Origin of the sequence: Paenibacillus sp. FSL R5-0470 (genome assembly GCF_037975205.1) — a bacterium.
In the GTDB taxonomy this organism is placed as follows: Bacteria; Bacillota; Bacilli; order Paenibacillales; family Paenibacillaceae; genus Paenibacillus_AQ.
This window is the reverse complement of record NZ_CP150238.1, coordinates 519,043-576,713: the sequence shown is the minus strand read 5'-3', so window position 1 is coordinate 576,713 and position 57,671 is coordinate 519,043. Positions and strand designations below refer to the sequence as shown.

The window sequence follows — 57,671 nt, the reverse complement described above, 5'->3', positions numbered from 1 at the left end:
ATGTGACATATTGGCGAGAAATTCCGATTTGAATTGAGATGCCATCATTAACTGATTAGCACGCTCTTCAAGATCAAGCTTGTTCTTATGTAATTCTTCAGTCTGAGCAGACAACTGTTCGTTAGCATGCTGGATCTGCTCATTCCTTAGAAGACCGAGTTGAAAATCACGGATAATTAATGAGAACAAAATAGATAAAATTAGCCCCGCAGGGAACGTAATTGGCATAATCTCTCTTATGTACTCTTCCACAGGGATAACGCCTAACGCCATAATATTTATGGCATTCATAAGATTAACGATTAGAATAACGATCAGACCTTGATTCACAATACTGAGGGTTGAGCGTCTGACCCAGTAGCTAAGCGCCGCGCAAATAACTCCCAAAATAAAAAGATTTAGCATTCCTGCAACTGCTGCCTCTGTCACTCCAAAAGTTAACCTTGTAAGCCCCGTCCCTATACCGATCAATATAAGTGTGATGGGTCTAGGATACGCCAGCGTCGAGATGATTAAGGGTACAAACCGCAAATCAAAGATCACATGGTCGTCCAGATTATAACCAAAAAGAGTACTGATCCAACCAGCAAAGATCGCCAGGATCACCCAGCTCGCCTTCTTTATTCCTACACTTGCATTTGAAATGGTATGTTTATAGATCAGATTAGCCAAATAGGCCACGGCTATAAGAATTGCGGTATTCCCGAAAAATATTTTAAGATACCCCATAGTTTTGCTCCTACCTGCACAAGATAAATTACAGATTTCATCTCACAATAATACCATAGCTTAACCTTCGCACACCTAATTGTTGCATAGGAAGAGCGCAAATCGTATACGATTTGCGCTCTTCCTATGCATTTTATATTTGGGCATTGAGAGTATAAGCTATTTTGAATTAATCGCGGTAAGAACGTCCCCAGCTTTGATACTCTTTTTCCGCGTCTTCTTTCGAATGGCCATAACGCTCTTGTAGTTTACCTACCAACTTATCCTTTTCACCATCAATCACATCAAGATCGTCATCTGTAAGCTTGCCCCATTGCTTTTTGGCCTCGCCTTTGAGCTGCTTCCATTTTCCTTTAAACACATTGTTGTCCATTATATGCTCATCTCCTTAGCTGAATTAAGTAGGGTAGAATACTATCCTGTGTTATCGTTACATTACCCTGTCCTATTCGCCATGAATCTTACCTAATCTATAGAAAGTCACAATTTGTCAAATAATAGTTTAAAAAAAGGTATTCAAATCCTTTAAAATTTGATACAATCAATGTATAAATTAAACATTTAATTTTTTAAGTGATTTTTTTCACATGAGTTATTTGCTCTATGTGCTAGAATGCCCTCGAAGATGAAACAACATCATTAAATTTTTTTCTATTGTATGCCGATATATGTCATGATACTGTTAGAGTTTGGCTCTTCACCCCAAGATTAAAGTGACAAATATCATTTATAAAGTGATTTTTATCACTTCGCATTACTATTAAAATGTTTTACATTTTAATATATATATTTTAAACTATATTTTTGGAGGTCATAACAAATGAAAAAAACAACAGTAATCTTGTCGACTGCCCTTATCCTAGGTAGTTTGCTTGCAGGTTGTGGTAACAACACAGACAACACACCGGCGGCTACTAATGCTCCAACAGAAAACAGTACAGCAACTAATTCCACTAACACTGGAACTGAAGCGGCTAAGTACAAAGACGGAAATTACTACTCTGCTGCTGAAGTCGACGCTAAAACTGGCTGGCAGTATTATGCGCTTCTGACTGTAGAAGGCGGTAAGATTACTAAGGCTGACTGGGACGCTTTTAACGTAAATACTGCTGGTGACTCTAAGAAAAAACTTTCTGAAGATGGTAAATATGGCATGAAAGCTGGTGGTGCTTCTTCTGAATGGCACGAGCAAGCAGCAAAAGCTGAAGCTTTCCTGATTGAAAAACAAGATCCAGCAGCTATAACTTTAGACGCTGAGGGGAAAACTGATGCTATCTCCGGTGTATCTGTACACGTATCTGACTTTGTAAAAGCTGCTCAAGCTGCTCTGGCTGCTGGACCTGTTGAAGCTGGTCAATACAAAGACGGAGGTTACCATGCTGAAGGCGAAATGGATAAAGACTCCGGTTGGAAATCCACTGTTGACTTGACTGTTGCTAACGGTAATGTTGTTGCTGTTAAATTCAGTGGCGTAAATGCTGCTGGCGACGACAAGAAACAATTCTCCGTCGATGGTAAATACGGTATGAAAGCTGGCGGCGCTTCTGCTGAATGGCATGAAGAGATCGCAAAAGTTGAGCAATACTATCTTGAAAAAGGTACTGCTCCAGAACTTACAGCTGAAGGTAAAACTGATGCAATTTCCGGCGTGAGTATTCATGTTGGTGAATATTTTACACTTGCTGAAAAAGCACTCGAAGGCGCGAAATAATTTCGCATAACCTTCTGCAGTTAATCAGACGAATGAGGTGAATTTCTTTTGAAAAAAATAGTCATTTTGGGCGGCGGCTACGGCGGCGTACTCACGGCTAAGAAACTGGCAAAGAAATTTAAGAAAAACAAAGATGTTGAAATCACACTGATCGACCGGAATCCATATCACACTCTATTGACTGAGCTGCATGAGGTTGCCGCGAACCGTGCTCCAGAGGATTCAATCAAGATCGATCTAAAGAAAATCTTTGCTGGACTTAAAGTGAATGTTGTTCTTGACGAAATCAGCAATATTGATTTCAAGGGTAAGAAACTCAAATCCAATAAAACTACCTATGCGTACGATTACCTTGTAATCGGTACAGGTAGCAAACCAACCTTCTTCGGCATTCCAGGTGCAGAAGAGAATACCTTCTCCTTCTGGTCTTACGATGATGCGGTAGCATTGAAACGTCAAATCCGCGACATGTATACCAAAGCCGCTATGGAGAAAAATCCAACTGTACGCCGTGCAATGTTAACTTTCGTTATCATTGGTGCCGGCTTTACAGGTGTCGAGCTTGTTGGGGAAATGGCTGAGCAACGCGAGGAATTGTGCAAGGAGTTCTATATCGACCCATCTGAAGTAAGATTGATTGTGGCTGATATGGCTCCGAAGATTCTGCCTATCCTTCCAGATAAGCTGATTCAAAAAGCCGAAGCTCACCTTCGCAAGCTGAACGTGGAAATTGTTACAGGCGCCAAGATCACTGAAGTAGGCGAAGGTAGTGTTGCCCTTGGTGAGAAAAATGTTGTCGCTTCACAAACCATTGTTTGGACTGCAGGTGTTGAAGGTTCTGAAATCGTGGGTGGACTTGAAGTACAACAACAAGGACGCAAACGTATTGTTACGAATGAGAACCTTGAAAGTGTAGATCATAAGAACGTATATGTAGTAGGGGACAACATTTTCTTCATTCCTGAAGGTGAAACTCGTCCTGTACCACAAATGGTTGAGAATGCTGAACAAGCAGCTCCGATCGTTGCTGGTAACATTGCAGCTGACATTCAGAACACTGCTAAAAAAGCATACAAACCAGGTTTCCACGGTACCATGGTATCCATCGGTAGCCGCTACGGTGTAGCAAACGTTGGTTTGCCAGGCAAGTTCTTTATGCTTACTGGTTTTATGGCAATGTTATCCAAACACTTTATCAATATGTTCTACCTGTCTCAGGTTGTAGGCTTCAATAAGGTTTGGACTTACATGATGCATGAGTTCTTCCATGTTGAGAACCGTAAGAGCTTCTTGGGCGGACACTTCTCCAAGCGTTCACCTAACTTCTGGCTCGTTCCGCTTCGCATGCTGCTTGGTGGAATGTGGTTATATGAAGGTATAGATAAGCTACGGAAAATTTGGGTAGATCCTAACAAGATATTCCTAATTCCAGCCGCTCCTTTTGCAACGGATGCTTCATCAGCAGCCAGCGTAGCGGTGGATGCAGTTAAAACAACAGTAGATGCACAATCTGCAGCTTCAGCAGTATCCACTGCAAAAGAAGCGGTTGAAGCATTGCCAGTTCCTGGCTTCGTATATAATATTACAAACTGGTTCATGGATTTGATGTTCTACAACAACGACGGAAGTTATACTTTCCTCGCAAAATGGTTCCAAATCGGTATGGTATGTGCAGAAATCGTGTTCGGTATTATGCTCATCGTTGGTCTGTTCACAGCTATTGCTTCTATAGCGACGATAGCCATGTCCGTCATGATCTGGTCGACCAAAATGGCTTCTACAGAAATGTTATGGTATGTTGGTGCGGGTATCGCCTGCATCGGCGGATCGGGCAGCACATTTGGCCTAGATTACTATGTACTTCCTTGGCTTAAGAAACATTGGAAGAGAGTTCCGATCGTCAGACGATGGTATCTATACACCGACTGATTATAAAGCCCTGAATTCGTGTAATTTATTTTAAAGAAAATATGTAGATTGCATGTCAGTAAGCTAAATATGGATGTACTTCAGAGTAATGTGTCCCTAGGACACATTACTCTCCTTATTTACAAGAAGAAAATAATCTTCCTAATATCAGGAAATGGTCAATTTATTCTTTAATGAATGGTTTTGTAGGGATGATCAGGGGTATGGTTTCTTCCGGCAAAACCGACAAGAAGGAGAGAATCTTGTGAACAAACAACTCATAGAAGATACCCTCCGGTTGTTGCATACTGAAATGTCACCTATTGCCGGAATTGAGCTTAACCCCTCTCCGGCTGCATGTGAGCAGCTAATCTCGGTACTAGAACGCCATGATCTGGAATACAACCGCAAAGTCAATTTGCTGGGTATTTACACTATTCTCACTTTGGCAGCTGAGCGCCATATGGAATGTATCCCACATCATCCCGACCTTACACGCAACATTTTGGATGGAGATTATTTGTACAGCTTTTACCTTCAGTTTGCGGTGAAATGCCGTGAGCTCGACCTAGTTGCTTATCTAGCTCCTTCGATCAAAAAAATGCAAATTAGACGGTCAAATGGAGACTTCGCGGAACATGATCCGGCGGCTGGAATCGAACAGTTCTTGATTCAAGAGTGCAGACAGCGCAGTCGCACAAGCAAAGCCATTTGACAGGTGGGATCTATAAGATGAAGCTGCATGAGGCCTTAAACATAGACATAGATGAAATTAATCGTGAAATCGTAAATCTTGTGGCACGAGATAAGGATGTTCCTAAGAAATCACAACTCGGGCAGAGTGTTCTTGAGCTTATAAATTCTGGAGGTAAACGCCTCCGTCCTCTTATGGTCATTGTTGGCAGCCGTTTTGGCCGAAAGGATACGGGTCGAAGAGCGCTTCAATTAGCTGCTGCCGCTGAATTTATTCATGTTGCCTCATTAATTCATGATGATATCATTGACGATTCTGAGTTACGGCGGGGCAAACCCGCCCTACATACTAAGACGGGCACACTATCAGCTGTGCATATTGGCAATTATATGTCCGCTCGAGTTATCGAACTGTTAAGCAAATATACCGGAGACAAAAACAAATATGTTCATGACTTATCTTCTGTAGCTACTGCTCAGCTCTGTCTAGGTGAGTATCAGCAAATGGAACATGCTTTTGATTATGAGATTACAATGGAGCAGTATCTGGAGAAGTCCTTAAACAAAACAGCTCTTCTTATGGCCACCTGCTTACGTGTGGGTGCATTATCCACCGAAAGCTCAGAGGAAGTGGCCAACCTTCTGTATACCTTTGGCGAAGCCTTAGGCATGTCTTTTCAAATACAAGATGACCTGCTGGATTTCACGCAGTCTGAGGCTGTGCTAGGTAAGCCCGCCGGCAGCGATCTGCGTCATGGTCAGGTTACCCTGCCAGTGCTTTATGCATTACAGGATCCAAAGCTTTCGCCTGTGATTCGTTCAATCGGCCCTGATTCTTCCGATGCTGAGGTGGCACATGTGCTTGCCCTTATTAAGAGAAGCGATGCCTTAGCTCGCGCAGAACAGTTCAGCCAGAACTACCTGGATAAGGCTGGAGCGATTGTGCAGCAGCTCTCCTCCTATCCGGCGCATACCGATCTGGATACACTGCTGCAATATTTTGCCGACCGTGATCGCTAAGGACCTGCTCTCGGAGCAATCAAAAACGGATACCCCCATTTACTTGGGTTGGTATCCGTTTTTTTGTGTACTTTAGCTAAACAAGCCGAACGTAGCGCAGCGCCCGTGAGCGTGTTTAGCTCTTGGAGAATAGTCTCTTAGGATTTGACGTTACTATATAGGGAAATCCTCCCTCTAAAAACCTAAATTCGCATGGTTTATAGACCAATCAGCCAATTTAGAGGGAGACTTTCCCTATAACAAGATCTAAAGTCAATAAAGCTCGGTAATATAGGGAGGTTTTCCCTATAAGTCTGCCTTGGATTAGTTCAGCCCTCTCACACGGCTCTAGCCCCCTCGCAGATGTCCACAAAAACAAAAAAGGAAAGCCGCGTAGCCAGCTTTCCGATCCCTTTGCCTACCCTCTTTTGGGTAGGCTGTTGTCTTTTGTTGTTAGCTTGGAGGCAATGCGCCATTGGTTAGGACGGAACGGAGTGGAATTTTGGAACTGTAGAAGCGTAGCGCTCGCCTTTATTCTCGGATTTCTACCGCAGACAGCCGGTTCAAATCAAAGAAATCCGAGAATAACAGCGATCGAAAGTCCAACATTCCACGCAGTGCAGCTTCCTAACCACCGCCTTATTGCTCCCTAGCTAACATAAAAAAAATCAATCAGCGTACACAATAAAATCACTATGCTGATCACCTGATTCAAATTATAAGAAGCCACCTTCATCAGCTTACGATTCGATGGTTTTATAATCTTATGCTCGGTCATCAGGAGCAGCGTCGCAATTCCAATCCCCACCAGATAGATCCAGCCGAGATCACGCCATAAATATAGGAACAATAGCAGCATAATCATGATGAAATGTAGTCCTTTTGCAATGCGCAGCGCGTTCTCTAGTCCGAAAAAGCTAGGAATAGACCATAGACCATGCCGCCGGTCAAAGTCGATATCCTGAGTGCCGTAAATAATATCAAATCCGGCAATCCACAGCATAACAACAGTACCGATAACAAACGGTGTAAATGCGATATTTCCGGTTACAGCGAACCATGCGCCAATCGGTGCAGAAGCAATAACAAATCCTAAATATAAATGACTGAGAAAGGTAAACCGCTTCGTGTAGGAATAGGTTGATATCAATACGATAGCCACCGGTGACAAGATCAAGCAGAGCAAATTAAGCATACCTGAAGCCACAATGAAAATGGCATAGTTGACAATAACAAAGACAACAACTTCTTTTTCCGCCAGTAAGCGTTGAGGCAGATGTCGATGTGCCGTACGAGGATTCTGTTCATCGAACGTACGGTCCGCCAGCCGATTGAATGCATTGGCGCCATTACGGGCGCCTATCAATGCAATCAATCCCCAGATCATCACATGTCCTGATGGCCAGCCCCCAGCGGCCCACACCATCGAGATAATGGCAAATGGCAGCGAAAAAAGTGTATGAGAGAACATCACCAGTTCACTGAACATTTTAAGCTTTAGGCCTGCAGTTTTAAAAATGTTTAGAATAGCCATTCGTTTTCCTCTTTCTTCGCTACTTGAAATTCATCGTATTAGTCATTAAGCTCCGCAAGAACTTCGTTCAGGACGTTAAGCATCCCATCGATATCTTCTTCCGTAATAATCATCGGTGGCTGGAAGGCTAGTACATTGCGTCCTATGCCATTTTTACCGATTAGATAACCTCGGTCCTTCATCGCCTCCAGCACTTGATCTGTAAGTGCCGCTGCACCCTCAGCATCTACACCCGTTAGCTCCGCACCCAGCATTAGTCCAGTTCCCCGCACATCAACCATCAACGAAGGATAACGAGCTTGCAATGCCTTCAGACCTGCCTTCAATCGTTCTCCGAGCTGTACCGAGCGTTCAGGAAGCCGTTCATCTCGAATATAATCAAGCACAGCCAGCGCTGTTGCAGCAGATACCGGATTCCCCCCAAATGTGGAAGCTGAAGGACGGTTTAGAGCAAGGGCAATCTCATCGGTTGTAGCGAAGGCTGCAACTGGAATTCCGTTACCGAGTGCTTTGGCCATACTTATAATATCGGGTACAACGTCAAAATGCTCCATAGCAAACATTTTACCAGTACGTCCAAATCCAGTTTGGATTTCATCAGCGATTAAGAGTACACCGTATCTCTCTAACAATGCTTTTACATCACGGAAGTAGGTTCGGGTTGGCATAATCATTCCGCCGTTGCCTTGGATTGGCTCTACGATCATGGCAGCGATAGTATTCCCCTTCTCTTCAAGCACCCGCTCTAGCGATTCCAGGGATAACGATGCCGCTTCCTCCAGCGATAAATCCGGATGATAAGGGCGAGGAATAAACTCAACGTCATGATCCAAGTATTTATCGGTACGCCACATGGGCAGGCCTGTCACACTCATAGTTAGATTGGTACGGCCATGCAGGCCACTCTCCAGCGCTATAAACCCTTTACGTCCCGTATACATCCGAGCGAGCAGCAGAGCTCCCTCATTAGCCTCAGAGCCACTGTTAACAAAGAAGGTCCGTCGTAGCCCACCCGGCATAACCTCTTCCAAACGCTCTGCCAAATCTACACTCGGTTGAGTTAGATAGATGGTTGTCGTATGCTGCAGCTGCTGCAGTTGTTCAATCGTGCGTACTGTTATAGCCGGATTACAGTGACCACATGCGACTACGGATACGCCAGCGAAGAAATCCGTATAGGACTTTCCTTTTTCATCATAAACAAACTGCATTGAACCACGAACAAGCTGAGGTGCATCACGGTAAAAATGCTGTGTACAAGGATAGAAATATTGCTTACGTTTGGCTGCTACCGCTTCTCTTCCGATGAAGTCTTGTTGTTCCATGAAGGGTTCTCTCCTTTTTGTGAAAATAGTAACTTATTCATAGAGTCCTGTGCACCGCCCTATCACTAGGCGATATTTAGTTCCCATTAAAATACAATTAGTTGAACTGTAGCGAGCCCAAAGTATAACCAGCATAGACCGGCTTAAGGCCGCCCAGCATGTCATCCCCGCTATCAGATCCGTTGATTGCCTGTTGATAAGAAACAATAATTTCACGTAGCTGTTCGACGCTATAGGTTGCTCCTTCAATACGGAAGCTTGATATCCCTAGTCCACTCATCTCACTCAACAAAGGTAAATAGCAAAGCTCTTTTGCGAATAAAAGATGGCAACGGCCGTGCTGATCACGATATACCGGATTCTCGCCTTGGTCTGTCTTTAGTACCAATACATTATTGTGTACATATTGATTATCCTCTTCAGCGATAGGCTCCATTAACTCCGTATTCTCATAAAGATCATGTTCCATATACATTAGTGCAGGTGTACCATGAACAACAACTTCCAAAGGCGTTTTGCAACGAGAGGCAAAGGTAGCAAAATGCTCTAGCGTCATTTCTGGCGATACCGAAAGCTGAGTTAAACCTAAGTTAGCATATAATTGCGCTGAAAGATGATTGTATACATTTAAGTTACTGTCCCCAATTAGCGAATAACCTGTATTGTTATAACGACGAATAGCTCCTAAATTTGTAACGATAATACCGTCAATCGGCAAGCGTTCTCCGCCAAGCAATTGATCATATTGGTCAAAATGCAGCTCGGTCATCATCCGTGGTAAACCCAAGTAGATTTTGCTATCGCCCTTTAGCTCACCCAGTTCCTTGATGTCACGCTTCGTAAAAGGTTTATCTGGTTCAAATACATCCCCTGGCAAGTACAGGCTATCTACACCAAGCTCTAAGACCATCCGTGCCTGTTCCATATTATTCACACGTACAGCTAACTTAGCTTTTGTCTTTTGCGGTTGCTCGACCTCAGCTAATCTTTCCCGCAACTGCTCAACTCGTTTCTCAGACAGCTCACGCTCTGCAGTTGGTGTACTGAATACTTTTCCAGTGCTATAGAATTTACCAGTTCCTTCATAACGGCGGTTAATGTTAGTCAGTCCTGGTTTGCCGAAGGCATACGCCGTCGAAAAGTCACGTTTACGGTTGTTATGAAGCACTTTCGTATCTACCGTACGATCAAAGCCAATCGGATCATCGATATACCGGTCAATGGCTTCGCCGTAGCTATTCGCCAGCATCACCATAAACTCCTTATCCCGCATGCGGCCCTCTATTTTGAAGGAGGTAATCCCTGATTCAATCAATTCCGGAAGATGCTCATACATGAACATATCTTTTACAGCTAGGGGGTATTCGGCCGGATATACATACCCGTCTTTTTTAACCCGATAATCCCAGCGGCAAGGCTTCATACATTTCCCACGGTTACTGCTCATACCGAATACATGGGAGCTGAAATAACAATTCGCACCGTGAACGGAGCACATATCCCCGTGAATAAAATACTCCAGTTCCATCCCACTCCGCTGACCTAGCAGCTTAGCTGTCTGCAAATCCATTTCCCGCGAAGTAACTACACGACTTACACCCAGATCACGCAATGCGTAGATCATTTCCAGATTGTGAACATTCATCATGACCGAAGAGTGAATAGGAAGATTAAGCTCCATCTCGCGAATTAGCTCCAGCACTGCCATATCCTGAACAATCAAGGCATCGGGACGAGCACCATCAAGGAAACGCAAATATTCTTTAGCCTCTTCCACATCTTCTTCACTAAATAGGTTATTCACTGTGATATACACTTTTTTGTCTAGACGGTGAGCAATATCTAGTGCCTCTACGATTTCCTCATGAGACAGATTATATCCTTTACGCATCATTCTCATATTCAATACAGGTCCACCAAAATAAACTGCATCACATCGTGCCTGGATCACTTCCTTGAAAATCTCAAACGTTCCTGCGGGTGCTAATAATTCAATCTCTCTACCATTAAAATAACGTGCCATTCAAGTTCCCTCCCAAGTTGATACTCTCCATACAAGTTGTACTTTACACCAAAGCTACTGCAATCCCCATTACAATAAACATAGTAATAAAAATAGTATCGAATATGCCCCACCTTAGGCGGTGATACTGGCTACGCGGAGCATCCATACGAAAGCCACGAGCTTCCATGGAATATACCAGATCCTGCGCACGCCTAAACGCACTAGCGATAATCGGAACCAGCAAGGACACTAACATTCGTCCCTTTTCCTTTAAAGGTAGCTCCTTCAGATCAGCACCCCGTGAGGCCTGCGCTTTCATGATAATCTGCGACTCATCTAGAATCGTAGGTATGAAACGAAGGGAAATGCTGATCATCAGTGTGATACGGTCGGGCTTCAAGCCAAACTTTTTGAATGGAGCCAAAATCCCCTCCAGCCCTTGATTCAGCTTACCCGGCGTTGTGGTGAATGTAAGTAACGCCGTGAAAGTGATCAGAAAGAACATGCGGATGACCGAAAATGCGCCTAATCTTAGCCCTCCCTCATAAATGGACCACGAACCAAGCGTCAGCACCGCCTCACCCGTCTTCACAGACAGCAGCTGTACGATAAAGATAAATAGCATTAAATACCGTAAAGGCTTAGCTGCTTTCAGGAAGTATTTAAGCGGAATCCGAGTGGAAGCCATAACCGCTATTGAGAAAATAGCCAGCAGCGCCATAGCCATCCACGAACGGGAGAGCAGGATAACAGCTACGTATAATAGCATTCCGGTGATTTTGGCACGAGCATCTAGCTGATGCACCCATGAACCGGTCTCAATACTGCGCCCGATGATTAGCTTCTCATTCATGGTCATCCCTCTTTCCTTCGTGCTGCTCGCTAGAGTTGCCTGATCCAGATGGCAGCGAAGCGATTAGCTCTGCTAAGCTCTCTGCCGTTAAGCGAGGAGCTTCATCCGTAAGACCAAAGCGATCAGCTACTGCACGCCAGTAACGAAGGGACTGCGGAACCGTCAAGCCACACTGTTCCAGAATCGAAGGGTCATCAGCCAGTGCCTTTACGCTGCCTTGAAATGCCGTACTGCCCTCTTTAAGGACAAGCCAGTTGTCCGCGTAAGGCAATAACTCATCCATCCGATGCGTGACGACGATGATCGTTCTCCCCTGCTCACGGCATAAACGCTCCAGCAAGTGGATTAGTTCTGCACGGCTGATGGGATCAAGCGTAGCCGTCGGTTCATCCAGAACGATGACTTCAGGGTCCATAGCTAGTACGGAGGCGATAGCTGCCTTACGCATTTGCCCACCGCTCAATTTAAAAGGATTCCGCTCTAGCAGCGCCAGATCCAGCCCCATATCCAACATGGCCTGTCTTGCGCGTGCCTTTGCCTCTTCGAGGCTCATGCCAAAGTTAAGAGGACCGAAGATAAGATCCTTTTCGACCGTATCTTCAAACATTTGCTGCTCTGGAAATTGAAATACCAATCCGACTCTACGGCGCAGCGGCATCAGCTTAGGTGATTTCTCCCCCGCCTGGATGGTTACATCAAGTACTTTTACCGTCCCCTCCGTTGGTTTCAGTATCCCGTTAAACAACTGCAGCAGTGTCGATTTACCAGAGCCTGTCGCTCCAGCAATACCAACCATAGAGCCTGTTGGAACACTGAGGTTAATGTCGCGGAGCGCCGTCAGCTTCCATAGGCTTCGGTCAGCATAGGAATAACTTACTTGCTGTAATTCTATGGCCATAACGTGTCTATAAGCTCCTTTTCACTGGCGGGAACATCCACATGGATGCCCTGATTCTGCAGCTCACGTGTAAGACGCCAAGGATACGGCTCACACAGATGGCATTTTTGCAGAAGCTCCTCGTCCCGGAACAGCTCCGCCGGTGTAACATCAGCAGCTAAACCACCTCCATGCAGCGCAAGCACCCGATCCGATGCCAAAATCTCATCTGCATCATGCGTAATCATAAGGATCGTATACTTTCCTTCCGCTCGCATATCTTGCAAAATACCAAGAAGATCATTTCTGCTTCCTTCATCCAACATAGAAGAGGCCTCGTCAAAAATGACGATGCCTGGTTCCATAGCAAGAATGGAGGCGATAGCGACACGCTGCTTTTGGCCTCCAGACAGCTCACCTGGGTGTTTGGACAGCAGATGATTTATTCCCAGCCTCGTCGTATAAGAGTGTAGCCGCTCAGCCATCTCTGCGTACGACAAACAAAGCCCTTCCAGGCCGAATAAGATATCTTCCTCTACAGTGGCTCCAATAAACTGATTATCTGGATTTTGGAACACCATACCGATGCATTGCCGAATGCTTCCGATCGTTTCCTCACTCAGTTGCATACCACTAACCACAATCTCGCCAGCACTCTTAGGCAGCAAAGCATTTAGTAGCTTAACTAGCGTAGACTTCCCGCAGCCATTGGGACCAACCAAGCTAACCCATTGTCCCTGAGAAATAGATAACGTTATATTTTGAAGAATCGGATGCTCAGGATCATAACCAAACGATACCCCATCCAGAGAGATGATAGCTTGTCCTTCTCCCTCTAATTCTTGACCTTCATATGATTCATTCATGTTAGTCATCCTTCCGCTGATGTGACTAATCAGTCCAAAAACTCTTCAAACAACGATATTTTTGACAATGAAGCCACCAAATAACGGACTGCATAGCCCACGGCAATTCCTGTTACTACTCCAGTGATTAGCAGCATGGGAAGATAATAAAAAATACTAAGGGATGAGAATACCATAGAAGCTGCCAGCAGCTGACCGATATTATGTGCAATCCCACCAGCTATACTAATGCCGATCAAGCTTATACTCTTGCCTTTGCCACTAATCAGCATTAACACGAACATTACAACAAAGCTAAACAGCGAACCAAATAAACTGAATAGTAAGCTTGAAAAAGTACCTAGCAAAAATGCAGTAAGCAACGTTTTGAGGATGACAAGCAGGAATGCGTCCCGTCCACGTAAAAAGTAAATACAAGTCAAAATCATAATGTTAGCTAATCCTAGTTTAGCACCCGGCACCAGTCCCATTCCTGACAACGGAATCTGCGCTTCTATTAGACTAAGCACTACTGCCACTGCGGCGAAAATCGCAATAATTACCGTTCTTTTTAAAGCTGTTGCAGATTCACTACTGGACATAGGCATCTATATCATCCTCCCCCGACGCACTTGTGATTTCCACTAATACTCTATGCGGTAGACAGACAATCGTCTGTTTGGGCAGGGTAATAAAACCAAAACCTAGGCATACTTGATCTGGGCAGTCGGCATCGTACATTTCAATCCCGTAATCATGCACCTTCAAGAGGTTATAGCCACGTTCGGTACGAACCTCAATGGTTTGTTCTTCTTTTGTAAGCTTTACCGTTTTAAATAACTCGCCGTCCACCGTTACATTGGCTACGAGATTTTTACCGGCCCCACCTTTATCATCATTGTCCGAAAACCATCTCGGTGCGAGAAAAGCGAGCGCAGCAATCAACACGATGGAAATCAACCACACATCTGCGCGTTTCATAAAAATCTCCCTTATTTTTTAATTAAAATCCAGACTTATTAATTATAACGGTCTACCCTCAATCCTTCAATCAATGTTGGGGTTTAATGTAAGTTTTAGAGACCAGTTCACAAAATAGGCACGCAAAATAACCCCCACAGCCCCATTTACTCTGGCTTTCTAGCTTTTCCGAATTAATCCACAAATAATCCAGCATACGATATATTCAAATCAAACGCTCTCTCTTGCTCTGCTTGTTCCCCTTCTATATCAAACAACCCTTATCTTGGAATTCATTATTATATTTGCCTTTTAAACAATAGTGTGTTATATTTATATCGTATTTGTTTTTCGATATATTGAATATCCCCATCAAGAAGATGTCAGGCCGACTATTTTACACTTCGGCAATTTGGACACAGAGGCTTCATGTTTTCTTGCAGAAACTTTCCTTTTTATGAGACTAAATTCGAAATATAGCATTCCGATTCACACTGGCGCGGTCAATGGAGCCGCAAGGGCAAAAGAGAGGTAGGGCTTTTGTCGTATTGGAAGGATTATTCTCGCCACACGGCTGCTGGAAATAACAAGGAATTAAGACACCCGTTACTCACGAACGGCGGGGGATGAATATAACGAAAAAGCATGGCTGTACGAACCTTACATAAGGACACATGCCATGTGTGGAAAAATATAGGCGCCCGATAACCGCTACCTAGCGGATATCGGGCGCTGTCTACGTTCAGGGCATCTAATTTACATACTGATTCACAAAAGCTGTTACTACGTTTATATACCCCGTCTTATCCATGTCATAAGCTAACCCATGCCCTGCTTGCGGCACTACGAACTTCTCTTTGGGACTCTGACATGCCTCATACAATTCATTCATCATACTATACGGTACAAAGTTATCTGCATCCCCATGAATAAATAGAATCGGCACCTTCGCCTTCCGCACCTGTTTCAAGGCAGATGCTTCACTAAAACCATACCCTGCTTTCAAACGAGTAATTAGACTCGCACTTTGAATAAAAGGGAAACTTGGCAAGCGATACATACGCCGTAGTTGGTAGGCTAATTGTGCTTTAACTGAGCTGTAAGCACAGTCCGAGACAATAGCTTTGACCTGCGGCGGGAGATTTTCACCTGAGGTCATTAGCACTGTAGCACCACCCATAGAGACCCCATGAAGCACAACTTGAGCACTGGGCCCAGTCTTTTCTATTATATATTCAATCCACTGCAAATAATCCTTGCGCTCATGCCATCCAAAACCAATATAATTCCCAGCGCTTTCCCCATGTCCCCTGGCATCGGGAATCAGGATATTAAAGCCCATTCTCTCGTAATAGATTTTGGCGTACGCCCCCATATCCTTCCCTTTTCCAGAATAACCATGAGCTAGAATCGCCGTACGACCTTCAGCACGATCCGAAAGGAGCAAGTACCCTCTTAGTTGTAGCCCGTCCTCAGATGTAATCTCCACATTCTCAAAGCTCTGACTGGAGATCCAATCCTTCCCCTCACCCCAAGAAGCCCCGGCAACCGGGGGATCAACCTTCAAATCACGATTATTACTCAGGAATTCCTTCGGTGCTCGTTTAATAGCAATTCCATAAAAGAAAAAGCCCGCATAGATCAGAGCTCCTATGACGATGACAGCGCTAATGAAGAACCATACCAATTCATCTTCCCCGTCCTTTCCTCATATCCGTTGTAAATCAGTATAACATCTACTTAGAATGCGCCAAAATATAACAATCATAACAAAAGAAAACCGCCCTCGGAATATGTCCCGAAAGCGGCTTTACTATTCTTCACGGCATAACTTGTATTCAAGCTACAATCACCGTTTATTATTTCTTGCTCGAGAATCTATTTCTCATTAGCAATCCAATAAGTGCAAAACCTAGACCAGTTACATAATAAGGGACTGAACTTGATTCTCCCGTTTTTGGAAGTTCATCCACAGGTGGATTACCTAGCGGGATTGTATCATCCACTACAGCAATATCCTCTGGTGACGGCGTTGGTGTTACTGTCAATACTGGTCCTAATGGAATCTCCTCCTCATCAACAAGTACCTCTGTATTGCTCGACGGTGTTGGTGTTGGTACTGGTGCTGGAGTCGACGAAGCTACAGGACCCAGCGGCACAGGATCATCATTAACAACGATAGTACCAATTACAAATGATGGTGTTGGTGTCGGGAACACAGGAGGCTCCGGCGTTGGCGTCGGTGTTGGCGTTACTTCTGACGACGGCGTCGGTGTTGGCGTTACTTCTGACGACGGTATCGGTGTTGGTGTTACTTCCGACGACGATGTCGGTGTTGGCGTCACTTCCGACGACGGTGTCGGTGTTGGCGTCACTTCCGACGACGGTGTCGGTGTTGGCGTTACTTCCGGCGACGGTGTCGGCGTTGGTGTCACGGTCGGCGTTGGTGTTGGCGTCACGGTCGGCGTTGGTGTTGGTGTCACGGTCGGCGTTGGTGTTGGCGTCACGGTCGGCGTTGGTGTTGGCGTCACGGTCGGCGTTGGTGTTGGTGTCACGATCGGCGTTGGTGTTGGCGTCACGGTCGGCGTTGGTGTTGGCGTCACGGTCGGCGTTGGTGTTGGCGTCACGGTCGGCGTTGGTGTTGGCGTCACGATCGGCGTTGGTGTTGGTTTTGGTGTGTGTGTTGGCTTTGGTGTGTGCGTTGGCTTCGGTGTCGGTGTTGGCTTTGGTGTGTGCGTTGGCTTCGGTGTCGGTGTTGGCTTTGGTGTGTGTGTCGGCTTCGGTGTCGGTGTTGGCTTTGGTGTGTGTGTTGGCTTCGGTGTCGGTGTCACGCACGGCGTAGGCGTCACGGTCGGCGTCGGTGTTGGTGTCACGGTCGGCGTCGGTGTTGGCGTCACGGTCGGCGTCGGTGTTGGCGTCACGGTCGGCGTTGGTGTTGGCGTCACGGTCGGCGTTGGCGTTGGCGTCACGGTCGGCGTTGGTGTTGGCGTCACGGTCGGCGTCGGTGTTGGTGTTACGGTTGGTGTCGGTGTTGGTGCCACGGTCGGCGTTGGTGTCGGAGGTGGTTCTTCCCCTCCATATGGATACCAATGCATCTGCACCCCACCAGCAAATCCCTTTGCAATCAGCGTCCCATGCAGTTCACCGGAATTATAAGTTACTTTTGCAAGCGGAGCTAGGATAGTTCCTTCTATTGTTAAACTTCCAATGTCAACAGTGCTAGCTTCATAAAAATTAAATAATACCTTGTTAGGGCTACCTCCCCAGATTTGAAAGCTTGGAATGTTAACTGAACTTCCGCTAACGTTAATGATAACTGTGGCGCTATTTGCAATATTAAACTGTAAGCCATTAGCACCAGCGAAATCGGCAGCACTAAGATTAAGAACGTTAAATGGTTCCGGAGCATCAATCGTTATTTTCCCATATTCCTTTTTGAAAGTTCCTATTGTAGCAAGCGAAGAGAATTCATTAGAACGTCCAATAAGAAATTGCTCTTCAGCATCAAAATCAATAGGAGTCCCTTTTCTCGCTGGTTCTTTAAGATCTACACCGTTGCTGGAAAAAACACCACCATAAACGGATGCTCCATGAACAGTCCCATTAGTAAAACTGATGTCATTACCAGCGATAAGAACATCTCCGCCTGGATTATCCTTGGATACGCCGTAATTCTGCAAAGTAATATTACCTTTGGCCGCAAGGCGCCCATGAACCTGATCATTAAATTGTTTGAAATCCCCAAAAATAAAAGTATTAAAATTCCCTGCAATACCTAACACAGGTGTAGGAGTATAGGGAAGCACCTCCCCAGCCGCATTTACCAAATGACCTCCAGAAAGACCACTACCTACTATCAAAATCCCCGCTAATATTAGTGCTAGCAGCGGTTTCATTCTTCTTTTCAAAAAGCACACCTCCTAAATCTATGATTTATATTTAATCAGAATAATTACCAGAAACTCTAAAAGACCTAACAACAAAAAAGACCGCCAAAAAAGAAGTGGAATTCCCTTCTCATGGCAGTCGGACGGTCATAGCGCATTTAAGACACTTTAGACTCCTGGACTTTGCGTCCCACCCTTTCAGGCGGTTTGCTATTATCATGATAATATATGTATTGACTTGCAGATTAGAACTAGCATTTTAAGCATCCTATTAAATAATAGTCTATGACTTTTAATACTTTTGAACTAATAATAGTTTAGCGCTCCATCCCCACAATTGTCAATCAATTCCTTTTGATATTCATACGCGTAAGCAAGCACAAAAAAAGCGCCTAAAGGCGCTTCACACAAAGGTTTTCCTTCAATTTTAAAGTAACTTTATATAGCCTAATATCGCTATCCATAATGGAATACTTAGAATCAAACCAAATACCATTCCACGGCGGAGACTTCCTTCCTCATTCATCCTAATTCTCCCTTTATATAAGTCTGAAGCATTATTTTTTATTATTACAATTTTAATATATTTTATTCTTTCTAATTTAGTTGTGAATTCAATCACATTGGACTAGCTGTTTAGAAATACCATTGATTATTTTTGGAATATCGGGGTAGAATACGAATATACGTTCCCATTAGAGGTGATGATATTCATGAATAGAGCTGAAAGCAGGGACAACATGCTGGTGAAATCTTATTTATTGCTTCCGATGATTTTATCAGCTTTCGAACGGGACTCCGCCATTCTATCTGCACATTTACGAACACCCACCCCCTATCTGGAGGTTCTTGAAACAGCCGCAGCAGTTGCTACAACAGATCTAAGAGATGTTCGTTCAGAGATGAGAAAACGGGGAATCAAGGTTTATGAGCAGAACAAACTTAACACGGGGATAGAAGCCAAATTTATATGTCGTGGATACCATGAACGAATGCTGCTGTTAAACGACATTGTCGCTGCCCAAGCTGCCATTCATATGCGCAGATATCTCGGTCTGGATATTTCATCTTTTAAGAGCTATGAAGAGCAATATCAGATTAAGTGAAGTAGCGAAGAAGTTGCCCCCCCCTCCCCCATTTAATTAGCGAACAAAAAAATAGGCCTTACCATGGGAGTTGGCAAGACCTGAGAGATTTATACCACAAAACACTGGGGGGTGTTTGGTGTCTTCAATATATACCTTGAACCTGAAAATAAGATGATGCTCACATGAAAATTACATTAAAAACTTCAATTCGTCGCTTAGGCTATCCGCTTGGTACTTTTGATTTCCAACCAAAGAGGCCCGCTTCGCCGACAGAGAAAATCGACCGATTGATAGTTAGCCACGAGTGCTTTGAACAAATTGTTTCAAAATGATATAGTGAATTCGTTCTCACAGGATGACTTGATAGCAGGTTGTAAAACATAATAAAGTCGGGACCTGAGTACAGAGCGACAACAGGCGTTTGCCTTTTCGTTGAATATTTTCTGAAGGAGGGTAATAGCCCATGAGTGATGAAATCTGTATACCGCCTGGCATTCAACAGAAGGACACTAGCTTTGGCTACACCTTGTCTATTATTAGTGGTAAATATAAAATGACTATTCTCTACTATCTCTCTGAAAACAAGATCGTGCGGTTCAATGAACTGCAACGGGGTATCGGTACAATACCTTTTAAGACATTAAGCGTTATGTTGAAAGAACTGGAAGCCGACTGTCTCGTCAGGCGCGAGGAATTCCCCCAGATTCCCCCTAAAGTTGAGTATTCCTTGACCGAGAAGGGCCAATCGCTTATTCCGGTGCTGGATATGATGTGCACTTGGGGAGAGAAAAACTTCGTTCCAGCCGCGCAAGAGATAACCATACCTTTTACGATTTAACGACAACTTATGACAAAAGCAGCATTTCCATTAATGAAAATGCTGCTTTTTGCTTCAAATCTAATTACATATTTTCGATAAATTCAACATAGCCTTGCGAACTGATATCCAATTTCTTTAAGTAATCCGTACTTCCTACCGTCTCAGATTCCGTGCCATAAATGGCATAGAAGGAACGATAATCAGCGTTGCAGTACAAAAAAGTCGTGTCAAAGGGAGATAAAATACGGTCAAGCCCGTAGCCGAGTTTACCTTCTTCACTAAAGTCTTTTGCACTTCCTCCGGCAGTTACAGCTAATGCGATTTTTCGATTTCTTAATTTATCACTCTTCGAACCATATGCCCATCCGTAAGTAAATACTTCGTCCAACCACTTTTTAAGCAGAGGTGGACTACTAAACCAGTAGACAGGGAATTGTAAGACGAGCTTATCATGCGCTTCAATCAGTTGTTGTTCCTTTTCCACGTTGATTTTTTCATCGGGATAGGCTTTGTACAGCTCGTGCACCGTATATTTGTCTGGATATTTACGGAGTTCTTCGATCCAGCGTTTATTAACGACGGATGTTTCGATGTTTGGGTGCGTGACGACAATAAGTGTTTTCAATGGTGTATCCTCCATGTTTGAATCAGATTTAGGACTTGAGTATACCTCCCACCATGCCATCGCGTAAGTATGCACTTTTAGTTCACGTACTTACCTAAAGGTAAGCACTGCAACCTGCCTGCACGTATGATTGATGTATAGTCTTCGGGGCGAATCTCGTCTTCGGTGTACACCAAATATCACACAAGAGAGACTGTGTCATTCCGCCATTTTACTTGAGTAAAGGTTAGACGGATGTAACGTTATGTGTATGAACTCTATATCACTGATAAAAAAATTTGCCTGAACGCAAAGAAATACCCCACCATTACTGGCAGGGTACGGTACTTCCGCATAATTTCAACATAATCCATTTGGGATACTCGACTACCACTTAAGGTTGACAGGGTGCGTCTTTGATTATGTATGAAAAAAATCCACCAGCATGAGTACTGGCGGATTTAATAAGGTGCAGCTATATTGGGAGGTTTGAAACTTAAATAAACAAAGTCTTAGAGATGATTACCAACAAGATAAACAGAACCAGAATTGCGGCGGTAGAAGTAAAGCCACCATATCCTCCTGCGAATTCGCCCATTTTAACTCCTCCTTTGTAATTGAATACAATTTAAAATATACAAGCTTTTGTAATGATGACCAGTAGGATAAAGAGCACTAAGATTGCCCCTGTGGATGTAAAGGCTCCACCAACAAAACGTTCAGGTTCACGTTCACGTTCACGTTCACCAACGCCGCAACAACGTTCTCCACGTACTTCGCCCATTTGTCAATTCCTCCTTTTTAATTGGATACAAAACTAAGATATGCGGGATTTGTATCGGTGCTTGGGTAAAAAAGAAACGAAAATAGTAGGCCTGTTGCGGGATCCGACATTTCGTAAAAAACAAAAAAATACCCACCAGCCGAAGCCAGTGGGCGGTTTTTCCCGGTTTTATGATTTTTTTAAATAAGGGCTATAGCCAGCAGAGTGAACAAACTCAAGGTTAAGATGTCATTTGTAGCAAAAGGATTACCAAAAAAAGCTGAAGTGTGCACAGATCCGTTATGTTCCGTTCTTAAGTAAACATTATTTCTGTCCACATTTGTAATTACGCCTACGTGCTGTCTACCATCTTTAGTCAGAATCCGCACTCTTCTATTCATGTAGCGCAAGCAGCTGCAATAAGCATCCATCAGGAAACTCCCCCTCGCTCGTATTACTTTATTTTATGATAAGAGGTTACGCCGGTAACGGCCAGCAGCGCCCAAAACTTCCGGCTCGACAAATTAACTTTCCAGTTCACATTGTAAGGTTAACTGTCTTACTTGCTCTTTCTTGCCGTTTACGAGTACTACCACTTTATTGTCATTGTTGCCCTGATTCGCTGTTTCCTTCTTTTTCAGCCCTAGGTACTTTGCAATCCCGATCACATGGCTATCAATGATTGCTTGGATAACCACATCTTTTTTGAGTTTGGCAGCGTCGGTTGCCACATCCAAAAATAAATTCTCCGTGAGTACTGCAGGCATGTTGCTCTCACGCACCACGTGCAGGTTTTTTGCCTTTTGGCCCCGGTCGTTGGGGACTCCATTACAAGCGGAAAAGACACTCTTTCGGTAGAAGAATGGTAGAAGAAACAAAAAAGCGCGACTCCCCAAACTTCAAGAATCCGCGCCAAATATGGTTTTTTGGGATGCTGGTGAAGGGAATTGAACCCCCGGCCTACGCATTACGAGTGCGTTGCTCTACCCCTGAGCTACACCAGCTTAAGGCCGATTTTTCTGTCAAACAAAAAATATTATACAACTTTCAGCCAGAAACGCAAGCCTATTTCTCCCTATTTCCCTACTCTCCCGAACTGCTATTCCACCTGTAGTTTACGCTCCACAGACTCCAGCTTTCCACGGCTAGTGGAGGGTTTATCGCGGCGGTCGTCTATTTTAAGTGAGGTAGAGACACGCTCTGCACCTGCGGCAAAAGGAGACTCGTGCAGTGCTTCGACTGCAGCAAAAATACGCTGAAGAGGCCCTTCGATGATTGTACCCATGGATGTAAGCTCATAAGTAATCCCTTCTACCGTCTTCAGCACTCGCTGCATATCCGCAACATAGCTGCTAAGGCTCGTACTACCTGTTCCAATCGGAATAACGGTTACTTCAGCAATAGGCATGGGAATACCTCCTCGGAATTTTAAAGTATGTGTCTCCTTCTATTGTAACAACACCACCGCTCTCCCACAAATGATCTCAGCTTTATTATGCCCCTTCTTCTTTCCCCAAAATTCTCCGAAATATGACTTTCGCCACAAGTATTTTTTCTAACATGAATTCTAGGGTCATCTGCACTACATTTATGGACTCTTTGTGGCATCTTTTCGGACAATTTATGAATCATTTTTTATATGCCTGTGGATCAATTGTGGATTACTTATGGACAGCCTGTGGATCATTTGTGGAGTACTTTTGAAGAACCCGCTCCCCGCGCGGGTTTTCTAAAAAACTGTTTACAAACACAACATCTTGGGTTATTTTTATCTAACGACAACAAAATATAGTGGAGACAGGCGCTTTGATCCTTTATCGGAATTAGAGCTTAATAGGGAAGTACGGTGAAAATCCGCTGCGGTCCCGCCACTGTAACCGGATGCCCCTTACAAGCTTTTAGAAGCTTAAGATGGGCAGATCTCCTGGCAGAAGCCACTGAGGGGTAAGAGCCCCCTTGGGAAGGCGCTGAGAGGTCCTACGGAAGCCAGGAGACCTGCCTGTTTCGACGACACCAACTATGAGTGCCTGCGAGGAACAGGAACGGTGTCCGCATGCGGTCATCTTCTTAGAGGCCACTACAAATATCTGTGTGGATATTTACATAACGCATCGGGCATTTTCTGCCATCCTCGCTAGAGGATGCTTTTTTTATGAGATCACAATGAATATACGGCCGCTTATGCGGCCCCACTTCTTAATGATAGGACGATAGACTGAGAGGAGAGCTATACAATGACGTTGTTGGAGAGACAATTTAACGGTACAACAAATGCACGAGAAGTTCTTTTAGAAGAGCTCATTGATTTAGGACGCGATATTATCGACAGCCGGGATTTGGACCTGCTGCGCGAGAATGCCAATTTGAACGGAGAGAGTTTCTCCGGTAAAATGAGCAAGTTCGGCAGTGAATATTCAAAATGGTACGCCCGCAACTTTACGATGCCGCCGCAGCTAGTGCAAGCCATTGATGACAATGTCGTCTATGTGCATGATCTGGATCAATACGCAATCGGAACGACTAACTGCATTTTTATCCCGTTTGATAAGCTTCTCCGCGAAGGCTTCAACACCGGCAACGGCAGTGTTCGTCCTCCGAACTCCATAATGACAGCTATGTCACTGGTAGCAATTATTTTTCAATCCCAGCAAAATGCTCAATATGGCGGCGTATCCGCCAATAAGCTCGACTATGATCTGGCACCTTATGTAACCAAATCCTTCGCTAAGCTGTTCCGCAAGGGTCTGGATTATTTTGATGAGGGACAAGCTAATGATTCTTTGGGCGAGATTACAATGAGCCGGACCGATCTGGCGGAGTTATATCCAAAAGCATTTCGTTTTGCACTAAAGGAAACCGAAATCGAAACCCTGCAAGCGGCTGAAAGTATGGTACATAATCTCAACACCATGTCCAGCCGATCCGGTGGGCAAATTCCGTTTACCAGCATCAATTATGGTACTTGTACTTCACCAGAAGGTCAGCTTGTGATCAGCTCCCTGCTAACAGCAACGATGAACGGACTTGGCAGCGGAGAAACACCTGTGTTCCCGATTCAAATCTTCAAATGCAAGCAAGGAGTCAATCAACAGCAAGGCGATCCTAACTATGAATTGTTCTTAAAAGCGGCGGAATGTTCTGCACGCAGACTATATCCGAACTTCGCTAATCTGGACGCTCCGCTAAACTTGCAGTATTATGATCCAAGTGATCCTGATACGGAATTTGCTACAATGGGCTGCCGCACCCGAGTGCTCGGTGACCGTTTTGGGCGTAATCATTGCTCCGGGAAGGGCAACCTTTCCTTTAATACACTGAATCTGGTTCGGCTCGGTCTAGCACACGGCACAGTAACAGGCCGACGTACCGTCGCAGACGAAGCTGGCTTCTATGAGGATCTAAATCACTATATGGATATTGCGCTGGAAGGACTTCTTCATCGGTTCCACATCCAAAGCGCGCAAAAAGCTAAAGCATCCGATTTCATGATGCGAGAAGGCGTCTGGGAAGGCGGCGAAAATCTCGCTCCTGAAGACTCTGTAGGCGAACTGCTGAAGCATGGTAGTCTGTCGCTTGGCTTCATCGGTATGGCGGAATGCATGAAAGCCATGTACGGCAAACACCATGGCGAGGATATGGAAGTCCATGCCAAGGCTGTGGCTATCGTGCGTCACATGCGGGAGTATTGCGACCTTAAAAGTGAGGAACTTAATCTCAACATTACCTTGTTCGCAACACCAGCAGAGGGCCTGTCCGGCAAATTCACCAAGATTGATCGCAAGGTACTGGGTTCTATTCCGGGCGTAACTGACCGTGAGTATTATACGAACTCTTTCCACATCCCTGTATACTACGATCTAGGTGCTGCTCAGAAGATCAGCTTGGAAGCTCCTTTCCATGAATACTGCAATGCCGGGGCTATTTCTTATGTCGAATTAAATGGCAATGCCCGCAGCAATCCATCTGCTTTTATCAAAATCATTAAATATGCACTAGAACAACAGGTCAGCTACTTCAGCATTAACCATCCGATTGACCGCTGCTCCAGCTGCGGATACGAAGGCGTAATTGGGACAAACTGTCCTTCCTGCAACGCACATGAGAATGACGTGCACATCCGTCGTTTGCGCAGAGTTACAGGTTATTTAACTGGCGACTATCAGACCCGCTTCAATGCCGCCAAACAAGCCGAAGTACGGGATCGCGTTAAGCATCTATGAATATTTGCGGATACTATCCGGAGTCGATTAACGAGGGAGAGGGCATGCGGGCCGTCCTCTTCATCAGCGGCTGCCGTCATCGTTGCCCGGGATGCTTTAATCCCGAGACATGGAACTTTAAATATGGAGAAGTCTTCACCTTAGAACGTCAACATGAAATCATTGCAGAAATCGCCGCTAACCCTTTGCTGGATGGTCTAACACTGGCAGGCGGCGATCCTTTTTTCTCGGCAGAAGAGGTACTTGGGTTCATTCATGAGCTTCGCGCCGTGCTCCCTGGCTTCCCCATTTGGATTTACAGTGGTTATACGTATGAGGAACTAACCGCCCTTCCCGGTTCGCCGGAGTGGAATCTACTTACACAGTGTCAGGTATTAATAGATGGACGTTTTATAGAAGAATTGAAAGACACTACACTTCCTTACCGAGGAAGCTCTAACCAACGCATAATCGACATTCCGGCCAGTACGAACGGCTCGGAGGTCTTTCTGTGGCAGCCTACTGCGCTATAATATATCAATTTTTGATATTCAAAATTAATCCAAAATAAGAAGGGATGAAATAACCATGCCACAATTCGTAGTAAAACCAGATAATCGCCAACTGGCTTTTGATGAGAAGCGCCTTTCCGTATACGCCGACCGTATCTTAGAAGGTCTTGATCAACTAAATAAAGAAACATTGCTGCGGGGAGTAATTTCCAAACTGCGTCGTGACTCCGTAAGCGGAGAAGAAATTAGCAATGCCTTCACCATGAGTGCTCTAGAGCTTGTAACGAAAGAAGAGCCTACTTGGAAGTTTGCAGCTGCCCGTGCCCTTCTGACTACCCTTTATAAAAAAGCAGCCGTTCATCGCCGCTATAAAGCTTATCCAGAAGAGCCTTACGGTGAGCTGTACCCGCTAATTACGGATCTCGTAAAAAAAGGAATCTATCGTGAAGAGCTTCTAAGTCATTACACCAAAGAACAAATTATCGAACTAGGTGGGTGTATCGATTATACACGCGATCTTTTGTTTGACTATATCGGTCTGCTTACGCTATCCGACCGTTATTTGGCGCATGATTTTGACGGCCGTGTAATGGAGCTTCCACAAGAACGTTATATGATTATTGCTATGTACCTGATGCACCGTGAACCAGCTGAGAAACGTCTTGAGCTTGTAAAAGAAGCTTACTGGGCTATGAGCAACATCTACATGACAGCTGCTACCCCTACAATGTCCAATGCCGGCAAAAAGGTCGCTGGACAGCTATCCAGCTGCTTCATTGATACGGTAGACGATTCCCTAGAGGGTATCTTTGATTCCAATACAGACGTAGCGCGCCTTAGCAAAATGGGTGGCGGTATCGGCGTCTACCTTGGTAAAGTACGGGCACGTGGTTCGGATATCCGTGGCCATAAGAACACTAGCTCCGGCGTAATTCCTTGGATTCGCCAATTGAACAATACAGCAGTCAGTGTAGACCAGCTCGGAACACGTAAAGGTGCTGTCGCTGTCTACCTTGATGTATTCCATAAAGATATCCTCGCTTTCCTCGATCTTAAACTAAATAATGGTGACGAGCGTATGCGTGCACATGACGTATTCCACGGTGTAACCCTGCCGGACTTGTTCATGGAAGCTGTTGAATCACGCAGCCACTGGAACCTCTTCTGCCCACATGAAGTGAAGAAGGTTATGGGCTGGACGGATGAGAACGGTCGTCCGCTTGGTCTGGAAGACTTCTACGATGAAGAGCTTGGTAAGGGCACTTTCCGTGAAAAATATGCTGAAGCTACAGCCAATTTGGAATTGTCCCGTATTACCGTTCCTGCGATCGACATCATGAAACGGATTATGAAATCACAGCTTGAAACAGGTACTCCATATATGTTCTACCGTGATACGGTTAACCGGACGAACCCGAACCGTCACCAAGGTATGGTCTTCTCTTCCAACCTGTGCACAGAAATTATGCAGAATCAATCCGCTACCGTTATTGAACAGGAAGAATTAGTAACCAAAGATGGCAAGACCAGGATTGTTATCTCCAAAATCCCTGGCGATTTCGTAGTCTGCAACCTGAATTCGATTCACTTGGCACGTGCGATTCCAGCTGGTGTGCTGGAAAGACTTGTACCTATCCAAGTACGTATGCTGGACAACGTAATCGACATTAATAATATTGAAGTTCTGCAAGCACAATACACGAACAGCCAGTACCGCGCAGTCGGTCTCGGCACATTCGGCTTGCATCACCTATTGGCACTCAAGGGCATTCGTTGGGAATCTGATGAAGCCGTAGAATATAACAACCATTTGTATGAACACATCAACTACCTGTTGGTACGTTCGAGCATGGAGCTTGCCCGTGAAAAAGGCCGTTATCCGAAGTTCGCCGGTTCCGATTGGGAGACAGGTGCATACTTTACTTCACGTGGCTACGTTAGCGGTGAACAAGAAGGTAAATATGTTACCACTGAACAATGGCGCGAGCTGCAAGAAGAAGTGGCTAAAGACGGTGTTCGTAACGCATGGATGTTCGCGATTGCACCGAACGGCTCCACATCGATTATTGCCGGCTCCACAGCCAGCATTGATCCTTTGTATGAACTGCTTTCCTATGAAGAGAAAACAACTTACAAGATCGCTAACCCAGCACCAGATCTGTCCGACAAGACGATTTGGTACTATAAAACTGCGTTTACAATTGACCAAAACTGGTCGATCCGCATGGCTTCTGCTCGTCAGCGTCACGTCGATCAAGGTCAAAGCTTCAACCTGTATGTTCGTCCTGACATCAAGGCTACCGAGTTCCTTGAGCTGCATCTGAACGCCTGGAAGGGCGGATTGAAATCAACTTATTATGTGCGTAGCCGTGCTTTGACAATAGAAGAGTGTGATTCTTGCGCTAGCTAATTATCTTAGTGCCCTGAATAGAAAAACGATGATGAATTTCGTAACTGCGAGGAATGTTTGGGCTTCCGGCCGCTGTTGTCATCAGATGTCTTGATCTTTACCGCTATTAGCGGATGACATCCGATGACAAAGGCGGTCGCTGACGCTCCTACAGCTCCAAACTTCCTCTCCGTTACTCCATCACCGCCTTTCTATGAACAAGACACCAAAGAAAGATTACCCGCGCAAAAAAATGGAGGGAAAATAAATGCAATTACAAAAGATTTTTAACACTGAAGCGCCCAACCAATCCACACGCATCATCGACGGTGAGTGCTCAGGTATTCTGAACTGGAACGATATCCGCATGCCACATATGTACAAGCTGTACAAGGTACTGCTGCTTAATCACTGGATTGCGGATGAAATTCCAATGTCCAAAGATGCGCAACAATTCCCTATGCTGGATGCAGAGGAACAACGCGTATTTAAGATCAACATCTCCCTGCTCGCCGTGTTAGACTCGATGCAGACGATGTTCGTAAGCGACGTGAAGCGTTATTTTACTGACTCTTCTCTAGAAGCTATCTCTGCCATTATCGGACAACAAGAAGTGGTGCATAACCAATCCTATTCCTATGTTCTTTCCTCTATCGTGTCGGAAAGTGAGCAGAAAGAAATTTTTGAATATTGGAAAAAAGACCCTGTCCTGCTGGAACGCAATCAGTTTATCTCTGATATTTATCAAGAGTTCCGTGATAACCCTACGAGACAAACCTTTTTCCATGCACTGGTAGCGGATCTCATCTTGGAAGGAATTTTCTTCTACAGCACCTTCGCCTTCTTTTACAATCTGGCCCGTGACCAAAAGATGATGGCGACCAGCCAAATGATCTCTTATATCCAACGTGACGAGAACCAGCACTGCTATTTCTTCGCAGAAGTATTTAAGCAGCTGCTTGTAGATTTCCCTGAGTTGAACACTAAAGAGAACATGGATTACGTGTATCGTACGATCGACCGCGCGGTAGAGCTTGAAACCAACTGGGCTTACTACACCCTTACTAATGTCCGCGGTATTGATCTTAACGAGCTTAGTGACTACATCAAATATACAGCGAACAAGCGCTTAACGTTGATGGGTATGGAAAAAGCCTACCAAGGCGTTGATGTTAACTGCATGCCTTGGATCAAACCTTTCTCCGATGATGCGCTTAATGCCACCAAAACCGACTTCTTCGAAGCTAAGTCCCGTAACTACGGTAAGGTTGGCGACGATAACGGATTCGACGATTTGTAAGACCGGATTATAACGAACCCTATATAAAAAAGAGGCCATTCTCTACTTTCACAGTGAGATGGCCTTTTTACTATAGCAAAAAGCGTCTCTTCACCCCTTGGATCAGGTATGAATGAGACGCTTATATAGTTGGTATGAATCCATACGAAACAGAATGCTAGCTACTTAGTCTTAAGCCTTGCGTTCCACACGATGTGTAGTTTCTTCTGCAAGCTCAGCTAACGCATCATTCAGACGCAGCTTCAACTCCTCAGCAAGCTCTACCACTCCGTGATCATTACGAACCACCTGAGAATCCACGGCATACACTCCACCAAGAATGTAACGTGCACCGAGTACAGACAATACAGGCTTCAAAGCATAATCAATCGTAAGTAGATGTGCAAGACTGCCGCCCATGAAGAGCGGGAGTACGATTTTGCCGGCCAATCCCTTTTGTGGAACTAGATCCAAGAAGGTCTTCAACACGCCTGTATAAGAGGCTTTATAAACCGGGCTAACCACGATTACCGCATCCGCTTCGGCTACAAGGCCGTTCGCTTTGACGATAGAATCACTCTCAAACTTGGTATGAATCAAATCTTCCGCTGGCAGCTCTGCTACGTTAATACGCTCAACCTCAAAGCCCTGATCCGTTAAGCTTGCCTCCGCATACTCTATAACTGCATTGATGCGCGATACCAAGGAAGGCGTTCCGTTAATCACAACAATTTTAGCCACTTCTCCACCTCTTTCATCCTATTAAGCAGCTCACACTGCAAATATTTATCCCGACAGGAATACTTTAAATTAATATTAATCCTATCGCAGATTAGATCTTATTGTCAAACCATAAACGCTTGCGTTCATCCCACTCTTACGATATACTAAGCAACAATATTAAATCCAACAATCAGGCCAATGACCGGCATCCAACCGTGAGGCGTCTGCGACCGGAGCCTATAATGACTCCCTAAGTTCACCGGGTTTCGCCCGTTACTGCGAAGACCAAAGAGGGTCGAATTCTTTCCTGCTGTTAAGGAGATTCGATCAACCTGGGTGGCACCGCGAGCTGACGCTCCTCGTCCCATGGATGAGGGCGTTTTTTGCGTTTTTTCAAGCATAAATACCTTCGACGTCCTTATAAGGACGTTAAGTGTTTGTGCGAGAAATAGAAGGATAAAGTGAAGTGTGAAACTTACACTCTCTTATCTTTTAAACAAAAAGGAGCGAGCGATATGCTGGAAATGAACTGGATCAAGGATAATCAGGAACTTGTAAGAAACACTGCCACCTGGAAAAGAATCGACTTCCCACTGGATGAATTGCTGGATTGGGATGAGAAGCGCCGGGGCCTGCGACAAGAAACAGAACAAATGAGAGCCGAACGTAATGGGCTAACTAAAGAAGTTGAACAATTACTACGTAAGGGTGACCGCCCTGCTGGAGAGATCGTCAAAGCACAGGTACGGGAACTCAATCATCGGCTGAGCCTGCTGGAAGCAGATCTGACCGAGGCTGAACGCCGCTGTAGAGAGCTCATGCTGCTCGCACCGAATCCGGTGTCGCAGGATACACCCATCGGCCACGATGATAACGATAATGTAGAACTGCGGTTGAACGGAGCGGTGCCGGAATTCAGCTTTGCGCCTCGTGATCATGTGGAGCTAGGTGAACTCCAAGATATTATTGATATTCCCCGTGGCGTCAAAGCAGGCGGTCCTCGCAGCTATGTGCTTAAAGGAGTCGGACTGATGTTACATCTTGCTGTACAGAGACTAGCCCTAGATGTGCTCACTGCACGCGGATTCACCGTGATGGATGTTCCTGTGATTGTCCGCCCTGAAGCGTTGGAGCGAACCGGATTCTTCCCGGGTGGGATGGATCAGACGTACGAGCTCAGCGGAGATAATCGCTGGCTGGTAGGCACATCTGAAGTGTCGCTAGTTTCACTCTACAGCGATGAGATTGTAGAGCTTGACACACCTATGCGACTAGCCGGAATGTCGACTTGCTTCCGCCGTGAAGTTGGATCAGCGGGGCGAGATGTGCGCGGGCTGTACCGCGTACATCAGTTCTCGAAGATCGAGCAAGTCGTCTTATGCCGAAATGACGAGGGGGTCTCGGACCATATGCTTCACGAGATCCTCGCGAATGCCGAGCACATTCTTCAGCTCTTAGAGCTCCCCTATCGAGTCATGGCTGTCTGCACAGGGGATATGTCCCTGAAGACGCATAAGCAGTATGACATCGAGACATGGATGCCTAGCAGAGGCGCATACGGTGAGACCCATTCGGCTTCTAATCTACTCGATTTCCAAGCTCGTCGTTCGGGCATCCGTTATCGGGATGCGGACGGTCGCTTACAATACTGCCACACCTTAAATAACACCGCAGTGGCTACGCCAAGAATTCTGATCCCGCTGCTGGAGAATCACCAGCATGAGGATGGTTCTATCTACATCCCTCAGGCGCTGCGCAAATACATGGACGGATTAGAGCGGCTAGAACTTCCACAACAGTAGTCTGTTTTATCCAGGTAAATTTAAAATATAATGCCTACTCACTTCTCAACAAGAAGCTGAATGGGCATTTTTTTGTTCTAAGACCTCCCGAATAGCCGAGCCCAATAACTCCTTCTCTATTGTTATTAAAATGTAAAATTTAACAGAAGTATAGAATACATTTGTTGTAATCCTTTGATAATTCAACTATAAAAATTAATTTATATATGGGACTATTCATCATCCAATAAACACTAGATTTTAAGGATTATTGTATTTATGCACTTTTTTCAGCCCCTATTCTTATGCGAAAACAATAACTTTTTATTTTTTTATTTTAATTTATAGAACCTTTAATTTATATTAATGCAAACCAACCTTTCATTTTACATTTGAATGATAAGATTTAGTAGGTTTCTAATAAAAGATTTGAGGGGAGAATACTTATCCAAATGATTATTTCTTCAAGAGTAAGGAAATGGTGGGCTAGTGGACTGGCAATGTTAATGCTTGTCGGCAGTGTGCTACCAGCTATTCAGACTGCCGAGGCAGCACCGGATAATAGCAATGTTGTTATCTCACAAGTCTATGGCGGTGGTGGAAACAGCGGAGCAGAGTTTAAGAATGATTTTATTGAATTATACAATCCTACCAACAAACCAGTAGTTTTGACTGGATGGAAAGTTCGGTATACTTCCGCAACTGGAACCTTTAGCAGCGGAACAGAATTAACAGGAACTATTCCTGCAAATGGATACTACCTCGTCCAAGAGGCTGCAGGAACAGGAGGAATTGCTGCACTACCTACTCCTGATGCCGCAGGTATCCTAGCTATGAGTGGGACAAACGGTAAAGTCGACTTGGTTGACCCATCGAATAATACGATAGATTTGGTTGGCTATGGTACAGCTACAGGTGTTGAGGGAACTCCAACCCCTGCTCTCACTAACGCGACAGCCGCTATTCGTAAAGCCGCAGCTGGTGCACCAGCTGATAGCCGTGGTCTAGATACGGATAACAACGTTGCGGATTTTGTTGTTCAAGCAGCAAATCCACGCAATAGTAGTTATGGTAAAGCACCAGAGACAGCTAGCTCCGTAGTAGCTTCACCAGCCGCTAATGCCTGGCCGGTAGGCACTGAAATTTCTCTGAACTCTCCGACAGTTGGAGCATCCGTCTATTCAGCTGTTTATAGATCAGGTGGTTCAACTGATTTCCAACCTTACACAGGGCCTATTACCTTAACTGAGGACACTACGATTAAAGCGTATGCTTCGGAACCGAATATGCCAAACAGCGCAATAACGACTTTTGACTACACGATTCTGACGAAAACAGACGTCGCAACAGCACGCCTTGGTAATAAAGGTCAGAATATTTCAACAGAAGGTATCGTAACTCACATTAACGCAGCAAAAATGTATATTCAGGATGGAACCGGCGGGATCGTACTTTATGGATTCCCAGAGTTCGCAAACGTTGGAGATCGTGTTGCAGTTAGTGGCGAGATGGATATCTACAGCAACCTGCAAGAGCTCAAACTCCAAAGCGGACTTCAATACTCTGTCGTTGCGAGTGATGTAGGTGTACCCGCACCTAAATTGATTACAGCAACCGACTTGTCTGCAGCGAACGGCGAAAACCATGAAGCTCAGCTGGTAACTATGAATAATGTCACTATAGATAATGTAAATGGAAATACAGTGACTGCAAGTCAAGGCGGACAACAATTCACAATTTTCTCAACCCTGCCTAAACTAGTAAAGGGTGCAACCTTTGATAGTATCACTGGGGTTATCGAGCAATATAATACAACTTATCAATTCATTCCACTTAACGAAAACGCTTTGGTGGAAGAAACTTTTTCTGTAATGGCGAGCCCTGGTGCAGGTCGCATCATTAAAGGAAGTGCTGTGACCCTATCCAGCCCTACCCTTGGAGCACAAATTCATTACACGACCGATGGAACTGAACCGACAGCAGCAAGCAAGCTTTATTCAGATCCAATTACAGTTAGTAAAGATCTTACCATTAATGCAATTGTCGTAGCAGATGGCAAGACAAGTAAGGTGTATACCTTTGCTTATAAAGCTTCTGATCTCCCTCGTATACATGATATTCAAGGAGAATCTCATGCCTCTGAGTATGTAGGTCAGAACGTTACTGACGTAGAAGGTATCGTTACCCAATACGGATACACATTCGCAACTGGCGCTTATAGAGGTTTCTTTATGCAGGACCCTCAGCCGGACAATAATGTGAACACATCGGAAGGTATTTTCGTTTACAGCACAAATGCATCCCTTAAACCAAAAGTTGGAGATTTAGTGCGCGTTAATGGAGCCGTTTCCGAGTATAACGAAGGAAGTGCGAGCAATCTAACCTCCACTCAAATTAATATGACATCACTAACAGTAGATTCCTCTTCTAGTTATACTGTGCCTGAACCTATCGTACTTGGCAAAGGTGGAAGAGCTATTCCTTCTTCCATCATTGATAATGACAGCATGGCTGATTTTGAACCTAGTGAAGATGCCATAGATTTTTATGAATCGTTAGAAGGCATGCTTGTAAAACTCCCTACCCCTACGATTATTAGTCCTTACTGGACAAGTGGTAGCGGAAATTCCATGCTTTATAACATCCCTACAAGAGTAGAAAATGATACTCCTGATCTCATCACACCAGCTGGTGGACTAGTTCTAAAAGAATATAACCAATTCAATCCTCAGCGCCTTATCATTGCTTATGGAAATCCGGGTCAAGAAGTAATCACCGGAGATAAGTTCGCTGGAGATGTTACAGGGGTCATCGGATACAACAATGGCAATTTCAAAGTAATTCCGGAGAACGGTAAGCTGCCAACCATTACCCCAAGTACTTTTAAACAAGAAACAACTACTCTTGAGGTTAATGAGGACAAGCTATTAATCGCTTCATACAACATTGAGAACTTCTACCCAGGCGTCGGAGCAACAAAAATCCAGAAACTTGCCGACTCCATCACGAATAATATGAAAAAGCCTGACATTATCGGCGTGGTCGAAATGCAGGATAGCAATGGTGAAACCAACAATGGAATCACTGAAGCAAGTGCTGACGAACTGATTAAGGCTATTGAAACTGCAGGCGGTCCTGTATATAAATACACAGACATCGCTCCAGTCAACAATCAGGATGGTGGTGCTCCAGGCGGAAACATTCGCGTAGGCTTCTTGTACAACCCAGCAAGAGTACAGCTTGCGGATAGTGTAAACGGTCAAAAAGGTACATCTACGCAATCCGTTGCTTATGATGCAGCGACAGACAAGCTGACTTACAATCCGGGACGAATTGATCCAACGAATGCTGCATTTGCTAGTTCACGTAAACCACTTGCTGCACAATTTATTTTCGGCGGCGAAAAAGTGATCGTGATCGCAAACCATTTCAATTCAAAAGGCGGCGATAATGGTCCTTTCGGGAACGTTCAGCCACCGGTATTGTCCAGTGAAACACAACGTCATAAAATTGCGGCGGTCGTAAACGGATTTGTCAAAGAGGTTCTAACTGCAAATCCTGAAGCCAATGTCGTAGCTCTTGGCGATTTGAATGATTTCCAATTCACTAAAACTGCAACTATTTTAAAAGGTACAGAGCTGGACAATTTGATCGACACATTGCCTTTAAATGAGCAGTATACGTACACCTATGACGGAAACTCTCAAGTACTGGATCATATTCTTGTCAGTAAAAATCTAACGGCTTCTTCCAAAGTAGATGTCGTCCATCTAAATGCCGACTTCTCTCCATCGAAAGGTCGGGTATCCGATCATGATGCGGTTGTAGCACAGATTGATTTTAGTACTGCTGAAGACTTCCCATTAACAGTTCTACACACCAACGATACGCATGCAGGACTAGATACTGTAAGCTCACCAAACAACATCTTGCGCCGTGTAACAGCAATCAAAAATGCTAAGGCGACTACAGAAAACCCTATTCTTCTCGATGCGGGTGATGTGTTCTCCGGAACACTCTACTTCAACAAGTATCTGGGTCAAGCAGATCTGACCTTTATGAATCTGGTCAAATATGACGCTATGACTTTCGGTAATCATGAATTTGATAAAGATTCTGATACGCTTTCCAAATTTATCGGCAACGCTAAGTTCCCTTTTGTCTCATCTAATGTGAATTTCTCTACAGATGATATTCTAAGCAAAATGTTCACCAACGAAATTGGTCGATCGGGTAATGCGGCAACCATCTACCCTGCTCTAATCAAAGAAGTTGACGGAGAACAGGTTGGTATCATTGGTCTGACGACAGAAGATACTGCCAACATTGCTTCACCAGGTAAAGTAACTTTTGAGAATGCTGTAGTGAAGGCAACAGAAACTGTCGCTATGCTGCAAAAAGAAAAGATTAACAAGATTATTGTTCTCTCACACCTTGGCTACGAAGAGGATCTCAAGTTAGCCAAAGCGGTTAACGGTATTGATATTATTGTCGGTGGTCACAGCCACACGAAATTAGATCAAGCGGTTGTAGATAACAGCGATCCTAATGCACCAAAGCTTATTGTACAAACCGGTGAAAAAGGACTTTTCCTTGGTCAGCTTGAAGTTAAATTTAACAAAGATGGCGTACTGACAGATTGGAAAGACCAATTAATCTCCATCGACGCTAAGAACGGCGCTAACTACGTTATCGCAGAAGATCCTGAAGCTAAAAAGATCCTGGATACCGACTATAAGCCAGGTATTCTAGAACTGAGCAATGAGGTAGTAGGAAACTCAGAGGTTGTTCTAAACGGCGTTCGTGATAATGTTCGTACAAAGGAAACTAACCTTGGTAATCTGATTGCCGATGGTATGCTTTTTGCAGCCAAGAAAGCTGGCACTAATGCCGTAATCGCCCTGCAAAATGGTGGCGGTATTCGCGAATCTATCAATGAAGGACCGATTACACAAGGTGAGGTACTCGGAGTACTTCCTTTCAACAACGATCTGGTTACAATCACTTTGACCGGACAAGAAATTAAGGATGCAATGGAGAATGGGGTTTCCAAAACTCCAGCAGCAGACGGACGTTTCCCGCATGTTGCAGGGTTGAAATTCTATTATGACTCCACGAAGCCTGTGAACGAACGTGTATTACGTATCGAAGTGAAGAACGGAGATAAATATGTTCCTCTAGATCTAAAAGCATCTTATGAAGTAGCTACTAATGCTTTCACAGCTAAGGGTGGAGATTTCTACACTTCACTTGAAAAGGCCTATAAAGAAGGTCGCGTGAATCTACTGTACCTGCCGGACTTTGATGTATTTACGAAGTATCTTCAGAAGATTGGAAATGTCACTGCGAACACTTCCGCTGTTGAGGGCCGGATTGTGGATCTGAAGGGTGCACCATTGCCGGAGATAACTGAAGACTTCCCATTAACAGTTCTACACACCAACGATACGCATGCAGGACTAGATACTGTAAGCTCACCAAATAACATTCTACGCCGTGTAACGGCAATCAAAAATGCTAAGGCGACTACAGAAAACCCTATTCTTCTCGATGCGGGTGATGTGTTCTCCGGAACACTGTACTTTAACAAGTATCTGGGTCAAGCAGATCTGGCCTTTATGAATCTAGTCAAATATGACGCTATGACTTTCGGTAATCATGAATTTGATAAAGATTCTGATACCCTTTCCAAATTTATCGGCAAAGCTAAGTTCCCTTTTGTCTCATCTAATGTGAATTTCTCTACAGATGATATTCTAAGCAAAATGTTCACCAACGAAATTGGTCGATCGGGTAATGCGGCAACCATCTACCCTGCTCTGATTAAAGAAGTAGACGGCGAACAGGTTGGTATCATTGGTCTGACGACAGAAGATACTGCCAACATTGCTTCACCAGGTAAAGTAACTTTTGAGAATGCTGTAGTGAAGGCAACAGAAACTGTCGCTATGCTGCAAAAAGAAAAGATTAACAAGATTATTGTTCTCTCACACCTTGGCTACGAAGAGGATCTCAAGTTAGCCAAAGCGGTTAACGGTATTGATATTATTGTCGGTGGTCACAGCCACACGAAATTAGATCAAGCGGTTGTAGATAACAGCGATCCTAATGCACCAAAGCTTATTGTACAAACCGGTGAAAAAGGACTTTTCCTTGGTCAGCTTGAAGTTAAATTTAACAAAGATGGCGTACTGACAGATTGGAAAGACCAATTAATCTCCATCGACGCTAAGAACGGCGCTAACTACGTTATCGCAGAAGATCCTGAAGCTAAAAAGATCCTGGATACCGACTATAAGCCAGGTATTCTAGAACTGAGCAATGAGGTAGTAGGAAACTCAGAGGTTGTTCTAAACGGCGTTCGTGATAATGTTCGTACAAAGGAAACTAACCTTGGTAATCTGATTGCCGATGGTATGCTTTTTGCAGCCAAGAAAGCTGGCACTAATGCCGTAATCGCCCTGCAAAATGGTGGCGGTATTCGCGAATCTATCAATGAAGGACCGATTACACAAGGTGAGGTACTCGGAGTACTTCCTTTCAACAACGATCTGGTTACAATCACTTTGACCGGACAAGAAATTAAGGATGCAATGGAGAATGGGGTTTCCAAAACTCCAGCAGCAGACGGACGTTTCCCGCATGTTGCAGGGTTGAAATTCTATTATGACTCCACGAAGCCTGTGAACGAACGTGTATTACGTATCGAAGTGAAGAACGGAGACAAATACGTTCCTCTAGATCTAAAAGCATCTTATGAAGTAGCTACTAATGCTTTCACAGCTAAAGGTGGAGATTTCTATACTTCACTTGAAAAGGCCTATAAAGAAGGTCGCGTGAATCTACTGTACCTGCCGGACTTTGATGTATTTACGAAGTATCTTAAAGAAGTTGGAAATGTCACTGCGAACACTTCCGCTGTTGAGGGCCGGATTGTGGATCTGAAGGGTGCACCATTGCCGGAGATAACCCCAACTCCAACACCAGTGCCAACATCACCAACAGTTCCAACATCAACATCAACAGCAACAGCAACAGCAACAGCAACAGCAACACCAACGACTGTTCCAACGGCTGCACCGCAAGTAACAACAATTGATGCTGCTGATCTGACCAAACAACTTGCTGAACTGCCAACTGGTAAACATGAACTGGTTATTCCGGTTAAAGCGACTACTGGCGGCGCTCAAGTAGAACTCCCAGGCAGTGTGCTTGTAAAACAAGCTGCTGCACAGCCTAACACAATTCTTACCCTTACTACTGATGGCGCTTCGTATTCCTTGCCGCTCAGTGTTATAAACAGTGTATCGCTTGCCGCTCAATTAGGCACCAGCGACTTTACAATTACAGTATCCATTCTATTAGCGGATTCGAAAACGCTAAGCAGCACAAACCAAGCTATCGCTTCACAGCTAGGTAATGCTACTTTAGCTGCTCCAGTAATCGAATTTAGTGTTTCAGCAGTAGCCGGATCTAAGCGTGTACCGCTGAACAACTTCGGCAGTACTTATGTTAATCGGACGATCAATGTACCTACTTCCTTAAATTCAAATAGCGCAACGGCAGTCGTCTTCGATCCTGCTACAGGCAAGATTTCCTTCGTGCCTGCGATATTTGCCCCTAAGGCTAATGGAACAACAGATGTTACGATTAAACGGAACAGCAACAGCTATTACACCGTTGTTAAATCTTCCAAAACGTTCGGAGATATTAGCGGACACTGGGCTAAAGCGTCCATTGATCTGTTAGCTTCCAAACTGATCGTTAGTGGAACCAATAGCGATACATTCTCTCCTTCACAGTCGATCACACGGGCTGAGTTCGCAGCATTAATTACGCGTTCTCTTGGACTTGTGACAACGGGTGGCGAGACAACATTTAAGGATGTAAATCCAAGCGCATGGTATGCTGATGCTATTCGCACTGCTGCAGAAGCCGAATTGATTTCCGGTTATACCGATGGCAGCTTTAAGCCAGGTAGCCCGATCACTCGGCAAGAAATGGCCTCTGTATTAGCTAAAGCCATCAAGTACACGGGCAAAACCTTAAATGCCGATCCTGCAGCACTAGCTAAATTCAGTGACGCAGCAAGCATTCCTGCTTGGTCCCAAGCAGCAGTAGCAGAAATCGCTGCTGAGGGCATCATTCAAGGAGCGAAAGACGGTTCCTTTGCTCCACAAAAGCTGGCAACTCGTGCTGAAGCCGTTACGATGCTGGAGAAGACCTTGAAATCTCTTCAGTTCATCAATTAATAAAGGCTCACAGCTCTGAGGACAAAAAGGCGGTTCCTAGGGTGCATAATGCACTCGAGGAACCGCCTCTTTTTCATATAACCTCTAGGATTCCATCCCAGCCTCATTCTCTTCATAATGACTTGTATCCCCGTGCAGCAGGATCTCCGGCACGCCATCCGTAAAATCAATCCTGGATAAGCAGGTTGGATATATGTAAGGCAGATCCCATAGCTTAGGCAACTCTCTGCCCTCAAAATAAGCCATCAAGAGCTTGATCACTACCGTATGCGTTACGATAAGAATCGTCTCACCCTGATGGATAGTGAGAATTTCCTGAAGCTTCTCCAGTGCTCTTGTCTGCACCTCTGCGAAGGTCTCGCTGCCCTCCACTTTAAACCGGTCGGGTTCCTTCCAGAAATAACGATGCTGGTCTGAATACTGGGCTGCCAGTTCAGCAGAATCTCTACCTTCCCATACGCCCATGCCAATTTCTTTAAATGCATCGGAAATCTTCAGCGGAACATCCCGCTCTCCGCGTATAATTTCAGCTGTACGCAGCGCCCTTGGGCTAGAGCTTGCATAAATGACATCCAGATTTGTAGCCTGCATTCCCCGACTCAACCATTCCGCCTGTTGTACGCCAAGCGTCGTCAGCGCAGAATCCATATGACCTTGCATACGATTCTGCACATTCCATTCTGTCTGTCCATGACGCGTTAGATATATCGTTGTAGTACTCATCCGTTGCTTCTCCTCCTAATCCCAAATTCAGAGATAGTCTACTTCCTGTTTTGCTCCATCCAGTTCACCGCATAGTCTACAATTTCACGCTGTGGAATCAATTGAGCTGCAGCTGAGGCGATATGACCATTTGTAATGGCCCTGTCTCTTGCCCGAATTGCTCAGCAAGATCAACGAAATCGTCAGAGTTCCAATCTAGCTCCTTGAATTCCACCCACTGTCTATGACCATCCACTAGTATAGGTGCCCCGCCAATGACTTCCTTCTTTCCTTCATAGAAGGCCCGGCATTCAGCAAGATGTAATGAAGTATTATTCAGATTTCCTACGCCTAGCAGTAGTACACTTCCCCCCAGATCATAAATACGAGCTAATGGAGAGTCATCCCCCAAACCGTATTCAAGGGAGTGACCATATATAATCTCATCCCTATGCTTGCCCCAAGCCGCAAATGAATGAATGGGGTGATCGCTGCGCTTTACCTCTTTTTGTCTACGGAAGCAATCCGGAATAACCCCCATTCCCCTCAGTGGGGTCAGGTCTGGATCATAAGCCGGCATCTGCTCACGGATACTCTGCCACCAAGATTCGGGCACCGGTGGGTTACTCCAGCCAGCAGGGTCCGTCAGATCACTAGAATGCGTGGGCATCACAAGTGTACCTGACTCTCCAAGGACCTCCTCAAGCGCCAAAATAACGGCAACCGGGCCACCTGCCACCCATTGGCCTAGTGATTTGAAGGACGAATGCAGTATAATCGTCATCCCCGCCTGTACACCCAGTCGCCGAAAGTCCTCTGCCAACGTCTGAACTGTAATCAAATTGCCTTGAATTTCTTCCACCCTTCATTCCTCCAAACTCTCTTGCTGCTAATCCTAGCAAAGCTTCTCACTGCCATTATATAGGAGGATCACTTCTAACGACACCCTTAACACCCATCAAGGTACAGTTCAGCAATGATATTTATACTAAAGCTACTTATCCTGCCTTTTACGACAGATCTTCAGACAGCATTTTGGCTCTATAATCCCCTGGAGAGATCCCTTCCAACTCTTTGAATACACGGGCAAATTGCTTACTGTTCTCAAAACCTACTTTCTCCGAAACCTCAGCAAGCTTGCCACAGTCTTTCGCTAGCAGTTCTTTAGCATGACGGATGCGTACCTTTTTTAAATAAATGACAAAATTCTCACCAGTATATGCTTTGAAGGCTTCGCTAAAATAAGAATAATTCAAAGAAACATGGTTACTAACCATAGCCATATTTAGTGGACGAGCATAGTTCGTTTCAATATAGTTCAACGCTTCCTCCATATCAGCATGTTCCGTATGAGCAGAGCGCACCCCTACAATGTAATCACTCACACTCAGGAGCAAATTCTCAAGCGCACGATAATAATCATGGAAATGGCGATAGTTATACATGTTACCAACCGTACGATATAGCTTTAACACCTCAACCGAGGCTTCCCCATACAGCCGAAATACTTCATCCAGCACCTGCTCATTGATACTCTGCCCGACACTCTCGAGATAAGACAAGTCCAGTTCCTTCAAATGCTCTGTTTGAAAAATAACAGACAGCAGGCATTTTATTTCCTTCTCACGTTCTGTCCCAAGCATATTGAGCAGTTTACGAAGCGCCTCCTTCGGCAAAGGAAAGTTACGACGCTCTTGACTGACATCCTCGTAATCCAAAAATCCTTCTTGCGGAAACAAAAAAGTATATTGTAGTGCCCGACAAGCTTCCTTGTAACAGGAACGAAGTTCTGCGAGACCTTTTCCCTCACGGCTGATTCCGATCGATAAACTAGTTATTTCTCTAGCTTCAGCTTGACGGGATAGTTCCATAAAGCTCTGTCTACTAGTCCCGATTAATACTAACTTACCGTCCCAGTCCGTTATAATTTCTGAAAAACACTTTTCGATTGGCCCCATCAAACGTTCGACCAGCCCTTGAACTTCTGTCGCCTTCATCCGAGTCCCATCATTAAAATAGTAATTCAGCACGCCAACTGTAAAAGGAACCTCCAAACCATTTAGCTCCTCTTGCTGCTCGGGCTCCAACTGAACCTCCTGCTGTTGCAGCAGTCCCCGTAAACGGCTGGAGCGTAGCTCTTTGCGAAACTGTTCTGCTTCCCGCTCTATTTTCTTGACGCTGAACTCCTGTTCTTCCTGTTCCTTATGGATATGCAGCAAGATTTCGAACAGCTCATCTCGGCGAATCGGCTTAAGTAGATAATCCTTCACACGATAACGTATGGCACATTTAGCATATTCGAAATCATCGTACCCACTTAGGATCACCACTGCTGGTTTTTTCTCGCCTCTTACCTCCACAGATAGCTGCTCCAAAAGCGTAATTCCATCCATTACCGGCATACGAATATCCGTAATAATAATATCTGCACCATCTGTCTTAAAGACCTCGAGCGCCTCTGCACCATTGCTCGCCATTATGATCGAATATGCGGACGGAAATTCCCTTTCAATCATGATCTTCAGACCTACACGAATATTTTTCTCATCATCAACGATCAGTAATTTCTTCATGGTTGTTTTTCTCCCGTCAAAAGAACTTTCGGCAAGCTTAGACGTACCATCGTCCAACTCCCTGCCTCGCTCTGTACTACAAGCCCGTATTCTTCGCCATAAAAGATTTGCAGACGCTGGTGTACATTTCGCAGTCCTATGCCCCCTGCTCTCTGGCTTACTTCCCGCTGTTCACAGGAGCTATCACTATCACAACATTCATCCTTAGCATATATCGCCTCGTTTAAAGCAACTAGACGTTCTGGGGTAAGACCGATACCATTATCACGAAGCTCTATGGAAATATCACCTTCCGTTTCCGAAATATGAATATGAATGTTCGGGTTCTCTAAATTCTCTTTTTCACCGTTCCAAGCATGCTTAACACTGTTCTCTACAATAGGCTGCAGTGACATTTTCAGCACCTCCAGCTCCAAATATCGAGGTTCAATATGAAGTACAAGCTTAACCGGGTACTCAAAACGAATATTCATTACTTCAATGTAATTCTCAATATGGCGGACTTCATCACGAAGCTTCACATACTCCCCAGACCATTTGAAATTATAACGCATCATTCCACCGAGCGAAGTTAGTGCGTCTGATATCGTTCGTTGATTTTCAATTTCAGCAAGCATTTTAATATTTTCAAGTGTGTTATATAAAAAATGTGCATCTATTTGATTATGCAACGTGCGCAGCTCAGCCTCTTTGGACAATGCCTGCTTACTCACAGCCTGAGCCACCAACTTATTAATTGTATTCATTAGCTTAGAGAAATGATGGGCAAGCTCACCGACTTCTCCTCCACCCCGAATCGTAATGCCACTATATGCTTCACCTCTGCGCACGCTTTTCATCGTTTCGGTCAATCTGCGCAGATTTTTTAGAATAAAGGCATTCATCACATAAGCGATCAACGTGAGTAAAATAATAAATCCAATGTTAGCTCCAATAATAAAGTTGCGTGTACGGGAGATATCCTTCAAAACACCCTCCGTTGAGACCACATTTAACAGATAAGCATCAATACGTTCCAGCGGTGTGTTAATAAGTAAATAAGATTTACCGTTGGCTGTATAACTACTATCCCATTCACCAGTAGCCTTGAAGGTCTTGTATCGTTCAGTAATAACACTAGCCATCTCCTCGTTATCCTGTAGAAAAGACTGATCAGGACGAGTAAATAGCTGCAGCTCACCATCTACAAGGAACATTTGTGTCTGGTTATCCCGTACATCGGTATATGTCTTTGGTGTAAAGCGGTTCAACATCATATCTACTTGAACCATCCCAATATGGTTGCCAGCAGGACGACTCATCTCACGTAGTAAAGAAACCTTCGGCAAACTCTCAGTCGGTGCACCCAAGTATCTCTGCATCAGATCCGGATCACTCCTTTGAAAAGACCAGTACTCCTGTCCCTCCAACTGCAGTGCTTTCTGGTACCACGGCTCGGAAGAAACTCGCTCTTCGCGAAATAAAATCGGCCAAATTTCATGCATCGTTTTACTTTTCGAATACAGCCGTAAATGCTCAATATTCGGATTATTAAATTGAATACGTGTCATATTCACATAAGCATTTGTATTAAAATCAACCAAATCTTCAAGCATCGGCTCAGTCTCATTCGCAAGAAAGTCTTTAACATCTGAGTCAGAATACGCCATCTGTGCTGCCCGCTCCATCGCTTCAATTTGATTGTGGATATGCAATTTTTCCATTTGCAGCAAATACTCATTTTTCTCAACAGCATCTCGGAAATAGGTACTATTGATAGACTCATAAAAATAGACGGACACCAGCAAGCACGGACCTATAATAATAAAAACATAGGCAGCGATCAAACGACTCTGCAGCGACCTTCGTCCCCACCAATATAAGAAGGAATTCCAAATTTCTTTGCTGCGCTCACGCATATTCTCCCTCTTCACTTCTTCAACTTTCACCTCGCTAATATCGTGAATACTTAACATACTTAACAACTATACCTTATTATTGTTTCAAAATAACCCAAAAACCCGCAATCAGCGGGCTTCTGGGTTATATTTTATTGGGCGAGCTTCACTTTGTTCTCTTCATACTTTTTCTGTTGATAGGCTTGGAATTTATCTACACCTATATCCTTTTGTTTCGCTAAATACTCACTCCATATTTTATCGAACTCAGCATCCGAAGAAGCCATAAGCAGCTTAGGAATCGTCTTCCCGCGCAGTTCTTTCAGCTTTGTAGCAATGATGCCTTCAGGGGAGTTACCTGTAGGATCAATCTGTTGGAACGTTGAAGTACTAGTCGCTTTTCCTCTCGTCCAATCTTCCAATTGTTTAAAAGGTTCTACTGATTTAGGTGCCCATTGATCCGTGATATTCGTGTTCTGCATCATCCAGTAGGTGAACGAAGATCCGTATTGCTTATCAAACGCCGAACGATCCTTATTCATTAGATCAAACACTTCAGGCTTAAATTGGTCTTTGCCATCAATCGTTTCGTAGCTGACACCCTTTTCACCGAGGAACAAGTCTTTATTACCTTCTTCACTGTTCAAGTAGCTTAGGAAGCGGATAGCGCGAGCTTTATCCTTTACATCTTTGGAGATCAGCGTTACTGTCCAGCCTGCGATCGCAGGTCCATCTAGGGTCGGTTGATCCAAGTTCGTATTCGAAGGACCATCAATAGCAATATAAGTTTTGCTAGGATCTTGTTGGTAGATCGTACCTAGTTGCGCTGCAAAGTCTGTACGTTGGTAGAGCATCGCGAAATAACGACCTTGAGCGATCTTCTCTTCCATTTGTGGACGTTTATCAATAAAGATATCTTTAGCAAGCAGTCCATCCTGATTCGCTTGGCGAAGTGTCTTCATCCAGCGGATATATTCAGGATCAGTCTCACGGGCATATACCTGACCATCTTTTTCTCTAGGAATTGCCAGGAAGTTCTGAAGATAACCTTCCAGAGAATCATTGCCGTTTACACCAAATTCATGCAGACCAAGCGGGATTAGCGGCTGTCCATTTACGTCAGGGAATTTCTCTTTCGCTAACTTAAGCGCATTCAAGAAACCTTCTGGTGTGCGCATATCAGGACTGCCAATCGCTTCATACATATCCTTACGGACCGCGAATACTTGGTTGGATACGTAGTTCTCTCCATATTTCTCATAGTCAGCAGGAGAGGAAGAAGAGTTAGGATAGCCATACACATTGCCATCTTCCTGAGTGTACCAATTCAGCTTATCTTTATCAGAAACTTTGTAGAAATAAGGATCATATTCATCAGCAAGCTTGTTCAGAGGTAGCGCAAGATCACCTTCGATTATTTTCTTAATTGCATCTTCATAGAAGCCCAATGTGATGAAATCAGGCAATTTGCCAGAAGCAATGAGTGTGTTCAGTTTCTCATTCTCGTTACCAGCCGGAACGATGAAATTAATATCAACGCCGGTCTTCTTAGTTACATATTGAGAAGTTGGGTCCACGCCCCATTTGTTAGGGAACCAAGAGAAGTTCAGGTACCAGTCAAACGTAATCGGTGAAGTGTCAATCTTCCAACCTGGTTCATCAGCAGACAATGTAGCAGCAGGTGCATCTGTCGCCCCCGTGTTCGTTTCTTTAGTACCATCCGAATTTCCTTTAGCGTTATTTCCACTGGAACAGCCTGCGGCTGACAAGGCCATAACCGCTGCCAGAAGTAGAGCCATCGCTGTTCTCGGTTTGCGTTTCATACCCATATTCTTTACCCCTTTTCTATGATTGTTAATTATAAGCTCAACCCCAGAGCTCATAGAGATGAGCTGCTGGAGGAGTTACCTTTACTAAGGATCAGCCCTTAATGGAGCCGATCATCATGCCTTTAACAAAGTAGCGTTGTAAGAAAGGATATACGAACACGATAGGAAGTGTGGTGACCACCATCGTCGCCAGCTTAATAGACTGTGACGTTACGCTTCTTGTCATGCCGCTACCTTGTGCAGCAACCATCATTTGAGTCGAGCTAGATTGTGCTACAACGCGGAACAGGTACGTCTGAATCGGCTGTAGCTCTGTATTATTGATATAGATCATACCTGTAAAATAATCATTCCATTGGAACACGCCGTGGAACAGCGCAATGGTCGCAATAACAGGCATAGACACTGGAAGCACAATTCGTAGGAAAATGGACCAATCATTAGCCCCATCAATCCGGGCCGCTTCCTCCAATCCTTCAGGAATCTCTCGGAAGAAGGTCATGAAGATAATAAGATCGAAAAAGCTAAACATCGCAGGAATGATATACACTAAGAAATTATCTAGTAACTGAAGATCTTTGATAAGCAAGAAGCTCGGGATCAACCCTCCGGCGAAGAAGAGCGTAACTGTACCCATAAACATGTAAAACTTTCCACCAATCAAGCCTTTACGAGAAAAGGCATAGGCTACCATTGCTGTGAAAAATACATGCAGGACTGTGCCGATTGCTGTTTTGGCAACGGTGATCCACATCGCCTGCATAATACCAGGGCTGTCGAACACCGCCTTAAAGTTTCCTAGACTGAACACCCGCGGCCACCAGTATATACCACCTCGCATAGCATCCGTACCTTCATTAAAGGCATTGACGAGTACGTACCAGATCGGATAAAGCGTTATGAAGCAAATACACAGCATGATGATGTTGTTGATAATATCGAATAGGGCCTCGCCCTTCGTTTTGCGCTTGAGAGCAAACATGTGTAGGTCCTCCTTATCCTAGAACAATGATGTATCGTTGATTTTTTTAGACACTTGGTTAGCTATCAGCAGCAAGATTAGAGCAATAATCGATTTTAATAGTCCAACTGCAGCCGAATATGAGAAGCGGCCTGAGAGAATCCCTGTGTAGTACACATAATAATCGATTACATTACTTGCACTATCATTCAACGAGTTACGTAGCACCAAGATCTGATCGAAGTTGGAGCTTAGTACACCACTGACTGCAAGAATGAAGAGAATACTGATCGTCGATTTAATGGCCGGCAGCGTAACGAACCACATTTTCTGGAATCTTCCAGCACCATCAATCGTAGCAGCCTCATACATTTCAGGAGATACACCAGAGATTGCTGCTAGATATATAATTGCTGACCATCCAAGTTCCTTCCAAATATCAGATGAAATAACAATCGTCCAGAAATAGCTAGGTTCGGCCAGATAGGTAATCGGCTGATCAATGATATTTAGCGCTAACAAGATGTTATTGATAATCCCTATATCCGCAAGCCAGGTCGCTAGAATCCCGCCGAGTACAACCCATGAGAGAAAGTGAGGTAAATACGAAATCGTCTGAATCCACTTTTTGAATCTCACCGAACGGACCTCGTTTAGGAATAGTGCAAATATAATCGGCAGTGGAAAACCGATGAAGAGCTTGATCAAGCTAATGCCTAACGTATTCCTAATAACGTCAACCAGACTTTCATCTTGTAGGAATTCTTTGAAATGAGCTAGTCCTACCCATGGAGCTTCGGAAATTGATTTGACGATGTTGAACTCTTTGAAGGCAATAATAACTCCATACATTGGAATGTAGTTAAAGATGATCATCCAGGCTACGCCTAGTAGGGCCATGGTCTGTAAATGACGCTGGGCTACAAATCTCCTCCACAGCGAGTTTCTATTTACTTTACCGGTTTCGAAATTGCCAGGAATTAACGGATTCATCGCTGGGCTTACTTCCACGCTTTTTTTGTTCTCCATCCTTTGGACCTCCAGGCTATGTATCTTTTTCTTTTTCTGAAGCGCTTACAATATCTGTGTATTTATTGTATTTGCTTTTGCCTCTCTCCGTAAGGCTTTGAATTTCGGGTTATAGGTTCCATTTTTCGGGTTCAAGCTAAAACGCCTTCGGCGTCCTTTAAGGACTTTCTTATATTTGGAGAAAAAAATAAAGGGAGGGCCTAGGCCCTCCCTTATTTTCTATGCCATTTTTGCTCGAATTTGCTTGATCTCTCCACGTCGCAGAGCCTCTGCCTCTTCGCCACGAACGAGTGCTCCTGAAATTTCGGTCACTGTTCCATCGTGATAGACGAGCGTCATGCTCTGAATAACAACCTTCTTCTCACCAAATGTATTCTCACATTGCGGGTTCGAATAAGTTACTTCCGTGCCACCTAGAAATGTGAAAGAGAGATTGCCTTGTTCATCAAATAGCCAGCCTGGTAGAACCGGATCCAAAGATAATGTAAGCTGTCCATCTTCTACTCTGAAAACATGGCTTCCGGCCATCATCGTTCTCCACATACTCAAGAACTCAGCAGTCGACCCACTTAATCTTGCAACGAACCCTCTACCATGATTGTTCGGATCAGGATTACCTCCGGTAGCGATAAAGGATGAATTTTCAAGCGTGCTGCGTCCATAGACAGCCGGATCTAGGAACGGAACTAGCGAGGTCTTCAGTTCTCCGTAGAACTCCTCATAAAGCCCGCCCTTCAACAACTCAAGCAAATATTTGTAGGACATATGCAGGAAGTTGGACTCCCGCTCTAGCCAGCCTGGCGTAAAGGCTCTCATTCGTCCGATCTCATGAGACTCACCCTCTAGACTAACCGAAGTTTGATACATAGACGTAGTCGGATCATATAGCTCTGTTTGCTTAATCAGATTATAGATTTCTTTGGCTTGCACCGGATCTTTCAGCGTCTTCAACAGGCGAGTAGGCCCCTCAAGGAAGTATGGCAATGCATAGACCTCAAACTCCTCTACCACAGCTTTTGGCAGGCCGTATCCGCTAAGTACTGGTTGACCTTCAGCATCTGTTACCTGCTGGAATTTCTTCGCCTCAAAGCGGAAATAGGTTGGGGTAAGTCCGTTACCAAGTTCTACTGCCTTGTTGATTCCCTCGTCGATTTTGACCAAGAACTTGGAGAGGGCCTCACGAATGTATTCTAAGGTTACTTCAGACTCAGTTCCAGTAATACCGAAACGGATACGTGCTCTATAAGCCTCACGCGCCGAAGCTACAGTATCCCAATAATTAAATTGTTCCAAGTCTCCCGACAGAACCGCCGTGACCGCATGATATACCTCTTCAAGCAACTGGGCAATTTCTTCTGGCAGGTCTACAGCTCCTTGGACGTTCTCTTTGCTGTTCAGAGCATCTAACAAAAAGACTACGGTACGTTTCAGCTCAAAAGTCTCACTCATTCCGGAGCCGAACAATCCAGGCAGTCCATTCATAGCATCGTTCCAGCCCGGCTTATTGCCTTCCATTTCTACACCCATACCATAAGGATCAAGCGTAGCAAATTTATTCAAGGCAAGAGACAACATCTTCACGAACAGATTGGTGTGGTAAATGGCGCCGAGACCGCCTTCAGTACGCAGCCAATGGGTATCTCCAGCTTTCCATTTCAGCTTGTGCAGCTTCTCCTCATCCTCAAGGAGTGCACCATATTGCCTGGCCTTTCCGTCACTGATTACATATTTCTCACTGCGTGGCAGCACATACGCTGGGCTGTCATAGAACGCATAGGTGTTATCCCCAAATAGAAGCTCCTGCTTTTTGTCAGGGAAGATATCCAAGTAACCTACTACCAGATCCATATTATATGTCCAGTGATCCGACCAGAAGCCTTCACCAAAAGCTGCCTCAATGTTTTGCTTTGACAGGGCAAGTAATCCCGACAAAAATTGTTGTTCGCTTACCTTCAAGGCAACGTTATGATCCGCAATATAGTTCACTAAGCTACCTGGTGTGAACCGAGTGCTACACAGCTTTACAAGCTCAGCTTGATGATCTGCCGCAGCTTTTCCAATCCACTCCGCAGCTTGTGCCTTACTATCCGGTTTCACTTCAAAGGTTGTTCCTTGCACGCTCAGTGGATTGTAACCATCCGCCTGAATCAAGCTATAGAACATTTTGATGTTAAAGCTACCCACCTTCGGATTAAAAAACACATCATTCCGACGATTCTGATTCATATCACGGAAGTTTCCGTTCCCCTGTGAATAATATTCTGGGGCGAGTGAGAAGAAATTGTAGTCACGCTCCAAGTCACCGTGCTTACGCGAGTATAAGTGAACTACAAAGCCATCACCACCATTGTCAAAGACAAAAGGATAGCCTCCACGCAGGAAGTTATCGAGATAGGATTGACGGCAATACGCATCAAACACAGCCGATGAAGTGTGAGTAGCAATGTCTTCCGTTAATTCCTCCGTCAGACCTGCGGCCTCTTGAGATTTAGACAGGATATATTCATCGCGGCATAACTGCTCCGCCTTCTTATTGATTTTGTCGATGTCATTTACATGTCCAACCAGAGTGTTCAGGATCAGATTGCTACCTGGCGCTAAACGTCTTGCCACTCCGCTAAAACCGCACGGAACCTTGTTGACCGGGTATTGCGGAAGCTCGCCCAGTTCGGCAAGGGTTAATCCCGCAAAGCGGTCTGGATACGTAAGCGAGGTATTGCCACCAAAGACTAGCTCGAAATCGACGATTGGCGAGACTTTTTCTCCTTCTCCAGTGAACGACAGGTAGAAATGGCCATTGGTAATTTCGCTAACCTGTGCATCATCATTGGTGCTGGAACGCAGCTTGTAGAAAGGAATACCATTCTCTAAGTTGTATACGTCCATCCAGCTGCGCAGCAGATTCCCTATTTCCTTGTATCCACTGTTCTCTACGCCGTAAGGCAATATTTCAGGCAAACCGTCCATCAGCTCTAGCTCGATCTCTTTACCGCCGATGTTATCAATCTCTACCCGACGTACCAATGCTGCATAATCGTCATTAGGCAAATTAAAATAGTGTACGGTCGTCTTCAGACCATGTGCGGCATGGCTTTCTTCAATAGTAAGCCCATTAGGCAAAATGGTCATGAGGCGCTTTGCAGCAGGATCTGGACGTGCAGATTGAAACGGTTCATAAATCTCTTGCTCGCCTTTAATTTTGATAAAGGTTCTGAAACCGGTCGTCCCTACGTTCTTATAAGAGATATTTGCAGGAGAGAATTCCATGATCGGTGAATTCTTATCGCGTACCCCGAAGCTGCAAATGGCCTGACCCCGGTTCACATAAAAAGTCCACATCGGAATTCCCTTCAGTCCGGCAAGACCCGGTAAGAAACTGGAAAAAGGCTTTCCTTCATCAAATTGCTCCATTACAAATGTACCTGATTCGAAATAATAATTGCTCATATTTATGTCCTCCTAGGTTGTAGATTATTTATGAAATCAAATGCGTTACGATGGAATGAGGCGATAGCTCGCAGCTTGCAACCTCTTCGCCTAGACCTAGCGTTACACTGTGCACTTCTTCACTTTCATTCATCAGTACGACAGCAATACTACCGTCAGGATTACGGAATGCTGTGGTTAAGATACCTTCCGCTTCAGATGTAAATCCGATCCGTACTGCACCTGGCGCAATGAATTTACTGAAATGCCCAATGTAATAATAGGAGCTGTTATAATGCACTTCATCTGTTGTCGTATCTGCAATAATCGGCGCATCGCAGAGATTGCCTACATGGTTAGGACCTCCAGTCTCATCCAGTACCAGGTTCCAATCCAGGTATCCTTCTGTCCACGCATTGAGATCTCCAATCATGTTTCTGCCGTAACGTTCGCCAGTAAACCATTCCCCCAGCTTAACGCCGCCCTCTTGGCAGCCCTCTGTGAACAACAGATGCTTGTCAGGAAATAAATCATGTACCTTTTCTACTTTGTCGAACTCCTCGCCTCCGTACCAGTGAATACCTGTACCCCACACATACTTCGCAGCCTCAGGATCAGATAATACTGCCGAAGCACGCTCGACCATAATATCGCGGTTATGATCCCAGATTACAATGTTCACATCTGAATGGCCGGTCTGATGCATCATCGGTCCAAGATGATTTTTAACAAAATCCCGTTCCTCTTCCGCACTATAAATACATGAATCCCAGACCTGAACGGCAGCCGGCTCATTTTGCACGGAAACTGCCCAAATCGGTACTCCCTCTTTTCCATAAGCTTCAATGAATTTCGTATAGTAGCGTGCCCAAACTTCTGCGTATTCCGGCTTCAGTGATCCACCGTTATTCATTTCCCCATTTGTTTTCATCCATGCCGGAGGGCTCCAAGGAGAAGCTAGCATCGTGAATGCACCGCCTCTTACTTCCATGGCGTCTTTTATCAGCGGAAGTACCCACTTATGGTCATGTGAGATATCAAAAGTAGCCAGCTCTGTGTCATGATCAGCAACATAAGTATAATTGCCGAGGGCAAAATCACAGCTGTGAATATGAACACGCCCCATGCTATAGCCTAATCCCTCTACTGGATGGAAGTACCGATGAATAACCTCTGCTCGTTTCTCGGAGCTCAGACGTGACAACGTATAAGCAGCAGCTTCAGTGAAAGCGCCGCCAAATCCAATCATCTTTTGAAACTCCTGCTCTGGCTTAAGCTCCACATCGGCAGACCCAGATCCTACTCTTGCGCTAAAAACAATTGCATCTTTTGGAGTTAAGCGTTCCCCTGTATCTTTTGCAGTTACCACAGTTTGAACTTTTGCCATTTCATCCAGCTCCTTTGAATTGTTTTCTTACCAAAGCACTAGTCTTTACTGGATCATCTTCCGATGTTATAGATTCGGAGCAATGACCCATCAAATCGAAACAATCGAAACCGGTTTCGATTGTTTCGAAAAAAAATGATCTTCCAAATCAATTGAAAGAGCATTTATAACAATGGGTCTATTATAGCTCCATCTCACTACATAAGATGTGCCAAATACCACTATCTCATCTCATAAGAATAATTGAAAGCTATACTGTCTTTTACTTTAGCAGGACTCTTTTCAGTTCGTCAAGATTTATCAGACTACTTTCCGCTAATCGGAGGTGCACAGGATTCCCGTTCAACCACTTCCACCGGAACTAAAATCGCTTCCTTATCTAATACTTTACCTTCAATTGAGGTTAAAAGAATGTCCGCCGCTTGGCTTCCAAGAAGCTCCGTATCCTGACGCACCGTTGTCAATGCAGGTGTAACGTACTCGGCAAGATCGATGTCATCGTAACCCATAACTGAAATATCCATCGGTACGGAAAGTCCACTATCTTTAGCGGCCATAATAGCCCCTAAGGCTAGTAAGTCACCGGAAGCAAAGACGGCGGTTGGACGTTCAGGGAGCTTAAGAAGCTCCAGCATCGCGTTATAGCCGCTTTCCCGAGAATAAAAGGCTCCGTTTACAACATAGGACTTAGGTACTTTAAACCCTCGCTGCTTCATAGCGGTCTTGTAACCCAACTCCCGCATTTTACCTGGAAATGTGTTCATGCCGCCGGATATATGGGCAATCTTGCGATGCCCCAAAGAGGCTAGATACTCCACTGCCAGCTGGGCTCCAGAAGTATTATCTGAGCATACCGTATGCGTCTCAGAAGTCTCGAAATCCATAATAACGGTAGGAATATCACTCTCAAGCAGTTCACGGAAATACGGATCCTCATAATCGGACAAGAAGACAACAACGCCGTCTACGCCACGAATCCTGCAATTCTCTAAATAACCGCTTTGCTTACCACCGACATCTTTGGAGATAAACATGAGGGCATAACCCTTTTCAACAGCAACCTTCTTAAAGCTTTCGATCACAGCGCTGAAAAAAGGATGGCGAATACCAAATCCCGTATTCTCTACGAACAGCACGCCGATGGTCCACGATTTCTTAGTGGTCAATGTACGGGCATGTGAATTTGGCAAATACCCCATTTCTTGGGCAACCCGGAATATTTCCTGACGAGTTTTCTCACGTACATCGGAATAATTATTAAACGCCTTAGAAACCGTTGTTGGAGAGTAACCGGTTCTTTTGGCAATATCGTATATCGTTGTCAAATCGGCTCGCTCCTTGCCCTGACAAATGAAATGCCTTTTGTTCACTGCAATTTTAACGTCTTTCCGTACCGCCGTCCAGCGAAAAGTAACTTTGTACAGAGGGGAGTAGTGTAACGGTCTGAATCAACAGCCCTAGACTCATATAGATCAGATGTATCATTGCAACACTATTCAGCATGTACGTCTGCACCGTTATCCAAATGATTTGCCCAAACCCGATATACAGAGACAAAGCCCAGAAGCTATATAATTGCTTGAACGGATTTAATCGTTCCACCAAGTGCCACTGAGGTCTCTTGACCAGACCATAAACAACGAGGAGGGGCAGTAATCCAAATACGATAAATAGCAGAATACCCGGGAATAAAAAATCAGAGAATGGCGATCTTTCCAGCATAGAAGTCGGCATTTTCATTAGATCCCCGCTTGGATCTATTACAAGAGCACCGCCCCCTCCTAACGCTCCAACCCCCAAAAAAATAAGAAGAATATACAGCCATGTTACTGTACCCGGCCTTCCCTTCGTTAATTCCATTTCACTTCCCCATTTCCAAATAAGAATTAGAGCAACCCTATCTAGATAACGAATCTGCCCTTTTTTCTATTTTACAAGTTTTCCCTGTTTATCACCGAGATGCATATCACAAATTTGGCTGTGTTTACGGTTTTTTTACGTACGATGTGAACAGTAGCGCTTTACGTTATACTAAGTTTAGAAGCTAACATTTCACTTAACGGAACTCATAAATAAACATCATTGAATCCAAAGCATAAACAACTTCTACGTCCTTATAAGCGAGAAATCTAAGACATAAAGTATGGTGTGGAACCTATAGTTTATTATATTTCAAAAACAAGGAGACAGGACATGCGTACACATGCGCTGCACCTAACATACCTATGAACGATACCGACCTTCTATCTACCAAGCAGTGTGCTTATTGCCACAAGCTAAAGCCGCTCACAGAATTTCGAAGACGTACAGGCAAACGTTCCAAGGGACATTCACGCCGTGGTGCCTGCCGTGAATGTCGCAAACAACGGGAAACACTAAATATAAAACTCACAGCGAACCCCTTACTGGTGAAGCTTGATACGATCCAAACCCATCAGATTACTCCATTGGAGCGTCCCAAAAAGGGAAAGCCGTCTTCCGCTGCTGCTTCTTTAGGACAATCTAATCCGAACCGACGCGTACGAGGTTTGGAACAGCGAAGAAAAAGGCCGCATGCTCAAGGCACAAAGCTAAATCCCGAAGATCCAACCCAATTGATTCCTTCTACCAAAGGGATGATTCTAATGCGCGGTCATAGCGACAAGGGACGGCGTTGGCATCAGGAGATTGATCTAGCGCTTGCAATTACCCTGGTCAGGGAACATGCCGCTATCGTTGTAAACCGTCGAACGATTCGACGATTGTATAGTAATAAGGATTTTCGCGCTTATATACTAGCCAGAGACAATTACACCTGCTACTTCTGCGGCGCTTATGGGGACACCATTGATCATTTACTACCTCGTGCTAAAGGTGGTCATACAACCCCAGATAATTGCGTCTGCGCTTGCACGTTATGTAATCAGACTAAAGCTGATAAATCTGTTGAGGATTTTATGGGCCGAATATAACAACTTAAACCAAAAAGCCCTAATTCGTAGGTTGTTCTGTTTCCGTGAACAGAACAGCCTCCGAGATTAGGGTGCTTTTTAATATGGAGAAGTGTAGTTTATTTAGTTGCCTGTAATATTCTTAACTCGTCCTACCTGTCCGCTAGTCAATCTGACCTTAATGCCATGCGGATGCCGAGGCGAGTTCGTGAGAATATCTT

45 protein-coding genes, 1 tRNA gene and 2 riboswitches (2 of these 48 only partly in view) are annotated in these 57,671 nt (G+C 44.6%); of the genes, 13 read left to right on the top strand and 33 right to left on the bottom strand.

What is annotated here, in order from left to right; translation table 11 throughout:
* Both MKY99_RS02545 and MKY99_RS02540 read right to left on the bottom strand, forming a co-directional pair.
* Window positions 1-729 carry the 5' portion of an ATP-binding protein gene (locus MKY99_RS02545; protein WP_076285939.1) on the bottom strand. It extends 684 nt beyond the left edge of the window, so 729 of the gene's 1,413 nt are visible here — the first part of the coding sequence; the start codon lies at window positions 727-729; its stop codon lies off the left edge, out of view.
* A 169-nt stretch (window positions 730-898) separates the two neighbouring features.
* A complete protein-coding gene (locus MKY99_RS02540) occupies window positions 899-1,102 on the bottom strand; it encodes a CsbD family protein (RefSeq protein WP_042184513.1) in 204 nt (67 codons plus the stop codon).
* 468 nt (window positions 1,103-1,570) lie between these two features.
* Here MKY99_RS02540 and MKY99_RS02535 point away from each other — a divergent pair, with 468 nt between their 5' ends.
* From MKY99_RS02535 to MKY99_RS02520, 4 genes are all read left to right on the top strand, one after another.
* Window positions 1,571-2,440 (top strand): FMN-binding protein, encoded by an 870-nt coding sequence (locus MKY99_RS02535; RefSeq protein WP_339268480.1) that lies wholly within the window; start codon window positions 1,571-1,573, stop codon window positions 2,438-2,440.
* Between the two features lie 48 nt (window positions 2,441-2,488).
* Window positions 2,489-4,369 carry an FAD-dependent oxidoreductase gene (locus tag MKY99_RS02530; protein ID WP_042184509.1) on the top strand — a complete coding sequence of 627 codons (1,881 nt, stop codon included), beginning with the start codon at window positions 2,489-2,491 and terminating at the stop codon, window positions 4,367-4,369.
* 244 nt (window positions 4,370-4,613) lie between these two features.
* Window positions 4,614-5,063 (top strand): hypothetical protein, encoded by a 450-nt coding sequence (locus MKY99_RS02525; RefSeq protein WP_042184507.1) that lies wholly within the window; start codon window positions 4,614-4,616, stop codon window positions 5,061-5,063.
* Window positions 5,064-5,080: 17 nt separating this feature from the next.
* Window positions 5,081-6,061: a polyprenyl synthetase family protein gene (locus MKY99_RS02520; RefSeq protein WP_339268477.1), complete on the top strand. Its 981-nt coding sequence runs from the start codon at window positions 5,081-5,083 to the stop codon at window positions 6,059-6,061.
* 628 nt (window positions 6,062-6,689) lie between these two features.
* Here MKY99_RS02520 and MKY99_RS02515 read toward each other — a convergent pair.
* From MKY99_RS02515 to MKY99_RS02470, 10 genes are all read right to left on the bottom strand, one after another.
* Entirely contained in the window at window positions 6,690-7,574 is an 885-nt protein-coding gene (locus MKY99_RS02515; RefSeq protein ID WP_339268475.1) for a UbiA-like polyprenyltransferase, read from the bottom strand.
* 38 nt (window positions 7,575-7,612) lie between these two features.
* Window positions 7,613-8,899 (bottom strand): aspartate aminotransferase family protein, encoded by a 1,287-nt coding sequence (locus tag MKY99_RS02510; protein WP_339268474.1) that lies wholly within the window; start codon window positions 8,897-8,899, stop codon window positions 7,613-7,615.
* A gap of 97 nt (window positions 8,900-8,996) precedes the next feature.
* Window positions 8,997-10,922 carry a U32 family peptidase gene (locus MKY99_RS02505; protein ID WP_339268473.1) on the bottom strand — a complete coding sequence of 642 codons (1,926 nt, stop codon included), beginning with the start codon at window positions 10,920-10,922 and terminating at the stop codon, window positions 8,997-8,999.
* Between the two features lie 43 nt (window positions 10,923-10,965).
* Entirely contained in the window at window positions 10,966-11,757 is a 792-nt protein-coding gene (locus tag MKY99_RS02500; RefSeq protein ID WP_339268472.1) for an energy-coupling factor transporter transmembrane component T, read from the bottom strand.
* Window positions 11,750-12,655 (bottom strand): ATP-binding cassette domain-containing protein, encoded by a 906-nt coding sequence (locus tag MKY99_RS02495; protein ID WP_339268470.1) that lies wholly within the window; start codon window positions 12,653-12,655, stop codon window positions 11,750-11,752. Before MKY99_RS02495 ends, MKY99_RS02500 begins: the two co-directional genes overlap by 8 nt.
* Window positions 12,646-13,500, bottom strand: a complete 855-nt coding sequence (locus tag MKY99_RS02490; protein ID WP_076285945.1) for an ATP-binding cassette domain-containing protein — start codon at window positions 13,498-13,500, stop codon at window positions 12,646-12,648. The genes MKY99_RS02495 and MKY99_RS02490 overlap by 10 nt, the downstream gene beginning before the upstream one ends.
* A gap of 29 nt (window positions 13,501-13,529) precedes the next feature.
* Complete coding sequence (locus MKY99_RS02485) at window positions 13,530-14,087, bottom strand: Gx transporter family protein (protein WP_042123757.1); 558 nt, start codon at window positions 14,085-14,087, stop codon at window positions 13,530-13,532.
* Complete coding sequence (locus tag MKY99_RS02480; RefSeq protein ID WP_042184493.1) at window positions 14,071-14,460, bottom strand: NusG domain II-containing protein; 390 nt, start codon at window positions 14,458-14,460, stop codon at window positions 14,071-14,073. The genes MKY99_RS02485 and MKY99_RS02480 overlap by 17 nt, the downstream gene beginning before the upstream one ends.
* Before the next feature lie 730 nt (window positions 14,461-15,190).
* Window positions 15,191-16,126 carry an alpha/beta hydrolase gene (locus MKY99_RS02475; RefSeq protein ID WP_339268467.1) on the bottom strand — a complete coding sequence of 312 codons (936 nt, stop codon included), beginning with the start codon at window positions 16,124-16,126 and terminating at the stop codon, window positions 15,191-15,193.
* A gap of 172 nt (window positions 16,127-16,298) precedes the next feature.
* Window positions 16,299-18,347, bottom strand: coding sequence for a collagen-binding domain-containing protein (locus MKY99_RS02470; protein ID WP_339268465.1), 2,049 nt, complete (start codon window positions 18,345-18,347; stop codon window positions 16,299-16,301).
* A gap of 110 nt (window positions 18,348-18,457) precedes the next feature.
* A riboswitch (cyclic di-GMP riboswitch) is annotated at window positions 18,458-18,548 on the bottom strand.
* Between the two features lie 491 nt (window positions 18,549-19,039).
* Here MKY99_RS02470 and MKY99_RS02465 point away from each other — a divergent pair.
* A complete protein-coding gene (locus tag MKY99_RS02465; RefSeq protein WP_339268463.1) occupies window positions 19,040-19,432 on the top strand; it encodes a hypothetical protein in 393 nt (130 codons plus the stop codon).
* Window positions 19,433-19,877: 445 nt separating this feature from the next.
* On the top strand, window positions 19,878-20,252 hold the full coding sequence (locus MKY99_RS02460; protein ID WP_042184482.1) for a helix-turn-helix domain-containing protein: 375 nt from the start codon (window positions 19,878-19,880) through the stop codon (window positions 20,250-20,252).
* A 64-nt stretch (window positions 20,253-20,316) separates the two neighbouring features.
* Here MKY99_RS02460 and MKY99_RS02455 read toward each other — a convergent pair whose 3' ends face one another.
* The 7 genes from MKY99_RS02455 to MKY99_RS02425 form a co-directional block, all read right to left on the bottom strand.
* On the bottom strand, window positions 20,317-20,859 hold the full coding sequence (locus MKY99_RS02455) for an NAD(P)H-dependent oxidoreductase (protein WP_339268460.1): 543 nt from the start codon (window positions 20,857-20,859) through the stop codon (window positions 20,317-20,319).
* Between the two features lie 475 nt (window positions 20,860-21,334).
* On the bottom strand, window positions 21,335-21,436 hold the full coding sequence (locus MKY99_RS02450) for a sporulation protein YjcZ (RefSeq protein WP_197071258.1): 102 nt from the start codon (window positions 21,434-21,436) through the stop codon (window positions 21,335-21,337).
* A gap of 30 nt (window positions 21,437-21,466) precedes the next feature.
* Window positions 21,467-21,622: a hypothetical protein gene (locus MKY99_RS02445; protein WP_197071257.1), complete on the bottom strand. Its 156-nt coding sequence runs from the start codon at window positions 21,620-21,622 to the stop codon at window positions 21,467-21,469.
* A gap of 179 nt (window positions 21,623-21,801) precedes the next feature.
* Entirely contained in the window at window positions 21,802-22,032 is a 231-nt protein-coding gene (locus MKY99_RS02440; RefSeq protein WP_042184478.1) for a hypothetical protein, read from the bottom strand.
* 93 nt (window positions 22,033-22,125) lie between these two features.
* Entirely contained in the window at window positions 22,126-22,479 is a 354-nt protein-coding gene (locus MKY99_RS02435; RefSeq protein WP_339268457.1) for an N-acetylmuramoyl-L-alanine amidase, read from the bottom strand.
* A 54-nt stretch (window positions 22,480-22,533) separates the two neighbouring features.
* A tRNA-Thr gene (locus tag MKY99_RS02430) sits at window positions 22,534-22,605 on the bottom strand.
* A 95-nt stretch (window positions 22,606-22,700) separates the two neighbouring features.
* Window positions 22,701-23,009: an MTH1187 family thiamine-binding protein gene (locus MKY99_RS02425; RefSeq protein WP_076285946.1), complete on the bottom strand. Its 309-nt coding sequence runs from the start codon at window positions 23,007-23,009 to the stop codon at window positions 22,701-22,703.
* A 374-nt stretch (window positions 23,010-23,383) separates the two neighbouring features.
* Window positions 23,384-23,619: riboswitch (cobalamin riboswitch) on the top strand.
* Between the two features lie 216 nt (window positions 23,620-23,835).
* Between MKY99_RS02425 and MKY99_RS02420 the strand changes: the two genes are divergently transcribed.
* From MKY99_RS02420 to MKY99_RS02405, 4 genes are all read left to right on the top strand, one after another.
* Window positions 23,836-25,821: an anaerobic ribonucleoside triphosphate reductase gene (locus MKY99_RS02420; protein ID WP_076285947.1), complete on the top strand. Its 1,986-nt coding sequence runs from the start codon at window positions 23,836-23,838 to the stop codon at window positions 25,819-25,821.
* A complete protein-coding gene (gene nrdG, locus MKY99_RS02415) occupies window positions 25,818-26,333 on the top strand; it encodes an anaerobic ribonucleoside-triphosphate reductase activating protein (protein WP_076285948.1) in 516 nt (171 codons plus the stop codon). Before MKY99_RS02420 ends, nrdG begins: the two co-directional genes overlap by 4 nt.
* A 55-nt stretch (window positions 26,334-26,388) precedes the next feature.
* A complete protein-coding gene (locus MKY99_RS02410; protein ID WP_042184468.1) occupies window positions 26,389-28,722 on the top strand; it encodes a ribonucleoside-diphosphate reductase subunit alpha in 2,334 nt (777 codons plus the stop codon).
* A gap of 247 nt (window positions 28,723-28,969) precedes the next feature.
* A complete protein-coding gene (locus MKY99_RS02405; RefSeq protein ID WP_036682584.1) occupies window positions 28,970-30,001 on the top strand; it encodes a ribonucleotide-diphosphate reductase subunit beta in 1,032 nt (343 codons plus the stop codon).
* Window positions 30,002-30,172: 171 nt separating this feature from the next.
* Here the strand turns inward: MKY99_RS02405 and ssuE are convergent, their stop codons facing one another.
* Together ssuE and MKY99_RS02395 are read right to left on the bottom strand one after the other, a co-directional pair.
* Window positions 30,173-30,721 carry an NADPH-dependent FMN reductase gene (gene ssuE / locus MKY99_RS02400; RefSeq protein ID WP_042184465.1) on the bottom strand — a complete coding sequence of 183 codons (549 nt, stop codon included), beginning with the start codon at window positions 30,719-30,721 and terminating at the stop codon, window positions 30,173-30,175.
* 146 nt (window positions 30,722-30,867) lie between these two features.
* Window positions 30,868-31,071 (bottom strand): hypothetical protein, encoded by a 204-nt coding sequence (locus MKY99_RS02395; protein ID WP_339268453.1) that lies wholly within the window; start codon window positions 31,069-31,071, stop codon window positions 30,868-30,870.
* Between the two features lie 147 nt (window positions 31,072-31,218).
* On the opposite strand from MKY99_RS02395, the gene serS reads away from it, so the two are divergent.
* Window positions 31,219-32,505: a serine--tRNA ligase gene (gene serS, locus MKY99_RS02390; RefSeq protein WP_339268451.1), complete on the top strand. Its 1,287-nt coding sequence runs from the start codon at window positions 31,219-31,221 to the stop codon at window positions 32,503-32,505.
* A gap of 431 nt (window positions 32,506-32,936) precedes the next feature.
* Window positions 32,937-40,736, top strand: coding sequence for a 5'-nucleotidase C-terminal domain-containing protein (locus tag MKY99_RS02385; RefSeq protein WP_339268449.1), 7,800 nt, complete (start codon window positions 32,937-32,939; stop codon window positions 40,734-40,736).
* An 84-nt stretch (window positions 40,737-40,820) separates the two neighbouring features.
* Here the strand turns inward: MKY99_RS02385 and MKY99_RS02380 are convergent, their stop codons facing one another.
* From MKY99_RS02380 to MKY99_RS02330, 11 genes are all read right to left on the bottom strand, one after another.
* A complete protein-coding gene (locus tag MKY99_RS02380) occupies window positions 40,821-41,459 on the bottom strand; it encodes a histidine phosphatase family protein (protein WP_339268447.1) in 639 nt (212 codons plus the stop codon).
* Window positions 41,460-41,556: 97 nt separating this feature from the next.
* Window positions 41,557-42,300 (bottom strand): AAC(3) family N-acetyltransferase, encoded by a 744-nt coding sequence (locus tag MKY99_RS02375; RefSeq protein ID WP_339268445.1) that lies wholly within the window; start codon window positions 42,298-42,300, stop codon window positions 41,557-41,559.
* 148 nt (window positions 42,301-42,448) lie between these two features.
* Window positions 42,449-44,011, bottom strand: coding sequence for a response regulator (locus tag MKY99_RS02370; protein WP_339268444.1), 1,563 nt, complete (start codon window positions 44,009-44,011; stop codon window positions 42,449-42,451).
* The gene (locus MKY99_RS02365; RefSeq protein WP_339268443.1) at window positions 44,008-45,966 is read right to left on the bottom strand and encodes a histidine kinase; all 1,959 of its coding nucleotides are present in this window, start codon (window positions 45,964-45,966) and stop codon (window positions 44,008-44,010) included. Before MKY99_RS02365 ends, MKY99_RS02370 begins: the two co-directional genes overlap by 4 nt.
* A gap of 74 nt (window positions 45,967-46,040) precedes the next feature.
* Window positions 46,041-47,717, bottom strand: a complete 1,677-nt coding sequence (locus MKY99_RS02360; protein ID WP_339244505.1) for an extracellular solute-binding protein — start codon at window positions 47,715-47,717, stop codon at window positions 46,041-46,043.
* A 91-nt stretch (window positions 47,718-47,808) separates the two neighbouring features.
* Window positions 47,809-48,699, bottom strand: a complete 891-nt coding sequence (locus tag MKY99_RS02355) for a carbohydrate ABC transporter permease (protein WP_339244503.1) — start codon at window positions 48,697-48,699, stop codon at window positions 47,809-47,811.
* An 18-nt stretch (window positions 48,700-48,717) separates the two neighbouring features.
* Window positions 48,718-49,707 carry an ABC transporter permease subunit gene (locus MKY99_RS02350; protein ID WP_081389681.1) on the bottom strand — a complete coding sequence of 330 codons (990 nt, stop codon included), beginning with the start codon at window positions 49,705-49,707 and terminating at the stop codon, window positions 48,718-48,720.
* A gap of 219 nt (window positions 49,708-49,926) precedes the next feature.
* Complete coding sequence (locus MKY99_RS02345) at window positions 49,927-53,154, bottom strand: cellobiose phosphorylase (RefSeq protein WP_339268440.1); 3,228 nt, start codon at window positions 53,152-53,154, stop codon at window positions 49,927-49,929.
* Window positions 53,155-53,182: 28 nt separating this feature from the next.
* On the bottom strand, window positions 53,183-54,520 hold the full coding sequence (locus MKY99_RS02340) for a glycoside hydrolase family 30 protein (RefSeq protein ID WP_339268438.1): 1,338 nt from the start codon (window positions 54,518-54,520) through the stop codon (window positions 53,183-53,185).
* Between the two features lie 305 nt (window positions 54,521-54,825).
* Window positions 54,826-55,845, bottom strand: coding sequence for a LacI family DNA-binding transcriptional regulator (locus MKY99_RS02335; protein ID WP_042184444.1), 1,020 nt, complete (start codon window positions 55,843-55,845; stop codon window positions 54,826-54,828).
* Window positions 55,846-55,897: 52 nt separating this feature from the next.
* On the bottom strand, window positions 55,898-56,380 hold the full coding sequence (locus MKY99_RS02330; RefSeq protein ID WP_339268436.1) for a hypothetical protein: 483 nt from the start codon (window positions 56,378-56,380) through the stop codon (window positions 55,898-55,900).
* 365 nt (window positions 56,381-56,745) lie between these two features.
* On the opposite strand from MKY99_RS02330, the gene MKY99_RS02325 reads away from it, so the two are divergent.
* Complete coding sequence (locus MKY99_RS02325; protein WP_339268434.1) at window positions 56,746-57,471, top strand: HNH endonuclease signature motif containing protein; 726 nt, start codon at window positions 56,746-56,748, stop codon at window positions 57,469-57,471.
* 102 nt (window positions 57,472-57,573) lie between these two features.
* Here the strand turns inward: MKY99_RS02325 and MKY99_RS02320 are convergent, their stop codons facing one another.
* A protein-coding gene (locus MKY99_RS02320) for a YwbE family protein (RefSeq protein ID WP_042184438.1) crosses the window boundary here: on the bottom strand, window positions 57,574-57,671 show its final stretch. It continues 100 nt past the right edge of the window; the window shows 98 of its 198 coding nt (coding positions 101-198); its start codon lies beyond the right edge, outside the window; its stop codon occupies window positions 57,574-57,576.

Bases quoted from the DNA above. Each gene is read 5' to 3' on its own strand.
- MKY99_RS02395 (WP_339268453.1), bottom strand. From the start codon at position 31,071: ATGGGACGAGGAGCGTCAGCTCGCGGTGCCACCCAGGTTGATCGAATC.
- MKY99_RS02410 (WP_042184468.1), top strand. From the start codon at position 26,389: ATGCCACAATTCGTAGTAAAACCAGATAATCGCCAACTGGCTTTTGAT.
- MKY99_RS02490 (WP_076285945.1), bottom strand. From the start codon at position 13,500: ATGAATGAATCATATGAAGGTCAAGAATTAGAGGGAGAAGGACAAGCT.
- MKY99_RS02500 (WP_339268472.1), bottom strand. From the start codon at position 11,757: ATGAATGAGAAGCTAATCATCGGGCGCAGTATTGAGACCGGTTCATGG.
- MKY99_RS02350 (WP_081389681.1), bottom strand. From the start codon at position 49,707: ATGGAGAACAAAAAAAGCGTGGAAGTAAGCCCAGCGATGAATCCGTTA.
- MKY99_RS02485 (WP_042123757.1), bottom strand. From the start codon at position 14,087: ATGCCTATGTCCAGTAGTGAATCTGCAACAGCTTTAAAAAGAACGGTA.
- MKY99_RS02495 (WP_339268470.1), bottom strand. From the start codon at position 12,655: ATGGCCATAGAATTACAGCAAGTAAGTTATTCCTATGCTGACCGAAGC.
- MKY99_RS02445 (WP_197071257.1), bottom strand. From the start codon at position 21,622: ATGGGCGAAGTACGTGGAGAACGTTGTTGCGGCGTTGGTGAACGTGAA.
- MKY99_RS02515 (WP_339268475.1), bottom strand. From the start codon at position 7,574: ATGGCTATTCTAAACATTTTTAAAACTGCAGGCCTAAAGCTTAAAATG.
- MKY99_RS02440 (WP_042184478.1), bottom strand. From the start codon at position 22,032: ATGGATGCTTATTGCAGCTGCTTGCGCTACATGAATAGAAGAGTGCGG.
- MKY99_RS02325 (WP_339268434.1), top strand. From the start codon at position 56,746: ATGAACGATACCGACCTTCTATCTACCAAGCAGTGTGCTTATTGCCAC.
- MKY99_RS02450 (WP_197071258.1), bottom strand. From the start codon at position 21,436: ATGGGCGAATTCGCAGGAGGATATGGTGGCTTTACTTCTACCGCCGCA.
- MKY99_RS02420 (WP_076285947.1), top strand. From the start codon at position 23,836: ATGACGTTGTTGGAGAGACAATTTAACGGTACAACAAATGCACGAGAA.
- MKY99_RS02370 (WP_339268444.1), bottom strand. From the start codon at position 44,011: ATGAAGAAATTACTGATCGTTGATGATGAGAAAAATATTCGTGTAGGT.
- MKY99_RS02330 (WP_339268436.1), bottom strand. From the start codon at position 56,380: ATGGAATTAACGAAGGGAAGGCCGGGTACAGTAACATGGCTGTATATT.
- MKY99_RS02540 (WP_042184513.1), bottom strand. From the start codon at position 1,102: ATGGACAACAATGTGTTTAAAGGAAAATGGAAGCAGCTCAAAGGCGAG.
- nrdG (WP_076285948.1), top strand. From the start codon at position 25,818: ATGAATATTTGCGGATACTATCCGGAGTCGATTAACGAGGGAGAGGGC.
- MKY99_RS02520 (WP_339268477.1), top strand. From the start codon at position 5,081: ATGAAGCTGCATGAGGCCTTAAACATAGACATAGATGAAATTAATCGT.
- MKY99_RS02405 (WP_036682584.1), top strand. From the start codon at position 28,970: ATGCAATTACAAAAGATTTTTAACACTGAAGCGCCCAACCAATCCACA.
- MKY99_RS02355 (WP_339244503.1), bottom strand. From the start codon at position 48,699: ATGTTTGCTCTCAAGCGCAAAACGAAGGGCGAGGCCCTATTCGATATT.
- MKY99_RS02345 (WP_339268440.1), bottom strand. From the start codon at position 53,154: ATGAGCAATTATTATTTCGAATCAGGTACATTTGTAATGGAGCAATTT.
- MKY99_RS02465 (WP_339268463.1), top strand. From the start codon at position 19,040: ATGAATAGAGCTGAAAGCAGGGACAACATGCTGGTGAAATCTTATTTA.
- MKY99_RS02460 (WP_042184482.1), top strand. From the start codon at position 19,878: ATGAGTGATGAAATCTGTATACCGCCTGGCATTCAACAGAAGGACACT.
- MKY99_RS02425 (WP_076285946.1), bottom strand. From the start codon at position 23,009: ATGCCTATTGCTGAAGTAACCGTTATTCCGATTGGAACAGGTAGTACG.
- MKY99_RS02380 (WP_339268447.1), bottom strand. From the start codon at position 41,459: ATGAGTACTACAACGATATATCTAACGCGTCATGGACAGACAGAATGG.
- MKY99_RS02385 (WP_339268449.1), top strand. From the start codon at position 32,937: ATGATTATTTCTTCAAGAGTAAGGAAATGGTGGGCTAGTGGACTGGCA.
- MKY99_RS02360 (WP_339244505.1), bottom strand. From the start codon at position 47,717: ATGGGTATGAAACGCAAACCGAGAACAGCGATGGCTCTACTTCTGGCA.
- serS (WP_339268451.1), top strand. From the start codon at position 31,219: ATGCTGGAAATGAACTGGATCAAGGATAATCAGGAACTTGTAAGAAAC.
- MKY99_RS02365 (WP_339268443.1), bottom strand. From the start codon at position 45,966: ATGTTAAGTATTCACGATATTAGCGAGGTGAAAGTTGAAGAAGTGAAG.
- MKY99_RS02510 (WP_339268474.1), bottom strand. From the start codon at position 8,899: ATGGAACAACAAGACTTCATCGGAAGAGAAGCGGTAGCAGCCAAACGT.
- MKY99_RS02505 (WP_339268473.1), bottom strand. From the start codon at position 10,922: ATGGCACGTTATTTTAATGGTAGAGAGATTGAATTATTAGCACCCGCA.
- MKY99_RS02480 (WP_042184493.1), bottom strand. From the start codon at position 14,460: ATGAAACGCGCAGATGTGTGGTTGATTTCCATCGTGTTGATTGCTGCG.
- MKY99_RS02340 (WP_339268438.1), bottom strand. From the start codon at position 54,520: ATGGCAAAAGTTCAAACTGTGGTAACTGCAAAAGATACAGGGGAACGC.